This is a genomic window from Allobosea sp. TWI1241 (genome assembly GCF_039673065.1).
In the GTDB taxonomy this organism is placed as follows: domain Bacteria; phylum Pseudomonadota; class Alphaproteobacteria; order Rhizobiales; family Beijerinckiaceae; genus Allobosea.
On the sequence record NZ_JBDJKW010000022.1, the window covers coordinates 1 to 53,773 of the forward strand.

The 53,773-nt window shown below is 71.2% G+C and carries 53 protein-coding genes; 25 read left to right on the plus strand and 28 right to left on the minus strand.

Annotation, left to right across the window (positions count from 1 at the left end):
• From ABE438_RS19330 to ABE438_RS19345, 4 genes are all read right to left on the minus strand, one after another.
• Positions 1-1,263: DNA translocase FtsK 4TM domain-containing protein (locus tag ABE438_RS19330; protein ID WP_346504308.1), on the minus strand; the 1,263-nt coding region annotated here is incomplete at its 3' end.
• A gap of 206 nt (positions 1,264-1,469) precedes the next feature.
• A complete protein-coding gene (locus ABE438_RS19335; RefSeq protein ID WP_346504309.1) occupies positions 1,470-2,792 on the minus strand; it encodes an ammonium transporter in 1,323 nt (440 codons plus the stop codon).
• Positions 2,793-2,820: 28 nt separating this feature from the next.
• A complete protein-coding gene (locus tag ABE438_RS19340) occupies positions 2,821-3,159 on the minus strand; it encodes a P-II family nitrogen regulator (protein WP_346504310.1) in 339 nt (112 codons plus the stop codon).
• Positions 3,160-3,382: 223 nt separating this feature from the next.
• Positions 3,383-4,252: an acyl-CoA thioesterase gene (locus ABE438_RS19345; RefSeq protein ID WP_346504311.1), complete on the minus strand. Its 870-nt coding sequence runs from the start codon at positions 4,250-4,252 to the stop codon at positions 3,383-3,385.
• Positions 4,253-4,367: 115 nt separating this feature from the next.
• Here ABE438_RS19345 and ABE438_RS19350 point away from each other — a divergent pair, with 115 nt between their 5' ends.
• On the plus strand, positions 4,368-5,621 hold the full coding sequence (locus ABE438_RS19350) for a ubiquinone biosynthesis hydroxylase (RefSeq protein ID WP_346504312.1): 1,254 nt from the start codon (positions 4,368-4,370) through the stop codon (positions 5,619-5,621).
• 4 nt (positions 5,622-5,625) lie between these two features.
• Here the strand turns inward: ABE438_RS19350 and thpR are convergent, their stop codons facing one another.
• The 3 genes from thpR to ABE438_RS19365 all read right to left on the minus strand — a co-directional run bounded on the left by thpR (position 5,626) and on the right by ABE438_RS19365 (position 8,120).
• A complete protein-coding gene (gene thpR / locus ABE438_RS19355) occupies positions 5,626-6,198 on the minus strand; it encodes an RNA 2',3'-cyclic phosphodiesterase (RefSeq protein ID WP_346504313.1) in 573 nt (190 codons plus the stop codon).
• Positions 6,199-6,290: 92 nt separating this feature from the next.
• A complete protein-coding gene (locus ABE438_RS19360) occupies positions 6,291-7,349 on the minus strand; it encodes an aldo/keto reductase (protein WP_346504314.1) in 1,059 nt (352 codons plus the stop codon).
• Between the two features lie 69 nt (positions 7,350-7,418).
• Positions 7,419-8,120 carry an arylesterase gene (locus tag ABE438_RS19365; protein ID WP_346504315.1) on the minus strand — a complete coding sequence of 234 codons (702 nt, stop codon included), beginning with the start codon at positions 8,118-8,120 and terminating at the stop codon, positions 7,419-7,421.
• 66 nt (positions 8,121-8,186) lie between these two features.
• On the opposite strand from ABE438_RS19365, the gene ABE438_RS19370 reads away from it, so the two are divergent.
• The 3 genes from ABE438_RS19370 (at position 8,187) to ABE438_RS19380 (ending at position 12,486) form a co-directional block, all read left to right on the plus strand.
• Positions 8,187-8,891, plus strand: coding sequence for an ABC transporter ATP-binding protein (locus tag ABE438_RS19370; protein ID WP_346504316.1), 705 nt, complete (start codon positions 8,187-8,189; stop codon positions 8,889-8,891).
• 2 nt (positions 8,892-8,893) lie between these two features.
• Positions 8,894-11,488: an ABC transporter permease gene (locus ABE438_RS19375; RefSeq protein ID WP_346504317.1), complete on the plus strand. Its 2,595-nt coding sequence runs from the start codon at positions 8,894-8,896 to the stop codon at positions 11,486-11,488.
• 221 nt (positions 11,489-11,709) lie between these two features.
• The gene (locus ABE438_RS19380) at positions 11,710-12,486 is read left to right on the plus strand and encodes a Bax inhibitor-1/YccA family protein (protein WP_346504318.1); all 777 of its coding nucleotides are present in this window, start codon (positions 11,710-11,712) and stop codon (positions 12,484-12,486) included.
• A 115-nt stretch (positions 12,487-12,601) separates the two neighbouring features.
• Here the strand turns inward: ABE438_RS19380 and ABE438_RS19385 are convergent, their stop codons facing one another.
• Complete coding sequence (locus tag ABE438_RS19385) at positions 12,602-12,970, minus strand: DUF2794 domain-containing protein (protein WP_346504319.1); 369 nt, start codon at positions 12,968-12,970, stop codon at positions 12,602-12,604.
• A gap of 679 nt (positions 12,971-13,649) precedes the next feature.
• Between ABE438_RS19385 and ABE438_RS19390 the strand changes: the two genes are divergently transcribed.
• Positions 13,650-13,910, plus strand: a complete 261-nt coding sequence (locus ABE438_RS19390) for an RcnB family protein (RefSeq protein ID WP_346504320.1) — start codon at positions 13,650-13,652, stop codon at positions 13,908-13,910.
• A gap of 70 nt (positions 13,911-13,980) precedes the next feature.
• On the opposite strand, the gene ggt is transcribed toward ABE438_RS19390, so the two are convergent.
• Positions 13,981-15,744, minus strand: a complete 1,764-nt coding sequence (gene ggt, locus ABE438_RS19395; protein ID WP_346504321.1) for a gamma-glutamyltransferase — start codon at positions 15,742-15,744, stop codon at positions 13,981-13,983.
• Between the two features lie 218 nt (positions 15,745-15,962).
• On the opposite strand from ggt, the gene ABE438_RS19400 reads away from it, so the two are divergent.
• The 4 genes from ABE438_RS19400 to ABE438_RS19415 are packed head-to-tail and all read left to right on the plus strand — an operon-like array spanning position 15,963 to position 18,317.
• A complete protein-coding gene (locus tag ABE438_RS19400) occupies positions 15,963-16,571 on the plus strand; it encodes a LemA family protein (protein WP_346504322.1) in 609 nt (202 codons plus the stop codon).
• Between the two features lie 13 nt (positions 16,572-16,584).
• Complete coding sequence (locus tag ABE438_RS19405; protein ID WP_346504323.1) at positions 16,585-17,421, plus strand: TPM domain-containing protein; 837 nt, start codon at positions 16,585-16,587, stop codon at positions 17,419-17,421.
• Between the two features lies 1 nt (position 17,422).
• Positions 17,423-18,031, plus strand: coding sequence for a TPM domain-containing protein (locus tag ABE438_RS19410; protein WP_346504324.1), 609 nt, complete (start codon positions 17,423-17,425; stop codon positions 18,029-18,031).
• Positions 18,032-18,056: 25 nt separating this feature from the next.
• Positions 18,057-18,317: a hypothetical protein gene (locus ABE438_RS19415; protein ID WP_346504325.1), complete on the plus strand. Its 261-nt coding sequence runs from the start codon at positions 18,057-18,059 to the stop codon at positions 18,315-18,317.
• Here the strand turns inward: ABE438_RS19415 and ABE438_RS19420 are convergent.
• Entirely contained in the window at positions 18,299-18,892 is a 594-nt protein-coding gene (locus ABE438_RS19420) for a peroxidase-related enzyme (RefSeq protein WP_465248643.1), read from the minus strand. The genes ABE438_RS19415 and ABE438_RS19420 overlap by 19 nt on opposite strands.
• A 162-nt stretch (positions 18,893-19,054) precedes the next feature.
• On the opposite strand from ABE438_RS19420, the gene ABE438_RS19425 reads away from it, so the two are divergent.
• Both ABE438_RS19425 and ABE438_RS19430 read left to right on the plus strand, forming a co-directional pair.
• Entirely contained in the window at positions 19,055-23,896 is a 4,842-nt protein-coding gene (locus ABE438_RS19425; RefSeq protein WP_346504327.1) for an NAD-glutamate dehydrogenase, read from the plus strand.
• Between the two features lie 15 nt (positions 23,897-23,911).
• Entirely contained in the window at positions 23,912-24,121 is a 210-nt protein-coding gene (locus ABE438_RS19430; RefSeq protein ID WP_346504328.1) for a Trm112 family protein, read from the plus strand.
• Between the two features lie 498 nt (positions 24,122-24,619).
• Here ABE438_RS19430 and ABE438_RS19435 read toward each other — a convergent pair whose 3' ends face one another.
• Positions 24,620-25,378 (minus strand): RluA family pseudouridine synthase, encoded by a 759-nt coding sequence (locus ABE438_RS19435; RefSeq protein ID WP_346504329.1) that lies wholly within the window; start codon positions 25,376-25,378, stop codon positions 24,620-24,622.
• A 70-nt stretch (positions 25,379-25,448) separates the two neighbouring features.
• On the opposite strand from ABE438_RS19435, the gene ftsY reads away from it, so the two are divergent.
• Both ftsY and ABE438_RS19445 read left to right on the plus strand, forming a co-directional pair.
• Positions 25,449-26,702, plus strand: a complete 1,254-nt coding sequence (ftsY, locus tag ABE438_RS19440; RefSeq protein ID WP_346504330.1) for a signal recognition particle-docking protein FtsY — start codon at positions 25,449-25,451, stop codon at positions 26,700-26,702.
• Complete coding sequence (locus ABE438_RS19445) at positions 26,699-27,337, plus strand: septation protein A (protein WP_346504331.1); 639 nt, start codon at positions 26,699-26,701, stop codon at positions 27,335-27,337. Before ftsY ends, ABE438_RS19445 begins: the two co-directional genes overlap by 4 nt.
• A gap of 66 nt (positions 27,338-27,403) precedes the next feature.
• Here ABE438_RS19445 and ABE438_RS19450 read toward each other — a convergent pair whose 3' ends face one another.
• Positions 27,404-28,189, minus strand: coding sequence for an SDR family NAD(P)-dependent oxidoreductase (locus tag ABE438_RS19450; protein ID WP_346504332.1), 786 nt, complete (start codon positions 28,187-28,189; stop codon positions 27,404-27,406).
• A gap of 172 nt (positions 28,190-28,361) precedes the next feature.
• Between ABE438_RS19450 and ABE438_RS19455 the strand changes: the two genes are divergently transcribed.
• The 4 genes from ABE438_RS19455 (at position 28,362) to ABE438_RS19470 (ending at position 31,337) form a co-directional block, all read left to right on the plus strand.
• The gene (locus ABE438_RS19455; protein WP_346504333.1) at positions 28,362-28,742 is read left to right on the plus strand and encodes a YkvA family protein; all 381 of its coding nucleotides are present in this window, start codon (positions 28,362-28,364) and stop codon (positions 28,740-28,742) included.
• 178 nt (positions 28,743-28,920) lie between these two features.
• On the plus strand, positions 28,921-29,481 hold the full coding sequence (locus ABE438_RS19460; protein ID WP_346504334.1) for a hypothetical protein: 561 nt from the start codon (positions 28,921-28,923) through the stop codon (positions 29,479-29,481).
• A gap of 139 nt (positions 29,482-29,620) precedes the next feature.
• The gene (gene rlmN / locus ABE438_RS19465) at positions 29,621-30,847 is read left to right on the plus strand and encodes a dual-specificity RNA methyltransferase RlmN (RefSeq protein WP_346504335.1); all 1,227 of its coding nucleotides are present in this window, start codon (positions 29,621-29,623) and stop codon (positions 30,845-30,847) included.
• 7 nt (positions 30,848-30,854) lie between these two features.
• Complete coding sequence (locus tag ABE438_RS19470) at positions 30,855-31,337, plus strand: hypothetical protein (RefSeq protein ID WP_346504336.1); 483 nt, start codon at positions 30,855-30,857, stop codon at positions 31,335-31,337.
• A gap of 3 nt (positions 31,338-31,340) precedes the next feature.
• Here the strand turns inward: ABE438_RS19470 and ABE438_RS19475 are convergent, their stop codons facing one another.
• The 9 genes from ABE438_RS19475 to acnA form a co-directional block, all read right to left on the minus strand.
• Positions 31,341-32,114, minus strand: a complete 774-nt coding sequence (locus tag ABE438_RS19475; RefSeq protein ID WP_346504337.1) for a DUF1223 domain-containing protein — start codon at positions 32,112-32,114, stop codon at positions 31,341-31,343.
• Between the two features lie 70 nt (positions 32,115-32,184).
• A complete protein-coding gene (locus tag ABE438_RS19480; protein WP_346504360.1) occupies positions 32,185-33,120 on the minus strand; it encodes a lipid A biosynthesis lauroyl acyltransferase in 936 nt (311 codons plus the stop codon).
• A 153-nt stretch (positions 33,121-33,273) separates the two neighbouring features.
• On the minus strand, positions 33,274-34,296 hold the full coding sequence (locus ABE438_RS19485) for a zinc-binding dehydrogenase (RefSeq protein WP_346504338.1): 1,023 nt from the start codon (positions 34,294-34,296) through the stop codon (positions 33,274-33,276).
• A 96-nt stretch (positions 34,297-34,392) separates the two neighbouring features.
• Entirely contained in the window at positions 34,393-35,139 is a 747-nt protein-coding gene (locus ABE438_RS19490) for an SDR family NAD(P)-dependent oxidoreductase (protein ID WP_346504339.1), read from the minus strand.
• On the minus strand, positions 35,136-36,419 hold the full coding sequence (locus tag ABE438_RS19495; protein WP_346504340.1) for a beta-ketoacyl-ACP synthase: 1,284 nt from the start codon (positions 36,417-36,419) through the stop codon (positions 35,136-35,138). The genes ABE438_RS19490 and ABE438_RS19495 overlap by 4 nt, the downstream gene beginning before the upstream one ends.
• Positions 36,420-36,428: 9 nt before the next feature.
• Complete coding sequence (locus ABE438_RS19500) at positions 36,429-37,559, minus strand: beta-ketoacyl-ACP synthase (protein WP_346504341.1); 1,131 nt, start codon at positions 37,557-37,559, stop codon at positions 36,429-36,431.
• 1 nt (position 37,560) lies between these two features.
• On the minus strand, positions 37,561-38,022 hold the full coding sequence (locus ABE438_RS19505) for a 3-hydroxyacyl-ACP dehydratase FabZ family protein (RefSeq protein WP_346504342.1): 462 nt from the start codon (positions 38,020-38,022) through the stop codon (positions 37,561-37,563).
• Positions 38,023-38,166: 144 nt separating this feature from the next.
• Positions 38,167-38,448: an acyl carrier protein gene (locus ABE438_RS19510; RefSeq protein WP_346504343.1), complete on the minus strand. Its 282-nt coding sequence runs from the start codon at positions 38,446-38,448 to the stop codon at positions 38,167-38,169.
• A gap of 202 nt (positions 38,449-38,650) precedes the next feature.
• Positions 38,651-41,350, minus strand: coding sequence for an aconitate hydratase AcnA (acnA, locus tag ABE438_RS19515; RefSeq protein ID WP_346504344.1), 2,700 nt, complete (start codon positions 41,348-41,350; stop codon positions 38,651-38,653).
• Positions 41,351-41,583: 233 nt separating this feature from the next.
• Between acnA and ccmA the strand changes: the two genes are divergently transcribed.
• From ccmA to ABE438_RS19540, 5 genes are all read left to right on the plus strand, one after another.
• Positions 41,584-42,204: a heme ABC exporter ATP-binding protein CcmA gene (gene ccmA / locus ABE438_RS19520; RefSeq protein ID WP_346504345.1), complete on the plus strand. Its 621-nt coding sequence runs from the start codon at positions 41,584-41,586 to the stop codon at positions 42,202-42,204.
• Positions 42,201-42,866 (plus strand): heme exporter protein CcmB, encoded by a 666-nt coding sequence (ccmB, locus tag ABE438_RS19525; protein ID WP_346504346.1) that lies wholly within the window; start codon positions 42,201-42,203, stop codon positions 42,864-42,866. Before ccmA ends, ccmB begins: the two co-directional genes overlap by 4 nt.
• A 112-nt stretch (positions 42,867-42,978) precedes the next feature.
• Positions 42,979-43,737, plus strand: a complete 759-nt coding sequence (locus tag ABE438_RS19530; protein ID WP_346504347.1) for a heme ABC transporter permease — start codon at positions 42,979-42,981, stop codon at positions 43,735-43,737.
• A complete protein-coding gene (ccmD, locus tag ABE438_RS19535; RefSeq protein WP_346504348.1) occupies positions 43,734-43,913 on the plus strand; it encodes a heme exporter protein CcmD in 180 nt (59 codons plus the stop codon). The genes ABE438_RS19530 and ccmD overlap by 4 nt, the downstream gene beginning before the upstream one ends.
• 7 nt (positions 43,914-43,920) lie before the next feature.
• Positions 43,921-44,520 carry a DsbE family thiol:disulfide interchange protein gene (locus ABE438_RS19540; protein WP_346504349.1) on the plus strand — a complete coding sequence of 200 codons (600 nt, stop codon included), beginning with the start codon at positions 43,921-43,923 and terminating at the stop codon, positions 44,518-44,520.
• A gap of 95 nt (positions 44,521-44,615) precedes the next feature.
• Here ABE438_RS19540 and purQ read toward each other — a convergent pair whose 3' ends face one another.
• The 4 genes from purQ to purC form a co-directional block, all read right to left on the minus strand.
• A complete protein-coding gene (gene purQ, locus ABE438_RS19545; RefSeq protein ID WP_346504350.1) occupies positions 44,616-45,311 on the minus strand; it encodes a phosphoribosylformylglycinamidine synthase subunit PurQ in 696 nt (231 codons plus the stop codon).
• A 5-nt stretch (positions 45,312-45,316) separates the two neighbouring features.
• Positions 45,317-45,559 (minus strand): phosphoribosylformylglycinamidine synthase subunit PurS, encoded by a 243-nt coding sequence (gene purS / locus ABE438_RS19550; RefSeq protein ID WP_346504351.1) that lies wholly within the window; start codon positions 45,557-45,559, stop codon positions 45,317-45,319.
• 69 nt (positions 45,560-45,628) lie between these two features.
• The gene (locus ABE438_RS19555) at positions 45,629-46,195 is read right to left on the minus strand and encodes a hypothetical protein (protein ID WP_346504352.1); all 567 of its coding nucleotides are present in this window, start codon (positions 46,193-46,195) and stop codon (positions 45,629-45,631) included.
• A 17-nt stretch (positions 46,196-46,212) separates the two neighbouring features.
• A complete protein-coding gene (gene purC / locus ABE438_RS19560) occupies positions 46,213-47,007 on the minus strand; it encodes a phosphoribosylaminoimidazolesuccinocarboxamide synthase (protein WP_346504353.1) in 795 nt (264 codons plus the stop codon).
• Positions 47,008-47,365: 358 nt separating this feature from the next.
• Between purC and ABE438_RS19565 the strand changes: the two genes are divergently transcribed.
• Both ABE438_RS19565 and ABE438_RS19570 read left to right on the plus strand, forming a co-directional pair.
• Positions 47,366-47,686, plus strand: a complete 321-nt coding sequence (locus tag ABE438_RS19565) for a DUF1476 domain-containing protein (RefSeq protein WP_346504354.1) — start codon at positions 47,366-47,368, stop codon at positions 47,684-47,686.
• 121 nt (positions 47,687-47,807) lie between these two features.
• Complete coding sequence (locus ABE438_RS19570; RefSeq protein ID WP_346504355.1) at positions 47,808-48,590, plus strand: HpcH/HpaI aldolase family protein; 783 nt, start codon at positions 47,808-47,810, stop codon at positions 48,588-48,590.
• Positions 48,591-48,594: 4 nt separating this feature from the next.
• Here ABE438_RS19570 and ABE438_RS19575 read toward each other — a convergent pair whose 3' ends face one another.
• Entirely contained in the window at positions 48,595-49,236 is a 642-nt protein-coding gene (locus ABE438_RS19575; RefSeq protein WP_346504356.1) for a DNA-3-methyladenine glycosylase family protein, read from the minus strand.
• Between the two features lie 69 nt (positions 49,237-49,305).
• Here ABE438_RS19575 and gluQRS point away from each other — a divergent pair, with 69 nt between their 5' ends.
• Positions 49,306-50,196 carry a tRNA glutamyl-Q(34) synthetase GluQRS gene (gene gluQRS, locus ABE438_RS19580; RefSeq protein WP_346504357.1) on the plus strand — a complete coding sequence of 297 codons (891 nt, stop codon included), beginning with the start codon at positions 49,306-49,308 and terminating at the stop codon, positions 50,194-50,196.
• A gap of 15 nt (positions 50,197-50,211) precedes the next feature.
• On the opposite strand, the gene ABE438_RS19585 is transcribed toward gluQRS, so the two are convergent.
• Positions 50,212-51,129, minus strand: coding sequence for an AEC family transporter (locus ABE438_RS19585; protein WP_346504358.1), 918 nt, complete (start codon positions 51,127-51,129; stop codon positions 50,212-50,214).
• 43 nt (positions 51,130-51,172) lie between these two features.
• Positions 51,173-53,221 carry a M23 family metallopeptidase gene (locus tag ABE438_RS19590; protein ID WP_346504359.1) on the minus strand — a complete coding sequence of 683 codons (2,049 nt, stop codon included), beginning with the start codon at positions 53,219-53,221 and terminating at the stop codon, positions 51,173-51,175.
• Positions 53,222-53,773 lie beyond the last annotated feature (552 nt).

The following is a 53,773-nucleotide window of genomic DNA, read 5'->3' on the forward strand; positions in this document are numbered from 1 at the left end:
CACCGCGACGCGCGCCGACACAGCGCTCATCGAGCGCGCGATGTCGTCCGCAAGCGAAATCACCCGCGACGACTTCGTCCCCGGAGCAGGCTCAAGCTCGTAAAGCGTCACCACGGGGCCCGGCCGGACCTGGCTGATGTCGCCGCGCACGCCGAAATCCTCGAGCACGCCTTCGAGCAGCGAGGCGTTCTGCTCGAGCGCATCGGTCGAGACCGTGTTGGCGGGCTGGTGCTTCGGCTCGGCCAGATAGGTCAGCGGCGGTAGCTCGAAACTGTCGGCGCCGAGCAGCGAGGGCTGCGCCTCGCGCGACAGGCGCTTGCCGGGCTTCGGCGCGGTCAGCGGGGGAGCGACGCGCGGCGTGTTGAGGTCGCGCAGGTCCTGGGCCGGCTCGGCGACGGGGGCCCGGCGCACCTGCGCAGCCCGCGGGGCCTCGTGCGCGCTGCCGGGCGCGGCCCCGTCGACGAATTGCGGTTCGCGGCGGACGCGGCCCTGCGGCGCCGGGGCGGCGGCGGGCGCGGCGCGCGCCAGCGAGGGCGGCTGCGGCAGGCGACGCAGGATCGCGGCCTTGAGCGACATGGCGCCATGCGCCAGCCAGCCGATCAGGATGACCGAGAAGCCGGGCTCGTCGTCGCGGCGCTCCTCGGCGTCGGACCAGGGCGCCTCGCTCTCGTCCTCGACCGGATCCTCGTCGGAGACGAAGCCGAAGCCGGCGGCGGCGGTGATGGCGAGGATGGCGATGCCGGCATAGACGAAGGCGACCAGCCCGCCGATCGCGCTGCCGGAGAGGCCGGCGAGGTTGCGCGTGCCGTGCAGCAGCGCGTCGCCGACGACGCCGCCCATGCCGGTCGGCAGCGGCCAGCGCGGCGTCGCGGGCAGGGCGCTGGCCACCGCCGCGGTCGCGGCGACGCCGGCGACCCAGAGGCCGAGCTTGAGCGCGCCGCGGTCGAACAGGTGCACGCGGATCAGGCGCACCGCCCAGAGCAGCGGCGGCAGCAGCATGGCGACGACGCCGAGCCCGACGAGCTGCATGGCGAAATCGGCGACCACGGCGCCGGGGCGGCCGAGCAGGTTGTGGACAGTGCCGCGCGTCGCGTTGTTCAGGCTGGGATCGTCGACCGACCATGTGGCGAGCGAGACCGCGACCGCGACGGTGAACAGCAGCAGCGCCATGCCGCCGATCTCGGCGGCCCGGCGTGCGAGGAAGTCCCGCACGGGATCGGGCAGACGGTCGATCAGCGATGAGGAGCGTCGGATCGTGCGCATGCGGGGCGGCCGGTGTTGCGGGACATCGGGAGGGCGTGGACGGCGAGCGGGCCGGCCCTCGAAAGCCCACGTTAGGAAGCCGAGGTTAAGGCCCGCTTAACCTTGAACGCGACGCGGGCCGGTGGGCGCCGCGCGGCCGCAAGCGTCAGAAAAAAGGGCCCCGGCGTCGCCGCCGGGGCCCGTTTCGTCACGGAAAGCCGTGAGGATCAGTTGTGGTAGGCGCGCTCGCCATGCTCGGCGATGTCGAGGCCCTCGCGCTCCTGGTCCGGGGTGACGCGCAGGCCGACGACCACGTCGACGATCTTGTAGAGGATGAAGGAGCCGATGCCGCACCAGACCATGGCGATCACCACGGCGACGGTCTGCTTCCAGACCTGGGCGGCCATGGAGTAGCCCTCGACGCCGACGCCGCCGAGCGCGGGGGCGACGAAGATGCCGGTGCCGATCGAGCCGATGATGCCGGCGACGCCGTGGACGCCGAAGACGTCGGCGGTGTCGTCATAGCCGAGCGCCGTCTTGACCGTGGTGCAGAAGAAGAACGACACCGCGCCGCCGACCGCGCCGAGCACGATCGCGCCGACCGGGCCGACCAGGCCGGCCGCCGGGGTGATCGCGACGAGGCCGGCGACCGCGCCCGAGATCGAGCCGAGCAGCGAGGGCTTGCCCTTCACCATCCACTCCACGAAGAGCCAGCCGAGCGTGGCGGCGGCGGTGGCGACCAGCGTGTTGACCAGCGCCAGCGCCGCGACCGGACCGGCGGTCAGGGCCGAGCCGGCGTTGAAGCCGAACCAGCCGATCCAGAGCAGGGCGCCGCCGACGAAGGTCAGGGTCAGCGAGTGCGGGGCCATCAGCTCCTTGCCGTAGCCGATGCGCTTGCCGACGACATAGGCGCCGACCAGGGCGGCGATGCCGGCATTGATGTGCACCACGGTGCCGCCGGCGAAGTCGAGCGCGCCGAGCTTCATCAGATAGCCGTCCTCATGCCAGACCATGTGGGCGAGCGGGTAGTAGATGAAGGTCACCCAGAGCAGCATGAACAGCATTACCGCCGAGAACCTGGTGCGCTCGGCGAAGCCGCCGACGATCAGGGCCGGGGTGATGGCCGCGAAGGTCATCTGGAAGGCGAGGAAGACGTATTCCGGGATGCCGCCGGCGGTGACGGTCTCGTGGCTGACGCCGGCGAGGAACATCTTGGAGAAGCCGCCGATGAAGCTGGTCAGCGAGCCGCCGCCGGTGAAGGCCAGGCTGTAGCCGTAGACGATCCAGATCACCATGGTCATGCAGGCCACGGCCAGCACCTGGGTGAGGACCGAGAGCATGTTCTTGCTGCGCACGAGGCCGCCATAGAACAGCGCGAGGCCGGGCACGATCATCAGCAGGACCAGCACGGTCGAGACGATCATCCAGGCGGTGTCGCCGGAGTTGAGGGTGGGCGTGGGCGCCGGGGTGGCCTGGGCGAGGGCGGGCCCGGCGGCGAGCGCGAGAGGCAGCGCCAGCAGTCCGGCCCGCTGGAATAGCTTCGAGATCATATCGGGAACTCCTGAAAACTGTCGCGGGTCAGAGGGCGTCGCCGTCGGTCTCGCCGGTGCGGATGCGGACGGCCTTCTCGATCGAGGAGACGAAGATCTTGCCGTCGCCGATCTGGCCGGTGCGGGCGGATGCGGTGATCGTCTCGATCACGGTGCCGACCAGCTCGTCGGCGATGGCGACCTCGATCTTCAGCTTGGGCAGGAAGCTGACGGCGTATTCGGCGCCGCGATAGATTTCGGTGTGGCCCTTCTGGCGGCCATAGCCCTTGACTTCGGTCACGGTCAGGCCGTGCACGCCGATGGCGGTGAGCGCGTCGCGCACCTCCTCGAGCTTGAACGGCTTGATGATAGCCATCACGATCTTCATTGCTGGGTCGCCCCCGTCTGCGCCGCCTGTCCGGTCGGGACCGGCGAACTCGTTGCGTCATCTCGTCCGGGCTGCTGGCAGCCGCGCTTGCGAGAGACGCCTTTCAAGCCGCGTGCCAACAGCGAAGCTGCCTCAGGAGCAGGCAGCGCCGTGCTTCCGCCACGATTGCGGCGGGCGGGTGCTTACGAAATGTGCAGATGCCGCCGAATCGGGCGGTGCGGTCTCAGGCCAGGTCGGGTCGGGGGCGGATCAGCCCCTCCTGAGCCACCGAGGCGACGAGGCGCCCGTCGCGGTCGAAGACCAGCCCGCGCGAGAAGCCGCGGGCGCCGGAGGTCGAGGGGCTCTCCTGGGCGTAGAGCAGCCAGTCGTCGGCGCGGAACGGCCGGTGGAACCAGAGCGCATGGTCGAGGCTGGCCGACTGGATCGCCGGGTCGAAGGCGGTGCGGCCGTGCACGACGAGGCTGGTGTCGAGCAGCATCAGGTCGGAGGCGTAGGCCAGCACGCTGCGATGGATCGCCGGATCGTCCGGCAGGGGGCTCACGGCCTTGATCCAGACGTTGAAGTTCGGCGCCATGCCCTTGGGCGCCACATAGCGCTGCAGGTCGACCGGGCGGATCTCGATCGGCCGCTCGCGCTGGAAATAGGCGCGCACGGGCGCGGGCAGATGCGGCAGGATCTCGCGCAGCATCGCCGCGTGGCCCGGCAGCGATTCGGGCATCGGCACCGCCGGCATCGGCGCCTGGTGCTCGAAGCCCTCCTCCTCGACCTGGAAGGAGACCGACATCGCGAAGATCGCCGCCTCGCCCTGGCGCGCCAGCACGCGGCGCGTGGCGAAGGAGCGGCCGTCGCGCAGGGTCTCGACCTCGTAGACGATCGGCGTCTCGGGATCGCCCGGCAGCAGGAAATAGGCGTGCATCGAATGCGGCAGCCGGCCCTCGACGGTGAAGCAGGCGGCGCGCAGCGCCTGGCCGAGCACCTGGCCGCCGAAGACGCGCTTCCATCCGACGCGGGGGCTGCGACCCTGGAAGCGGTTGCCGCCGAGCGGCGCGAGGTCGAGGATCGCGGTCAGGCTGTCGGGTGGGCTCACGGTCATCCGGCGCTCGTCGGGCTTGCGGCTCGCCACCATGGCGGGCAAGACGGCGATGTCCGCATCAGCAACCAAAGGCACCGGCGCCGTCAAGCCGGACCTTGCCAGGGAAGGCGCGACCATGGCGTCGAACGAACAGGACTGGAACCGGCGGCTGGTGATCGCCGGCGGCGGCGTCGCGGGGCTGACGCTGGCGGTGGCGCTGCGGCAGGCGCTCGGCGAGGGCATGGAGGTCGTGCTCGCCGATCCGGCCCTGGGCGCGCCGCCGCGCGAGGATCATCGCGCCTATGCGATCGCCGCCACCGCCCGCCGCATGTTCGAATCGCTCGGCGTCTGGTCGCGGATCGCCGATCGCGCCGCGGCGATGACCGACATGGTGATCACCGACAGCCGCACCAGCGACGTGGTGCGCCCGGTCTTCCTGACCTTCGCCGGCGAGGTCCAGCCCGGCGAGCCCTTCGCCCATATGGTCGAGAACGGTGCGCTGGCCGAGTCGCTGCTCGTGGCGGCGCGCGCCTGCGGCGTGGTGCTGCGGCCCGAAGGTGTCCGCTCGGGTGCGAGCGAGGATGGCGGGCCGATGACCGTGACCTATGCCGGCGGCGAAACGGCGCAGGCGGCGCTGCTGGTGGCGGCGGACGGTGCCCGCTCGCGGCTGCGCAACCAGGCCGGGATCGGCTGGGTCGGCTGGTCCTACCGCCAGTCCGGCATCGTCGCGACCATCGGCCATGAACGGCCGCATGGCGGGCGGGCCGTCGAGCATTTCCTGCCTTCCGGGCCGTTCGCGATGCTGCCGCTGGCCGATGGCGGCCGGCTCGGCCATCGCTCCTCGATCGTCTGGACCGAGCGGACCGAGAACGTCCCGGCGCTGCTCTCGCTCGACGCCGCCGACCTGCTGGCCGAGATCGAGCGCCGCTTCGGGCTGGAACTTGGCGAGATCGCGCTGGAGACGCCGGTCGGCGCCTATCCGCTCGCCTTCGGCATCGCCCGCAGCTTCGCCGGCGCGCGGCTGGCGCTGATGGGCGACGCCGCCCATCTCGTGCATCCGATCTCGGGGCAGGGGCTCAATCTCGGCCTGCGCGACGTCGCCTCGCTGGCGGAAGCGGTGGTCGACGCCGCCCGTCTCGGGCTCGATCCGGGCGCGCCGGACGTGCTGGCCGATTACGAGCGCAGCCGGCGCTTCGACACGCTGGCGATGGGCGCGGTCACCGACGGGCTCAACCGCCTGTTCTCGAACGATTCGACGCCACTGCGCCTGATGCGCGATCTCGGGCTCGGCCTGGTCGACCGGTTGCCGGGGCTGAAGCGCAGATTCATCCGCGAGGCGGCCGGGCTGTCGTCGAGCGCGCCGCGCCTGCTGCGCGGCGAGATGCTCTGAGCCCTCAGCGGCGGCGGGCGCGCATCGGCGCGAAGCCGCCGAAGGGATCGAGCGGGTAGGCGGCCTCCAGCAGATAGGGGCCGCCGCCGATCGAATCGCGCGAGGAGAACACGGCGAAGCGCCGCGCGGTGAAGACGATCGGCTGCACGATCGGGTGCCGGGCGAGATAATCCGCGAGATCGAGCGGCGAGGTCTCGCGCAGCCGCGCCAGCGTGACATGCGGCGTGAAGCGCCGGGTTTCCGGCGGCAGGCCGAGGCGGCGCATGGCGCGCTCGAGATCGGCCTGGAGCTCTGAGAGCTGCGGCGTCGGCTGCACCCGGGCGAAGACGGCGCGCGGCTTGTCGCCGCCGAAGGAGCCGAGCTGGTCGAGCGTCACGGTCAGCGGCGCGGCCGCGATATCGGACAGCGCGGCGTCGACGTCGCGGGCCATGTGCCGGTCGACATCGCCGAGAAAGCGCAGGGTGAGGTGATAGTCCGCCGGCTCGATCCAGCGCGCCCCGGCAATGCCGCCGCGATGCAGGGTCAGGCGCGAGGCGACCTCGGCGGGAATCTCGAGAGCGACGAAGAGCCGTGCCATGACGCCATCCGTGCCTGAGCTTTGTGACCGGTGCGAGACGGGAAGCCTCGCACCGGGCGGCACGGATCACAAGCGCGGCGCTGCGCCGCGCTTTACGGGCAGGGATTGCCGACGCGCTGGTGCACGGCGTCGATCTTGTCTTCGAGCTCGGGCGTCAGGGTCACCGCGGCCGAACCGATCGCGATCTTCAGCTGCTCCATCGTGGTGGCGCCGATGATGTTGGCCGTGACGAAGGGGCGCGAGGTGACGAAGGCCAGCGCCAGCTCCGCCGGATCCAGCCCCGCCTCGCGGGCGATGCCGATATAGGCGCGGATCGCCTCCTCGGCGCCGGGGACCTCGTAGCGCTGCCCGCGCTGGAACAAGGTGGAGCGGGCGCCGGCCGGGCGGGCACCGTCGAGATATTTGCCGGTGAGATAGCCCTGGGCCAGCGGCGAATAGGCCAGCAGGCCGACCTGCTCGCGCATGGTGATCTCGGCCAGCGCGGTCTCGTAGGTGCGGTTCAGCAGGTTGTAGGCGTTCTGGATCGACTGGGGCCGCGGCCGGCCGACGCCAGCGTCGGATTCGGCCAGGAAGCGCATCGTACCCCAGGCGCTCTCGTTGGAGAGGCCGACATGGCGGATCTTGCCGGCCTTGACCAGCTCGCCCAGTGCGTCGAGCTGCTCGGCGATCGGGGTCTCGTCCGCGGCGGCGGCGAAGGGCGCGCGCTTGAAGCGCGTCGGGTTGGAGCCCCACTGCATGGGCCGGTCGGGGAAGTGGATCTGGTAGAGGTCGATATAGTCGGTCTGCAGCCGCTTCAGGCTCTTCTCGACCGCCTCGTTGATCTGGCGGCGGTTGACGCGGGTCTCGCCGCCATCGTCGCGGAACCAGGTGTTGGCCGAGCGGCCGACCACCTTGGAGGCCAGGATCACCTTGTCGCGGTTGCCGCGCGCCTTGAACCAGCTGCCGATGATCCGCTCGGTCGAGCCCTGGGTCTCGGCCTTGGGCGGGATCGAGTAGAGCTCGGCGGTGTCGAAGAAGTTCACGCCCTGGTCGAGCGCGTAGTCCATCTGCTGATGGCCCTCGGCTTCGGTGTTCTGCTGGCCCCAGGTCATCGTGCCCAGGCAGATCGCCGACACCTGCAGATCGGTGCGGCCGAGACGACGGTATTCCATGCGCAGAACTCCAGGGCCGGCGCGTCGGCGTGCCGGCAAGGCTCGAAACGGGGCGGGAAGCGCCGGCGCCTAGGGGCGTTGGCGCAGGGAGGCGACGAACCGCTCCACCGTGGGCAGGATGCGCTGCGCGATGACGCGCACGCCCTCCGCCGTCGGGTGCAGCATGTCGGGCTGGTTCAATAGCCGGTCGCCGGCGATGCCGTCCAGAAAGAACGGGTAGAGCGTCAGCCCGTGCGTCTCGGCCAGGCGCGGATAGATCGCGTCGAAGCGCTTCACATAGTCCTCGCCGAGATTGCGCGGGGCGTACATGCCGGCCAGCATCACGGCGATGCCGCGCTGCTTCAGCCGGGTCACGATGGCGTCGAGCGCCTGCTCGGTCACCGCCGGGTCGAGGCCGCGCAGCGCGTCATTGGCGCCGAGCTCGAGGATGACGCCGTCGGTGCCGTCCGGCACCGACCAGTCGAGCCGCTCGAGCCCGCCCTGGGCGGTATCGCCCGAGACGCCGGCGTTCACGATCTCGACAGGAAGCCCCTTGGCGCGCAGCAGCCCCTGCAGAACCTCCGGGAAAGCGGCGCTGGCGGGCAGGTTGTAGCCCGCGGTCAGGCTGTCGCCGAGAGCGACGAGCTTCACCGGGCGCTCCTCGGCCCAAGCGGGGGCGGCGGCCGGCAGCGTCACGGCGAGCGCCACGAAGGCGAGCAGGACTGCGCAAATCCACGGCAGTCTCTGGATTCGGGCGGGCAAGCGCCCATATCGGTTGGCGGCGCGAGGCATGGTGATGGGTGGTCCTCCGGGCGCAGTGCGGTCGGAACCGGCATCGGACGGGATGAAAGCGGAAACATGGCGACAGGCGAGCAGGGCCCCACGGCGATCGAACTCCGCGACGTCGATCTCAGTCTGGGGCGCGGCGCCGCGCGCGTCCATATCCTGCGCGGCGTCTCGCTGAGCATCCCCGAAGGCCAGGCGACCGGGCTGGTCGGTCCCTCCGGCTCGGGCAAATCGACGCTGCTGATGACCATGGCCGGGCTGGAGCGGCCGGATTCCGGGCTGGTCAGCGTGGCGGGGCAGGATCTCGGCGCGCTCGACGAGGACGGGCTCGCCCTGTTCCGCGGCCGCCATATCGGCATCGTCTTCCAGTCCTTCCACCTCGTGCCGACGATGACGGCGCGCGAGAACGTCGCGCTGCCGCTGGAACTGGCCGGCGCGCCCGACGCCTTCGCCCGCGCCGGCGCCGAGCTGCGCAATGTCGGGCTCGGCGAGCGCATGGACCATTATCCGTCGCAGCTCTCGGGCGGCGAGCAGCAGCGCGTCGCCATCGCGCGCGCCGTCGCGCCCGATCCGGCGATCCTGGTGGCCGACGAGCCGACCGGCAATCTCGACGAGACCACCGGCGGCTCGATCGTCGACCTGATCTTCGCGCTGCGGCGCGAGCGCGGCGCCACCCTCGTCCTCGTCACCCACGACCTCTCGCTGGCGGCGGTCTGCGACCGCACGGTGCGCTTGCGCGCCGGGCGCATCGAGGCGGCCGAGCCGGCGGTAGCGTGAGCATGCACGCCCCCGTCCGCCCCGCTCCCGGCACGCCCTCTCCGGCTCACCCTCCGCGCGCTGCCGGCTTCGGCCTGGTGCTGCGGCTCGCCCTGCGCGATCTGCGCGGCGGCCTGCGCGGCTTCGGCGTGTTCATCGCCTGCCTGGCGCTCGGCGTCATGGCGATCGCCGCGGTCTCCTCGGCCTCGCGCGGCCTGAGCGAGGGGCTGGGCCGCGAGGGCCGGCGCATCCTCGGCGGTGACGCTGCCTTCTCGCTGATCCACCGCGAGCCGAGCCCGGCCGAACGCGCCTTCCTGGAGCGGCACGGCATCGTCTCGGTGATCGCGACCATGCGCGCCATGGCCAATGCCGGCGAGCAGGGTGCCGCTTTGGTCGAGATCAAGGCGGTCGACGACGGCTATCCCGGCATCGGCGCGCTGGCGACCGATCCGCAAGCCGAGCCGGGGCCGCTGCTGGCCGAGCGCGACGGGCAGTTCGGCGGCATCGCCGACCCGGTCCTGCTCGGGCGTCTCGGCCTGAAGACCGGCGATTTGATCTCGATCGGCTCGGCCCGGATCCAGCTGCGCGCCGCGCTGGTCTCGGAGCCGGACAAGATCGCCGCCGGCGTCGGCTTCGGCCCGCGCCTGATCGTCTCGCAGGCGGCGCTGCGCGCCTCCGGCCTGCTGCAGCCCGGCAGCCTGGTGCGCTGGACCGCGCGCGTCATCCTGCCCGATCCGTCGGATGCGACGCTGGAGGCGCTGATCGCCGCCGCCGGGCGCGAACAGGCCGAGGCCGGCTGGGAAATCCGCTCGCGGGTCAACGCCGCGCCGAACTTCCAGCGCAATATCGAGCGCTTCACCCAGTTCCTTACCCTGGTCGGGCTGACGGCCCTGCTGGTCGGCGGCGTCGGCGTCGCCAATGCGGTAGGCCGCTTCGTCGAGGCCAAGAAGCTCGATTTCGCCACGCTGAAGGCGCTCGGCGCCTCGGGCGGGCGGGTCGTCGCCATCCATCTCGCCGAGGTCATGCTGGTCGCCGCGATCGGCATCGCGATCGGGCTGGGGCTCGGCGCCGCCGCGCCCTTCGCGCTGGGCGCCGCCCTGCGCGACGTGCTGCCGCTGCCCTTCGAGCCGACGCTGGCGCCGGCCGAACTGGCGATCGCGGCGCTCTACGGCTTCCTGACCGCGCTGGTCTTCGCCATCCTGCCGCTCGGCCGGGCGCATGACGTGCCGGTCTCGGCGCTGTTCCGCGACCGGGTCGAGCCCGACCGGCGCCGGCCGCGCTGGATCTATCTGGCGATCTTCGCCGCGGCGCTCGCCGGGCTGGTCGGCGTGGCGCTGGCCTTCGCCTATGACCGCCGGATCGCGCTGCTCTATATCGGCGTCGCCGGCGGCGTCTTCGTGCTGCTGCGGCTGGTCGCGGCGGTGCTGATGGCGCTCGCCCGCCGGGCGCCACGCCTGCGCCGGCCGGCGCTGCGCCTGGCGCTCGCCAACATCCACCGCCCCGGCGCGCTGACGCCATCGCTGGTGCTCTCGCTCGGGCTCGGCGTCGCGCTGCTCTCGGCGCTGGCCTTCATCGACGTCAGCCTGACGCGCCAGCTCACCAGCGCCCTGCCGGCCAGGGCGCCGAGCTTCTTCTTCCTCGACATCCCCAACGCCCAGTCGGCCGCCTTCGACCGCTTCGTCGCGGCGCAGCGGCCCGACGCCAGGCTCGAGCGCGTGCCGATGATGCGCGGGCGGATCGTCGCCCTGAACGGCGTGCCGGCCGAGAAGATCGCCGCCGGCGAGCAGATGGCCTGGGTGCTGGAGGGCGATCGCGGCATCACCTATGCGGCGACGATGCCGGAGGGCTCGCGGCTGGCCTCGGGCGAATGGTGGCCGCAGGACTATCGCGGCGAGCCGCTGGTCTCCTTCGACGCGCGCGGCATCGAGGGACTCGGCCTCAAGCTCGGCGACACGCTGACCGTCAACGTGCTCGGCCGTACCATCACCGCGCGGATCGCAAGCTTCCGCGACATCGAATGGCGCTCGCTCGGCATCAACTTCGTCATGGTGTTCTCGCCGAACACCTTCGCCGGCGCGCCGCACACCAACCTCGCCACCATGACCATGCCCGAGGCGGCGGCGCCGGCCGCGGACGCGGCGCTGATGCGGCGGCTCGCGGTCGACTTCCCGTCGGTGACGGCGGTGCGGGTGCGCGACGCGCTGGAGGCGGTCAACGTCGTGGTCTCGCAGCTCGCCACCGCGATCCGCGGCGCCTCGAGCCTCGCCATCGCCGCCAGCCTGCTGGTGCTGGCGGGCGCGCTGGCGGCCGGGCAGCGGGCGCGGCTTTACGACGCGATGATCCTCAAGACGCTGGGCGCGACGCGCCGCTTCGTGCTGACGTCCTATGTCCTCGAATACGCAGGGATCGGCGTGGTTTCGGCCCTATTCGGCCTCGTCGCGGGCGCAGCCGCCGGCTGGGGCGTCGTCACGAAAGTCATGAGAATAGATTTCGTCTTCGATCCGACCGGCGCCATCCTGGCGGCAACTGCGGCAGTCGTGGTGACGGTCATGTTCGGTTTGGCCGGAACGGTACAAATACTGTCGAAGGCGCCGGCTTCTCATCTGCGGAATTTGTGAGTTCGTCGGCAGGTCCCTAGGCGCTAGACATGGGCGGGACTGCGCATTGCATGGCCGACCCGGCGTATGTCTATGCGGCCGCGCGATTGACCATGGGCGGGCTCTTGTAAGGGCGCGCTTTCGCGCTCATATTCCGCAGTGTCGCCACGATGGTGCGCGATGGTGGACGTCGCAGGGGCGATGTCCGTCCATGCCAAACGGTTTCTAGGGGAATTCTCTGCATGAGCAACTTCGACCGCAATGCTCCGGTCTGGGGTGCGGGCCGCGCACAGCAGACCAGCGCCGTCGAGATGGATCAGGGCCTGCGCTCGTTCATGCTCGGCGTCTACAACAACATGTCGATCGGCCTGGCCATCACCGGCCTGTTCGCGATCGGCATCTCGCTGATGGCCATCGCCGGCTACTCGCCCTCGGGCAAGGTCACGGCGCTGACCCCGCTCGGCCAGGCGCTCTATCTCAGCCCGCTGAAGTGGGTTGTGATGCTGGCTCCGCTCGCCTTCATCCTGTTCTTCTCGTTCAAGGCCGAGAGCATGAGCGCCTCGACCGCGCGCGGCATGTTCTTCGCCTTCGCGGCGGTGATGGGCGTGTCGATGTCGTCGATCTTCGTGGTGTTCACGGGCGAGTCGATCGCGCGCGTGTTCTTCATCACGGCGGCGTCCTTCGCGGGCCTGAGCCTGTTCGGCTACACCACCAAGAAGTCGCTGTCCGGCTGGGGCTCCTTCCTGATCATGGGCCTGATCGGCCTGATCATCGCCTCGCTGGTGAACATCTTCCTGGCCTCGAGCGCGCTCGGCTTCGCCATCTCGGTGCTCGGCGTGCTGGTCTTCGCCGGCCTGACCGCCTGGGACACCCAGCGCCTGAAGGAAATGTACCTGTATTCGGACCTCGACGCCGAGTCGGCGGCGAAGCTCTCGGTGAACGGCGCCCTGTCGCTCTACCTGAACTTCGTCAACATGTTCCAGATGCTGCTCTCGCTCTTCGGCTCGCGCCAGGAGTGATGCGGCGGCCTCCCGCGAGGCCTTCCGACACGACGAAGCCCCGGTCGCAGGACCGGGGCTTTTTCGTTGGCGGTTAGGTGAGGATAGCGCCGATGCGCCGGCGCAGGGCTGCGGATCAGCCGACGACGCTGAGGCGCTTGTCGAGCACGCGCAGCACCCGGCCGAGTTCGCTGCCGCGCTTGAGGATCTGCCCGGTGGCGTTCACCACGGAATAGGCGCCCTGCCGGCGGGCGAGCGCCGGGTCCTTGACGATCCGGTAGAGCGGCATCTCGCTGGCGCGGCGGAACACCGAGAACTGGGCGGTGTCGCGCAGGAAGTCGATGGCGTAGTCGCGCCATTCGCCGGCCGCGACCATGCGGCCGTAGAGATTGAGCAGCTCATTGAGTTCGTGGCGGTCGAAGGTCACCGAGCGGGGCGCCGGCGTCACCGGGAAGGCGATCACCGCGCCTGGCTTGCGCGCCGCCGGCGCATCGCTGTCGCTCATCGGGCCTCCGCGGCTCTCGCCGTGTTCCTCGGGCGAGCGATGATGCGCCCAGCCCCCGCCGCTGGCAAGCCGGCAAGGGAGCGGCGAGGGAGCGGCCGGGAAGCGGTGACGCGGCGGCCGGGCGCTTCACCGAAACGTTAGAACCCGCCACGATTTCGCCGTGCTTGCGCCAAGCGGGCGCCGCCTTGCGGGGCTCAACTCCTCTGTGTTGCCTGGACGGCCCGGCTTCGCCCGGTTCGGACACGTCAGCCCCCCAAGCCCCCCGGGCTGTGGCGGGCCGGGCCAACCTATCCAGGCCAACTCACGGCTGGCGGAGACGCCGGCCGTTTTTCTGTCCGGACCATGGCATGCCGTCCGGGCGACCCGTCTCGACATCGCTGGTTCTCGCATCGTCGTCGCGCCCGCAAGCGGGCTCGCGTGCCCTGCCGTCTGCGCGCTATCACGCTTTCCGAACCTGTATTGTCGTGATCTATCAGTACATTGCGGGACATTACAGAACATTAATGTAAGGGTTCAGGATTGGTTCATGCCCGGTCCATAGGTTCGGACCAGACACGAAAGGAACCGATCCATGATCAAGACTGTCCTCATCGCCGCCTCTTGCCTCGGCATTTTCGCTTCGACTGCGGCTTCGGCGCAGATGCGCCATCAGGGTCCGAATTCACAGCGAGGCGTCACTGTGGAACGCAAGGTCATCCAGGCGCCGGCCCGCAATCATGTCCGCCCGCACGAGGTGCGCCGCCACAAGCAGGTGCGCCCGCATCGCTGGGCGCGCGGCCAGCGCGTCGACAACTGGCGTGGCCGCAGCGAGGTGCGCGACTATCGCCGCCACGGGCTGCGCCAGCCCGCCCGCGACCAGCGCTGGGTCAAGGTCGACAACAACTACCTGCTGATCAGCATGATGACCGGCATCGTCGCGGCGGTCTCGGCCGGCCGCTGAGCCGCAGGCACGGCCTGCCTCGGCCCTTGCGAATCACGGGCGCCCTCTCCGGGGGGCGCCCGTATCGCGTTCAGTCGCCGATGGCGACGCCCTCGCGGCGGCCGTCCGCGCCGCCGAGAAAGCCCTCGGGCGTCCTGACGATCGCCTGGATGCCCGAGGTCATCTCGACGAGGCGCACCGCGTGGCCCTTCGCCTCCAGCGCCGCGCGCCAGCCTTCGGCCTCGGTGCCGCGCTCCAGCTCGGTCGGCCCGTTGCGGTTGCCGCTATTGGGCAGGTCGACCGCAGCCTGCGGGTCGCGCTTCCAGTCGAGCAGCGCCACCAACGTCTTGGCGACATAGCCGATGATCTGGCTGCCGCCCGGCGAGCCGGTGACGACGTAGAGCCGGTCGAAGGCATCGAAGACGATGGTCGGCGCCATTGAGGAGCGCGGCCGCTTGCCGGGCTCGACCCGGTTGGCGACGGGCCTGCCATCCTCCTCCGGCAGGAAGGCGAAATCGGTGAGCTGGTTGTTGAGCAGGAAGCCGCCCGCCGTCATCAGCCGGGCGCCGAAGCCGGATTCGATCGTCGTGGTCATCGCCACCGCATTGCCGTCGCGGTCGACCACCGAGATGTGGCTGGTGCCGTTCTCGATGCCGTCCGAGGGCGCCATCAGCCCGGCGCGCCGGTTCGGCGGGGTGCCGGCGCTGGCCTTGCCCATGGCGCGATCCCGCCGGATCAGCCGGGCGCGCTCGCGGATATAGCCGGGATCGACCAGGCCTTGCGCCGGAACCGCGACGAAGGCGGGGTCGGCGAGATACATCGCCCGGTCGGCGAAGGCGAGCCGGCCGGCCTCGGCGAGCAGGTGGACCGCCTCGGGGCCAGGACCCAGCCGGGCGAGGTCGGCGCCCTCGACCAGGCCGAGGATCTGCTGGACGGCGATGGCGCCGGAGCTCGGCGGCCCCATGCCGCAGATCCGATAGACGCGGTAGCGGCCGCAGATCGGCGCGCGCTCGACGACGCGATAGGCTTCGAGGTCGGCGAGGTCGAGATCGCCGGGATTGCCGGCATGGCCGGTCACGGTCGCGACGATGTCGCGGGCGATCGCGCCCTCGTAGAAGGCCGCGGCCCCGCCGGCGGCGATGGCGCGCAGCGTCGCGGCGAAGGCGGGGTTGCGCAGCACGGTGCCGGCCGGCTTGGCGCTGCCGTCCGCGCGATAGAACAGCGCCGCGGCGCGCGGATCGGCGGCCAGCGCCGGGTCGAGCGCCAGCAGGCCGGCCAGGCGCGGCGAGATGGCGAAGCCGTCCTCGGCCAGCGCGATCGCCGGCGCGAACAGGGCGGCCCAGGGCAGGCGGCCCCAGCGGCGATGCGCATCCTCGAGCAGCCGCACCAGCCCCGGCACGCCGACCGAGCGGCCGCCGACCACCGCCGCCATGAACGGCATCGGCTTGCCGTCGGGGCCGATGAAGCGCTCGGGCCGGGCGGCGGCCGGGGCGGTCTCGCGCCCGTCCAGCGTCACCAGCCGGCGCTCGCCCTCGTGCCAGTGCAGCAGGAAGGCGCCGCCGCCGATGCCGGAGCTCTGCGGCTCGACCAGGTTGAGCACGAGCTGGACCGCGATGGCGGCATCGACCGCGCTGCCGCCGGCGCGCAGGATCTCGCGCCCGGTCGCGGCGGCGAGCGGGTTGGCGGCGGCGACCATGTGGCGCTGCGCGCTCTCCAGCGTGCGGGTGCTGCGGCCGGTGGCCGCCTCGGGCGCCGGCGCCTCCTGCGCCACGCTCCGGCCCGTGCTCGCGGCGGCGCAGCCGATGAGCAGTGCCAAGGCGAGGGCCGGGCCGTATCGCGAGGGGGCGCTGCGCATCGTCTTTCTCCACTGCGCGCGCCGGGGGCGGTCGGGCGCCTTCGCACCGAGCTTATCCCGCCCGGCCGCGCGGCGCGACGCGGGATCTCGTCCGCCACGGTCTCGTCGCAAAGCTGCGCGCATGGTCGCGCGCGGCCGGGCGAGACCCGGTTGATCCGCGACGCGCGCCGGTTAATGGTCGCGCGAGAGTTCCAGTCCCGCTGTCAGGGGTGACCAGCATGACGTCCGCACTGTTCCGTTTCCCGCGCCCGGCGCTCAGCTGGCTCGCACTCGGCCTCGTCGGCCTCGTCCTGGCAGGCTGCGGGGTCAACAATGTGCCGACGCTTGAGGAGCGCGCCAAGGCGGCCTGGGGCGAGGTGCAGAACCAGTACCAGCGCCGCGCCGACCTGATCCCCAACCTGGTCGAGACGGTGAAGGGCTATGCCCAGCAGGAGCGCGAGGTGCTCACCCAGGTGATCGAGGCGCGGGCCAAGGCGACGCAGGTCAAGGTCGACGCCTCGACGATCACCGACCCGGCCAAGTTCAAGGAATACCAGGACGCCCAGAACCAGCTCAGCGGCGCGCTGGGCCGGCTGATGGTGACGGTCGAGCGCTATCCGGAGCTGAAGTCGAACCAGAACTTCCTGGCGCTGCAGTCGCAGCTTGAGGGCACCGAGAACCGCGTCGCCGTGGCGCGCCGCGACTACATCCAGGCGGTGCAGGCCTTCAACACCGAGATCCGCACCTTCCCGGGCATGATCTGGGCCAAGCTGTTCTGGGGCGCCAAGCCGCTGGAGAGCTTCACGGCGACGGCGGGTGCCGAGCGGCCGCCGGCGGTGAAGTTCTGATCCGCCGCCGGCCATGGCCGTGCCGGAGAGCGTGACGCGCGGGCGCGTCCGGGCCGCAAGGCTCGGGCTGGCGCTCGTCCTGCTCGTGCTGGCTGCGGCGCTCGCGCCGGCGCGGGCCGAGCCGAGCTACCCGGCGCTGACCGGCCGGATCGTCGACGGCGCCGGGCTGCTCGATGCCGCGGCGCGGGACCGGATCGCCGCCAAGCTTGCCGCGCATGAGGGCAAGACCTCCGACCAGCTCGTGGTCGCGACCCTGCCGGGCCTGCAGGGCGTGACGATCGAGGAATTCGCCAACGGGCTGTTCCGGCACTGGGCGCTCGGCGGCAAGACCAAGAACAACGGCGTGCTGCTGCTCGTCGCCCCCAACGAGCGCAAGGTGCGCATCGAGGTCGGCTACGGGCTCGAGGGCGCGCTGACCGACGCGCTGTCGCGGGTGATCATCACCACGGCGATCACGCCGAAATTCCGCACCGGCGATTTCGCCGGCGGCATCGAGGCCGGCGTCGACGCCATCCTGTCGATCCTGGCCGGCGACGCCGAGGAGTGGCAGCGCCGCGCCGAGATCCGCGAAGACGGCAGCAGCGGCGCCGAATCGCTGATCATGCTGGTCGCCAGCCTGTTCGTCTTCGCGGTGATCGTGATGATCCTGATGGAGGCCGGGGCGCGCGGCGGCGCCGCCCGCGGCCACCGCACCCGCGACGGACGCTGGATCGTGCTGCCGCCGTCGGGCGGCAGTTCGGGCTGGGGCGGAGGCGGCGGCTGGTCGGGCGGCTGGAGCTCGGGGTCCGGTGGCGGATTCTCGGGCGGCGGCGGCTCCTCCGGCGGCGGCGGGGCTTCGGGAGACTGGTGAGATGCTGAGCGCGGAAGATCGCGACGCGGTCGCGAACGCCATCCGGCAGGCCGAGACGCGCACGGCGGGCGAGATCGTCGTGGTGATCGAGCGGGCGGCCGGCAGCTATCTGGCGCTGCCGGTGGTGATCGCGCTCGGGCTCGCCCTGCTGGTGCCCTGGCCGCTGCTCTGGCTGACCATGACCAGCGCCCCGCGCATCTTCCTGATCCAGCTGGTGACCGCGGCGGTGCTGCTGGTGACGCTGCTCTGGTACGGCCGCGGCGGCGCCTTCGTGCCGCGCTTCGTCAAGCGCCGCCACGCCCATGACGCGGCGCTGCGCGAATTCACCGCGCGCGGGCTGGCCGAGACGCGCGGGCGCACCGGGGTGATGCTCTATGTCGCGCTGCGCGAGCGCTATGCCGAGATCCTGGCCGACAGCTTCGTGCATGCGCGCGTCGAGGCGGAGAGCTGGCGCGGCATCATCGAGCGGCTGCTGCTCGCCGCCAGCGAGGACCGGCTGCGCGACGGGCTGATCGCGGCGGTGGCCGATGTCGGCGACGTGCTGGCGCAGCACGCCCCGCGCGCCGGCGACGATGTCGACGAACTGCCGAACAAGGTGGTGATCCTGTGACGCGGGCGGCGCCGGGCGCCCGGCGATGAGATATCGCGTGATGATGGCGCTCGGGCTCATCCTGGCCGGCGCGACCTTCGCCGGCTGGTACGCCCTCAACGCCTTCGCCTGCGGCATGAAGCCGACCGGCTGCGGTCGCGTCACCCTGCAATGGCACGACTGGGAGGCGCTTCAGCTCTTCGTGCCGAGCTTCGTCGCGGGCGTCGTGATCTTCGCCTACGGGCTCTGGCGGCATCTGCGCCGGCGCCCGGTGCGCCGACGGGCCCCTCAGCGCGAGGCGCCGTGATATTGCGGGTTCGGCCGCATGTCGATCGCCGAGGCCATGCGGTTCGACATGTTGAAGAAGCTCGCCACCGCAGCGATGTCCCAGATGTCGCGCTCGCCGAAGCCGGCCGCGCGCAGTGCCTGCCGGTCCTCCTCCTCGAGCCGGTGGGAGGCCTCCGTCATCTTCGCCGCGAAATCGAGCATGGCGCGGTGGCGCGGCGAGAGCGCGGCCGCCCGGTAGTTCATCACCAGCATCTCGCCGAGCACCGGATCGCCCGAGAGCTGGCGCACCGCCTGGCCATGGGCGGTCAGGCAGTAATAGCAGCGGTTCAGGCTGGAGACGACGACGGCGATCATCTCGCGCTCGAGCTTGGAGAGACCCGAGGGCGCCAGCATCAGGTCGTTGTAGAAGGTGGCGAAGGCCTGGAGCTTGGCATCGTCATGCGCATAGGCCAGCAGGACGTTCGGGACGTAGCCGAGCTTCTCCTCGCATTTGGCGAAATAGGCGGTCATCTCCGGCGAGAGCGCACCCTGGCTCAGCCCGAGCGCGGTCGGCGCCGGTGAGACGTCCTGCCGCGCCGGCTGCTCGCCGACCATCGGATTGTCACGCTTGGGCGCCATCACGTCCCTCCTCGTCCCGGTTCGCCTCAGGATCGGGCGGGGCGGGCCCGCCTGGCAAGGGCGGCCCCGTCCGACGAAAGTTGCAGCGATCGACCTGCTATGTCATCGCTGCCTGACCATAGCAGGGGGACGACCGGCATGGCGAAGCGGGATATCGATGCCACGGCTGCGGCGGTGGCGCGGATCGAGGCGGCTGCAGAGGCGCTCACCGCGATGCCGCCGGGGTTTCCGGCCCTGCTCTACGGCCGGGTCGTCGCCGAGGATCTGAGCGCTCTGCCGCCGGAGACGCTGGCGCGCCTGGCGAGTGCCGCCTACGAGCACCTGACCGCGCCGCGCCAGCCGGGCGAGATCAATCTGCGCCTGCGCGACGAGGCCGGCGGCCCCGACGGGGGCGGCCGCCAGCTGACGATCCTGGAGGTCGTCAACGACAATAAGCCCTTCCTGCTCGATTCGACGCTGGCCGAGCTGGCGGAGCAGGGCTACGAGCCGAGCCTCGTCGCCCATCCGATCCTGGCCGTGGCCCGCCGCGGCGATGGCGGCTTCGAGGGGCTGGCCGGTGAGGCGGCGGCCCGGGCCCGCGAGGGCTCGCGGCGCGAAAGCCTGATCCATATCCATCTCGCGCGCATCGATTCGCCCGAGGCCCGCGAGGCGCTCGCGGCCGGGCTGATGCGGGTCTATGGCGATGTCGGCCTGGCGGTCGACGACTGGGCGGCGATGCGCGGGCGAATCACCGAGGTGATCCAGGCCTACCGCGCCAACCCGCCGCCGCTGCCGGAGGACGAGGTCGCCGAGGCGCTGCAGTTCCTCGAATGGATCGCCGGCGACAACTTCACCCTGCTCGGCGTGCGCGCCTACGGCTTCCCGGACGGCGACACCGCCGCCGACCCGATCGAATCCTCAGGCTTGGGCATCCTGCGCGACCCGGCGGTGCGGGTGCTGCGCAAGAACAAGGAACTCGTGGCGATGACGCCCGAGATCCGCGCCTTCCTGGCGCGGCCGCAGGCGCTGATCATCACCAAGGCGAACGTCAAGAGCCGGGTGCATCGCCGCGTCCATCTCGACTATGTCGGCGTCAAGCTGTTCACGCCGGACGGCCGGCTCTCGGGCGAATTGCGCATCGTCGGCCTGCTGACCTCGAACGCCTATACGGGCAGCGCGCGTGCCATCCCCTATCTGCGCCTGAAGGTCGACCGGGTCGCCAAGCGGATCGGCTTCGACGCCTCGAGCTATTCCGGCCGGGCGCTGATGAACGTGCTCGACGCCTATCCGCGCGACGAGCTCTTCCAGATCGATGTCGCCACGCTGGAGCGCTTCGCGCTGGCCGTGCTGCAGCTGACCGAGCGGCCGCGCATCCGCGCGCTCGCCCGCGTCGACGAGTTCGACCGCTTCGTCTCGCTGCTCGTCTTCATCCCCAAGGACCGCTACGACGCCGGCGTGCGCCGCCGCGTCGGCGAGTATCTGGCGCGGATCTATCAGGGCCGCGTCTCGGCCGCCTATCCGGCCTATCCGGAAGGGCCGCTCGCCCGCACGCACTACATCATCGGCCGCGACGAGGGACGCACCCCGGAAATCCCGCGCGCCACGCTGGAAGCCGGCATCAGCGCGATCGTGCGCACCTGGGGCGACGCGCTCAAGGACGCGCTGGAGGCGCGGCAGGCCGGCCCGGATGCGCGCCGCCTGGCCGAGCGCTATGGCGAGGCCTTCGGCGCCGCCTATCGCGACCGCTATCCGGCCGACGAGGCGCTGGCCGACATCGCCCTGCTCCAGACGCTTTCGGCGGAGCGCCCGCGCACGGTTAACCTCTACCGGCGCGAGGGCGACGCGCCGACCCGCGCCAATCTCAAGCTGTTCTCGCGCGGCATCGCCATGTCGCTGTCCGAGCGCGTGCCGATGCTGGAGAATATGGGGTTCGGCGTCATCAACGAGCGGACCTTCAACATCACGCCGCAGGCGCAGGGCGAGGGCGCGCCGCTGCGCGTCTGGCTGCACGACATGACGCTGGAGCGCGCCGATGGCGGGACGCTCGACATTGCAAGGCTCGAGCCGGCGATCGAGGCGGCGCTGCTGGCGCAGTTCCGGGGCCTGAGCGAATCCGACCGTTTCGACCAGCTGGTGCTCGCCGCCGGCCTGGCCTGGCGGGGGGCGGCGCTGCTGCGCGCGCTCGGGCGCTATCTGCGCCAGCTCGGCGCGCCCTATGCGCAGGACTACATCGCCGACGCGCTCGCCCGCCATGCGGGCATTGCCGGCCGGCTGGTGGCGCTGTTCCTGGCGAAGTTCGATCCGCAGCGGCCGGAAGCCGGTCGCGAGGCCGCGATGGCGGAGGAGCGCGCCGCGATCGAGGCGGCGCTGGCCGAGGTGTCGAGCCTCGACGAGGACCGCATCCTGCGCCGCTTCGTCAACCTGATCGACGCGATCCTGCGCACCAATTTCTTCCAGACCGGCCCGGACGGGCAGCCGCGCACGACGATCTCCTTCAAGTTCGCCTGCGCCGCGGTCGACGGCATGCCGCTGCCGCGCCCGCTCTACGAGATCTTCGTGCATTCGCCGCGAGTCGAGGGCGTGCACATGCGCTTCGGCAAGGTGGCGCGCGGCGGCCTGCGCTGGTCCGACCGGCCGCAGGATTTCCGCACCGAGGTGCTCGGCCTGGTCAAGGCGCAGCAGGTCAAGAACGCGGTGATCGTGCCGGTCGGCGCCAAGGGCGGCTTCGTGCCGAAGCTGCTGCCGCCGCCGGGCGACCGGCAGGCCTGGCTGGCCGAGGGCACCGAGAGTTATCGCATCTTCGTGCGCACCCTGCTCGAGCTTACCGACAATCTCGACGGCGAGACGGTGGTGCCGCCGGCCGATACGGTGCGCCATGACGGCGACGACCCCTATCTCGTCGTCGCCGCCGACAAGGGCACCGCCACCTTCTCCGACACCGCCAACGCGCTCTCGGCCGAGAAGCATCACTGGCTCGGCGACGCCTTCGCCTCGGGCGGCTCGCAGGGCTATGACCACAAGGGCATGGGCATCACGGCGCGCGGTGCCTGGGAGGCGGTGAAGCGGCATTTCCGCGAGATCGACGTCGATATCCAGACGACGCCCTTCACCGCTGTCGGCGTCGGCGACATGTCCGGCGACGTGTTCGGCAACGGCATGCTGCTCTCGCCGGCGACGAAGCTGGTCGCCGCCTTCGACCATCGCGACATCTTCCTCGATCCCGCGCCCGATCCGGCGGCGGCGCTGGCCGAGCGGCGGCGCCTCTTCGCCCTGCCGCGCTCCTCCTGGCAGGATTACGACGCGAAGTTGATCTCAAAGGGCGGCGGCGTGTTCTCGCGCCAGGCCAAGCGCATCGCGCTCTCGCCGGAGATCCGCGCCGTGCTCGGCTTCGACCGGGCCGAGGCGACGCCGGCCGAGCTGATCGGCGCCATCCTGCGCGCCCCGGTCGACCTGCTCTGGTTCGGCGGCATCGGCACCTATGTGCGCGCTGCCGAGGAGACCGACGCCCAGGTCGGCGACCGCGCCAACGACGCGGTGCGCATCACCGGCGCAGAGGTCCGCGCCCGGGTGATCGGCGAGGGCGCCAATCTCGGCATGACCCAGCGCGGCCGCATCGAGGCGGCGGGGGCGGGGGTGCGCCTCAACACCGACGCGATCGACAACTCCGCCGGCGTCAACACCTCCGATGTCGAGGTCAACATCAAGATCGCGCTGGCCGGCCCGGTCCGCGACGGGCGCCTGCCCGAGGCCGAGCGCAACGCGCTGCTCGCCGGCATGACCGACGAGGTGGCGCGGCTCGTGCTGCGCAACAACTACCTGCAGACGCTGGCGCTCTCGCTGGCCCAGAGCCAGGGCGTGCGCGGCCTGCCGCATCTGCGCCGGCTGATGGTGGAGCTGGAACGGCAGGGCCGGCTCGACCGCACGGTCGAGAACCTGCCGGCCGATGCCGGGTTGGTCGAGCGCGAGAAGCGCGGCGAGACGCTGGCCCGGCCGGAGCTCGCGGTGCTGCTCGCCTATGCCAAGCTGGCGCTGCACGACGCGCTGCTCGACTCCGACGTGCCGGACGACGCCTATCTCGACAGCGAGCTTGTGCGCTATTTCCCGCAGCCGCTGCGCGAGGCCTATGGCGCCGAGATCGCCGGCCACAAGCTGCGGCGCGAGATCGTCGCGACGCAGCTCGCCAACGCAATCGTCAACCGCGGGGGGCCGGCGATCGTCACCATGCTCGCCGACCAGACCGGCGCCGAGGCGCCGGCCATCGCCGCCGCCTATGCGATCACCCGCGACGCCTTCGGGCTGACGCCGCTCAACGGCGCCATCGACGCGCTCGACGCGCAGATCCCCGGCGCGACGCAGCTCGGCCTCTACACCGCGGTGCAGGAGCTGCTGGTCGGCTGCATGCGCTGGTTCCTGCGCCGCGGCGTCGCCAGTCCCGGCACGATCGAGCAGACCGTGCAGCGCTATGCGGCCGGCGTCGCCGCCCTGCAGCCGTGGCTCGCCGCGCTGCTGCCGGACGAGGCGGCGCAGCAGCTTGCGGCGAAGGTCGCGGCGCTGGTGGCGGACGGCGTGCCCGAGGCGCTCGCCGCGGGCATCGCCGGCCTGCCCTGGCTCGGGCAGGTGACCGACATCGTCGACATCGCCGCCGCCGACGGGCGGGACGTGGTCGAGGTGGCGCGCATCCATTTCGCGGCTGATGCGGTGTTCGGCCATTCGGCGCTGGCCGCGGCGGCCGCGACGGTGCCGGCCACTGACGATTACGAGCGAATGGCGCGCCAGCGCGCCGTCGAGACCCTGTCAGACGCCCATGCCGGGCTGACGCGGGAGATCGCCGGCGCGCCGGAGGCGGGCAGCGACGCGGTCGCCGCCTGGCTCGCCCGGCGCGGGGCGGAGGCCGAGCGCGTGCGCGGCACCGTCTCCGCCATTGCCAATTCGGGCCTGTCCCTGCCAAAGCTGATGGTGGCGGCCGGGCTCCTGGCCGATCTGCCGCACCGGCAGGGCTGAGACGGAGAACCGGTCATGGACGAACACAGCGCGCGGCAGGACGCCGGCACGACGCGCATCGATCCCAAGCTCCTGGAGATCCTGGTCTGCCCGGTCAGCAAGACGACGCTGGACTATGACGCGGCCCGGCAGGAGCTGATCAGCCGCGCGGCGCGCCTCGCCTATCCGATCCGCGACGGCATCCCGATCATGCTGCCGGAAGAGGCGCGCCCGCTCGACGAGTGAGCCGGCGTGGCCGGAGCGGGACCGCGATCCGCCTCCGCAAGCGGCCGGCAGCTTGCCTCGTCATTGCGGGTGCGGGTCGATTTCCGCGACTGAACTCGGTAGTCGGGGCGGTGCACCCGGCTGAATGGCCTTGGCCGTCATGGTCGGGCTTGTCCCGACCATCCACGTCTTTCACCGCCAGGGTCGGGGCTGTCGCAGCCTACGCTCCGGCGCGGAAAGATAGTGGTCGGCCATCGCTCGGCGCGATCGCTGGAGCGATGTCGTGGTCATGGGTTCCGGGCTCGGGCCTCCGGCCCGCCCCGGAATGACGGAGGAGGGTCCGGGGCGCCGTGCTGCAGCCTCGCCCACCGTCATTCCGGGGCTTCGCGCAGCGAAGAGCCCGGAACCCATGACCACGACAGGCGGGATGCGGGCGCCCCTTCGGCCATCGCCCATTCGGCCATGCAGCGGGTGAGCGTCTCCGTCACGAAGGACGCGGTCACGTAGGCCCCGGCCTTCCTACCGGGCGGCGGTGTCGTCGGGCGCGGCGTCCGGCGTCCAGCCGCAGGCGGCGAGCGCGGCGTGGTGATGGGCGGGGGGCGGCGCGGTGACGCGCACCGGCTCACGCTTGGGATAGAGCGGCACGGAGAGCCCGCGCGCATGCAGGTGCAGGCCCGGGCCGCCCTCGCGCGGGGCGCGGCCATAGACCTCGTCGCCGCGGATCGGCCAGCCGCTCTGCGCGCAATGGACGCGCAGCTGGTGGGTGCGGCCGGTCAGCGGCGAGAGCTCGAGCCAGGCCAGCGGCGTGCCGTCGAGCTGCCCGCGCCCGAGCACGCGATAGCGCGTCTGCGAGGGCAGGCCGGCGGGGTCGACCTTCATCCACCAGCCGCGCTCGGGCGAGCGCCGCGCCAGCGGCAGGTCGATCAGCCCCGCCTCGTCCGCGGGCTCGCCCTCGACCACCGCCCAGTAATGCTTCCCGATCAGCCCGTCGCGGAACAGCCGGTTCAGCAGCGCCGTGGCGCGCGGATGCCGGCCGAGGGCGAGGCAGCCCGAAGTGTCGCGGTCGAGCCGGTGGGCGACCTCGGGCCGGCGCGGCAGGCCGAAGCGCAGGCCGTCGAGATGGTCGGTCAGCACCGGCACGATGCGGCCTTTCGCCGCCGGGCCGCGATGGACCGGAAGCCCGGCCGGCTTGTCGACGACGAGCATCATCGCGTCGCGATGCAGCACGGCGAAAGGCGTTTCGTCCTGCGAAAGGGCTGGTCGGTCCGGCTGGCTCATGGCATTGCGCTAGACGAGGCCGAGGGGCCACGCAACCCGATCCGCCGCGCATGCGGCATCAGGACGAGCGATGAGCGAGACCGAACCGAAAAAGCGCGGCTTCTTCGCGAAGCTGTTCGGGCTGGACCAGCCGGAGCCGCAGCCCGAGACGCCGGCCGCACCGCCGACGGCCGAAGCCGCTGCGGTCGCCGAGCCGTCGCCGGCATTGGAACCCGCCCCTGAGGCGCCCGCTGAGGCCGTGCCCCAGGCGCCGGAGACCGCGCCTGAGCCCGTGGCGGAGGAGGTCCCCGCTCTCACGCCCGAGCCTGAGCCCGCGGCGCCGCTTGCGCCCGAGATCCTGCTCGGCGAGGACGGGCCGCTGCCGCTGGCGGCGCCCGAGCCGGTGCAGCCGAAGCGCAGCTGGTGGCGCCGCCTGCGCGATGGGCTGTCGCGCACCTCGACGGCGCTGGCGACCGGCATCACCGACCTGTTCACCAAGCGCAAGCTCGACGCCGGCACGCTGGAGGACCTCGAGGACATCCTGATCCAGGCCGATCTCGGCATCGCCACCGCCGCGCGCATCGCCAAGGCGGTGGGCGAGGGGCGCTACGACAAGCAGATCGATCCGGACGAGGTGCGCTCCATCCTGGCGCGCGAGGTCGAGGCGATCCTCACCCCCGTCGCGGCGCCGCTGGTGATCGACACCGGCAAGAAGCCGTTCGTCATCCTGATGGTCGGCGTCAACGGCTCGGGCAAGACCACGACGATTGGCAAGCTCGCCGCCAAGTTCCGGGCCGAGGGCAAGTCGGTGATGCTGGCGGCGGGCGACACCTTCCGCGCCGCGGCGATCGAGCAGCTCAAGGTCTGGGGCACGCGCACCGGGGCCGAGGTCGTGTCCGGCCAGCAGGGCGCCGACGCGGCCGGGCTTGCCTTCGAGGCGCTGCAGAAGGCGAAGGCGGCCGGCACCGACGTGCTGCTGGTCGACACCGCCGGCCGGCTGCAGAACAAGACCGGGCTGATGGACGAGCTCGCCAAGGTGGTGCGGGTGATCCGCAAGCTCGACCCGCAGGCGCCGCATGCGGCGCTGCTGGTGCTCGACGCCACGGTCGGCCAGAACGCGGTCAGCCAGGTCGAGGCCTTCCGCGAGACGGCGGGCGTCACCGGGCTGGTGATGACCAAGCTCGACGGCACGGCGCGCGGCGGCATCCTGGTGGCGCTGGCCGAGCGCTTCGGCCTGCCGGTGCATTTCATCGGCGTCGGCGAGAGCGTCGAGGATCTGGAGCCCTTCTCGGCGCGCGACTTCGCCCGCGCCGTAGCCGGGTTCGGCGAAGGAGAGACGGCATGAGCGAGAGCGGCACAGGGGCGCAGCGCGCCGCGCGGGGCACGCCGGCGCCGGTCAACCCGCTGCTCAAGCTGGCGCTGGAATTCGGGCCGCTGGCGATCTTCTTCTTCGCCAATTCCTATGGCGGCCGCCTGTTCGGCGTGGCCGAGGACCGGCGCATCTTCGTGGCGACCGGCATCTTCATCGCCGCCTCGCTGGTGGCGCTGGTGCTGTCTAAGATCCTGATGCGCCACCTGCCGCGCATGGCGATCGTCAACGCCGTGGTCGTGACCGTGTTCGGCGGGCTGACCATCGCGCTCGACGATGCCTTCTTCATCAAGGTTAAGCCGACCATCGTGAACACGCTGTTCGGCTGCGTGCTGCTCGGCGGGCTGCTCTTCGGCCGCTCGCTGCTGGCGCTGGTGCTCGACAGCGTGCTGCAGCTCGACGCCGAGGGCTGGCGCAAGCTGACCCTGCGCTGGGGGCTGTTCTTCTTCGTGCTGGCGGCGCTGAACGAGATCGTCTGGCGCACGCAGAGCCAGGATTTCTGGGTGGCGTTCAAGGTCTGGGGCGTGATGCCGCTGACCATGATCTTCGCGCTGGCGCAGACGCCGCTGATCCTCAAGCACGAGATCAAGCGCCCGGAGGCGGCGGAGTAGAACACAAAGCCCTGCCATTCCGGGTCCGCCCGTCGGGCGTCCCGGAACGACGGCTGGAGAGGGCTTTTACTTCGGCGCCAGGCGGATCGCGCCGTCGAGGCGGATCGTGGCGCCGTTCAGCATGTCGTTCTCGACGATGCTCTTCACCAGGGCGGCATATTCGTCGGGCCGGCCGAGGCGCGAGGGATGCGGCACCGAGACCGCCAGCGACTGGCGCGCCTCGTCCGGCAGGCCGGCGAACATCGGCGTCTCGAACAGGCCGGGCAGGATGGTGACGATGCGGATGCCGAGCTGGGCGAGGTCGCGGGCGATCGGCAGGGTCATGCCGGCGACGCCGGCCTTGGAGGCGGCATAGGCGGCCTGGCCGATCTGGCCGTCCTCGGCGGCGACGGAGGCGGTGCAGACGAAGACCCCGCGCCCGCCATCGGCAGTGATGGGGTCCAGTCCCGCCAGCGCCACCGCCGACTTGGCGACGACGCGGAAGGTGCCGGTCAGGTTGATCGCGATCGCCTTCTCGAAGGAGGCGGTGTCGTGGGCGACGAGCTCGCCCGTGTCGCGCTTCTTCGAGACGACGCGGCGGCCGGGCGCGATGCCGGCGCAGTTGACGACGATGCGGGCGACGCCATGGGCGGCGCGGGCCTGGGCCAGGGCGGCGTCGACCGAGTCCTCACTGGTGACGTCGCAGCGGCAGAACACGCCGCCGATCTCGGCGGCGATCGCCTCGCCGCGCTCGGCGTTCAGGTCGAGCAGGGCGACCTTGACCCCCTGGGCCGCCAGCATGCGGGCGGTGCCTTCACCGAGGCCTGAGGCGCCGCCGGTCACGATGGCGGCGAGCGAGGAATCGAGCTTCATGGCGCTTCCCTTGGCAGATGCATTGGCGTTTGACCGCGACCACAGGGTTTAGAGGCCTGCGCGCCCGCCTCCAAGCGCGTTTCCCCCGCATCCCTTGTGCACGCCCGCCCATCGAACCACATTATCCCCTCGAGACGGCGCACGATCCGCGTGGCGCCAGGGAGAGGATGGAATGAGCGAGAGCGCCGAGTTCGGCCAGCGTTTCACGCCTGAGGAGATGGAGGCGATCCGGCGCAGCCTGCGCGATGAGAAGCGCTTCGGTGCCGAGTTGATGGCGCTGCTGAAGCGCGTCGGCAAGCGCGTGCCCTTCGCCGGAGACCTGCTCGCCGCCTGGTACTGCGCGCGCGATCCGGCGACGCCGCGGGCGGTGCGGATGACGCTGCTGGCGGCGCTCGGCTATTTCGTCCTGCCGGTCGATGCCATTCCCGATCTGGTGCCGCTGTTCGGCTTCACCGACGATGCCGCGGTGATCGCCGCCGCGATCACCGCGGTCGCCAGCTCGATCACGCCGGAGCACCACGAACGGGCCCGCGAGACGCTCGACGGGCTCTGAGGGCGCGTCTTCAGGTGGATACCTGACCGCGCTTGTCCACCGGCGCGTGGCGGCCCTCCGGCCGCCATTCGCATTTTCGCCAGGATCGTGACATCCTTATCGGCGCGCCAGGGACGACCGATGCCGATCCGCTCAGTCTCCATCCGGCGTTAAGGTTTCTGGTGGCTAGTAGCGACCCATGATTCGCATCCCTGCTTTCGCCGCGCCCGTCCGTTCCATCTCGGCGGCGCTCCTGTTCGGTCTTGCCGTATTGGCGACGGCCGGCCCCGCGACGGCCCAGCGCGCCGCCAGCGGCCAGGGGCAGGCGCTGCTGCTCGAGAGCGCCGGCAAATGGCAGGCCTTCTCCTCGCAGCAGGGCCGCTCCAAGGTCTGCTACGCCCTGGCCAAGGCCGAGAGCCGCGTGCCGGCCAATCTCAAGGACGTCGACGGCCTGCTGTTCGTCTCGACGCGCCCCGCCGAAGGCGTGCGCAACGAGATCAGCCTGGTGATGAATTTCGACCTCAAGGAAAACGTCGACCATCAGGCGATCATCGGCGAGGAGCGCTTCGCGCTGGTCGCCAAGGGTCAGAACATGTGGCTGAAGAACCCGGCCGAAGAGGCCCGCATGCTCGACGCGATGCGCCGCGGCGCCACGCTCGAGATCAAGGGCACCTCCAAGCGCAACAACCCGACCAGCGACAAGTATTCGCTCGCCGGCGTGTCGCAGGTGGTCAAGCGGGCCGAGGACGCCTGCAAGTAGTCTTGCAAGTAGCCTGCGAGCAGGCCTGCCCGCAGGCTTGCCGACGCCCCCGGCGCTCCGGCCGATTTCGCGAATGGCCGCTCTCGTGCTATGAGGCGGCCAATTCCGGGCGCGACCGCCCGTTTCGAGCCGAGTTCCGATGACCTCCATCCTCGCTGACGCCGCCGCTCCGGCGGTCGCATCCGTTCCGCGCCGGCCGTCGCTGGTCGGCCGCACGCGCGCCGGCCTCGACCAGGCGCTCGCCGAGATCGGCATTCCCGAGAAGGAGCGGCGCATGCGCGTCGGCCAGCTCTGGAACTGGATCTATTTCTACGGCGTGCGCGACTTCGCCACGATGACCACGATCGGCAAGGGCCTGCGCGCCGCGCTGGCCGAGCATTTCACGCTCGACCTGCCCGAGGTCACCGCCGAGCAGGTCTCCTCCGACGGCACCCGCAAATGGCTGCTGCGCATGGCTCCGACCGGCCCGCACGACCGCGGTGCCGAGATCGAGTGCGTCTACATCCCCGAGGTCGATCGCGGCACGCTCTGCGTCTCCAGCCAGGTCGGCTGCACGCTGAACTGCACCTTCTGCCACACCGGTACCCAGCGCCTCGTGCGCAACCTGACGACCGAGGAGATCGTCGCCCAGTTCATGGTGGCGCGCGACCGGCTCGGCGATTTCCCGAACCGCAGCGCCCCGGACGGCGCCTTCGTGCCGAACGATGGCGGGCGCTTCGTCTCGAACATCGTCTTCATGGGCATGGGCGAGCCGCTCTACAATTTTGACGGCGTGCGCGAGGCGATCGGCGTGATCAGCGACGATCAGGGCCTCTCGCTCGGCCGCCGGCGCATCACCGTCTCGACCTCGGGCGTGGTGCCGCAGATCGCGCCGCTCGGCGAGGAGACCGGCACGATGCTGGCGATCTCGCTGCACGCGGTGCGCGACGAGCTGCGCAACGAGCTGGTGCCGCTCAACCGCAAATACCCGATCGCCGAGCTGCTCGACGCCTGCCGCAACTATCCCGGCCTGTCGAATGCGCGCCGCATCACCTTCGAATACGTGATGCTGAAGGGCGTCAACGATTCCGACGCGGAGGCGCGCGAGCTGGTGCGCCTGCTCAAGGGCATCCCGGCCAAGATCAACCTGATCCCGTTCAATCCCTGGCCCGGCACGCGCTACGAGTGCTCGGACTGGGACCGGATCGAGCGCTTCTCCGAGATCGTCTTCCGGGCGGGCTACGCCTCGCCGGTGCGCACGCCGCGCGGCCGCGACATCCTCGCCGCCTGCGGCCAGCTCAAGAGCGAGACCGAGAAGCTCTCCGCCCGCGCCCGGCTGATGCTGGAGCAGGGCGAGGCCGCTGCCCCGGCCGCGCTCGCCGGCTGAGCCCGCCATGCTGCGCTGGCTGCTGCTGATCCCCTTCGCCCTGCTGCTCGCGATGGGGGCGGGGCTGCTCGCGCTGATGCTGGCGGCCGCCGTCTCCCCCGAATTCGCGCTGCTGATCGGCGGCGGCTTCGAACACCTGTTCGCCACGCTCTTCGCCCTGGCCGAGAGCGGCTACGACCCGACGCCGATGGCGCAGGCGACCGTCTCGCTGCTCGGCCGGCTTGGCTTCGGCGTGCTGGTCGCGCCCGTGCTGCTGGTGGCGATCGCCAGCGAGGTGTTCCGGCTGCGCAGCGGCCTGATCCAGACCGGCGCGACCGGGCTGCTGGCGGCGCTGGTGCCGCTCGGCATGCTCGGCCTGTCGCGCGTGCCGACCCTGTCGGAGACGCGCGTGATCTCGGCGCTGGTGCTGGTGGGGGCGGTGACCGGGCTGGTCTACTGGCTGGTGGCCGGGCGCTCGGCCGGCGGCGAGGCCGCCGATCCGCCGCGCTGACGGTCAGGGCAGAGCGGCGCTGCGCGTCGCGCCCAGGACAGGGCCGCCGCCGGGGCGCGGCTGGTCGCTCTGCACCAGCACGACATAGGCGTCCGCCTCGGGCCGGCGCACGGTCTCCAGCGCGACGGTGAGCACCGCCGCTTCGCCCGTCCAGTCGCCGATGCGGGTCATGCCGCGCACGACATTGGTGTAGGTCACCGTCTTGCCGGAGTTCTCGCCGCGCTCGATCGGCACGGTGACGCTGCGCGACAGCGCCAGCATCCAGACGCCTGCCGGCGCAAGCGCCGCCGGGTCGCTGCCCGGGCTCAGGCTCAAGGTGAGCGTGCCGCCCTCGCGGGCCGGGCGGATGCTGACCGGGAAGCCGCGCGCCGCCTGCTCGTGCACCGCGGCGTCGAGCGCCTTGCGGTCGGAGCCGACGATGTGGCCGCCGCCGTTGACGATCGCCTGGGGGGTGTAGACCTGGCCGTCGCCGCGCGCCTTGGCATAGCGCTTCTGGCGCTTGGTGAAGCCGTCCTGGCCGAGCGTGTCCTTCCAGCCGAGATAGTCCCAGTAGGTCACGGGGAAGGTCAGCGTCACCAGCTCGGGATCGCGGGCGAGCTCGACGAAGAGCGCGTCGGCGGCCGGGCAGGAGGAGCAGCCCTGGCTGGTGAACAGCTCGAGCACGGCCTTCGGCGCGGCGTCGGCGCGCGCGGGCTGGCCCGCTTGCTGCGCGGACGCGCCGGTGCCGGCGGCTGCCAGCACGGCGAAGGCGAGGAGGAGGCTGTTGCGGACGGACATCTGTTCTGACCCGGGCGCCAGCTTACTGCCGACCCCTTACCAAAAGCGATATCCCGCGCTCACTTGGAAATCACGTTGCCTTGAAGGCGGGGGAGACGGGCGGGCGCTCGCGATATCGTGCGAGGGCCTCTTCCGCGATCAGGTTGGGGCGCCAGCGCCGGTGCATCCAGAGCCATTGTTCGGGATGCTCGCGCACCCAGCCCTCGACCACGGCGGTCATCATCGCCATCGCGCCCTGCACGTCGATCTCGCCGCCGGCATCGCGCGGCAGGTCGAGCGGCGGGGTCAGCTCGATGCGGAAGCGCCGCCCGGGCAGGCGCACGACGCGCACCCCGTGCACCGGGCATTCGAAGCGCCGGGCGAACTTGCCGAGGATCGGATTGGTCAGCGCCGGCCGCCCGAGGAAGGGCACCAGCACGCCGCGGGTGAAATGCTGGTCGATGAGCATGCCGAGATGGCCGCCCTCCTCCAGCACGCCCTGCATGGCGAAGGCGGCGCCGGGCTTGGCGGCGGCGAGGCCGCCCATGGCGCCGGAGCGGATCTCGTGGACGACGGCGGCGATCGCCGGATCGTTGGGGGCGCGGAAGACGGCGGTGGTCTCGAGATCGTAGGTCGCGGCACAGATCGCCGGCAGCTCCCAGTTGCCGAGATGGGCCGAGAAGATCAGCCCGGGCCGGTCGTCGTCCTTGAGCGCGATGAAGTGCTCGATGCCCGCGACCTCGATGCGGCCGTTCGGATCGGGATTGGCGTAGTCATAGTCGAACAGCGCCTTGAGATGGGCGTATTCGGCGACGGTGCGGCCGAGATTCTCCCAGGCGCCGCGGGCGATGCGGCGCACCTCCGCTTGCGGCATCTCGGGAAAGGTCGCGCGGATATTGGCGTAGGCGACGCGGTTGACCGGGATCAGCGGGCTGACGCCGCGTAGCAGCGCCCCGCCGAGATCCGAGGCGCGTTCCGGGCCGAGCAGGCGCAGGAAGCCGAAGACCGCGCGCACCAGCACGATCATGACCGCCGCGCCGGCGCGCGTCGCGAGATGTTTCAGTCGTCTCAACTTGCCGATATCCGCCTGATCCGGCGCGGAAACCGGGCCGGACCGCGCTCGCGGGACTTGCTGGATTGCGGCCGGCCCGTCAAGTCGCGCGGGCCGGCGGCGCTGCGGTCAGAGCGTGACGATGACCTTGCCGAAGACCTTGCGGCCTTCGATCCGGGCCAGCCCGTCGGCGAACTGTGCCAGCGGGAACACCGAATCGATCACAGGCTTCATGCCGCCGGCCATCTTCTCCAGCGCCTGGGCGATGTTCTCCATCCGGCAGCCGAAGGAGCCGGTGATGCGGTATTGCTGCTGGAAGAGCTGCATCAGGTTGATCGAGGCGGAGGGGCCGGAGGTGGCGCCGCAGGTGACGAGGCGGCCGCCGCGCTTCAGGCAGAGCAGCGAGCCGTTCCAGGTGTCGGCCCCGACATGCTCGAAGACCACGTCGACGCCCTTGCGCCCGGTCAGCTTGCGCACCACGCCCTCGAAGCGGTCCTCGCGATAGTTGATGACGTGGTCGGCGCCCAGCGCCTTGGCCTTGGCGCCCTTCTCGTCGTCGCCGACCGTGGTGAAGACGGTGCAGCCGATCGCCTTGGCCATCAGGATGGCGGCGGTGCCGATGCCGGAGCCGCCGGCATGGACCAGTACGGATTCGCCGGGCTCGAGCCGCGCATTGTCGAACAGCATGTGCTGGACGGTACCGAAGCCGATCGGCGCGCAGGCCGCCTCCTCGAAGGAGACGCCGGCGGGGGCCTTGATCACCAGCCGCTCCGGCCGGTTGATCAGCTCGCGGGCGAAGCCGTCGATGTGGAAGCCCATGATGCCGGCGACGTTCTCGCAGAGATTGTCGCGGCCCTCGCGGCAGGCCTTGCAATGGCCGCAGGTCTCGGCGCCGTACATGGTGACGGTGTCGCCGGCCCGGACGCGGGTGACGCCCTCGCCGACCGCCACGACCTCGCCGGCCGCCTCGACGCCGGCCGCCTGCGGCAGCTTGCGCTTGGCGAAGGCCATGCCGCGGAAGCCCCAGAGGTCGAGATAGTTCAGCCCGACCGCGCGCACGCGGATCTGCACCTCGCCGGCGGCGGGCGGCGGCGGCGGCTCGATCTGTTCGAGACGGAGGTCGCGGTCGCCGTGGAGCTGGAGCGAGAGCATCGGGGAGGGCAGCCTTTCGGACGGGGGCGGACAGGGGAGGCGCGAGCCTCGGGCCGTCCGCCGGCCTGTTTCACGTGAAGCGCGGGCGCGGGGCGCCTAGCGGTGGACGCCGAGATGGGTGGTCAGCCCGCCGTCGATCGGCAGGACGGTGCCCGTGATGTAGGCGGCGGGCTTGCTCATCAGGAAGGTGACGAGGCCCGCGACCTCCTCCGGTTTGGCGAAGCGGCCAGAGGGGATCTGCGTCTCCATGCGCTCGCGATAGGCGGCATAGGGCGTCATCATGTCGGTGTCGACGAAGCCCGGCGCCACGATGTTGACCGTGACGCCGCGCTTGGCGGTCTCGACGGCCAGCGTCTTGGCATAAGAGATCAGCGCGCCCTTGGACGCGGCATAGGCCGCGTTGCCGGGGTTGCCGCGCAGCGCCGCCACCGAGCCGATCGCGACGATGCGGCCGGAGCGGGCCCGCAGCATGCCGCGCATCAGGCTCTTGGCCAGGCGGGTGAAGGCCCAGAAATTGACCTGCATGGTCGCTTCCGCCTTGTCCTGCGACAGCATGGCGGCGAGCGTGTCGTAGGGCTGGCCGGCGTTGTGGACCAGGCCGAACCAGCTCTCGCCCTCCCAGCGCTCGCAGAAGGCGTCGAGCCCGTCCTTGTCGGAGAGATCGAGCGGCAGGGCGCGGATGGTGCGGCCCGGCAGCGCCTCGGTGATCTCGGCGGCGAGCGCCTGGGCCTGGTCGCCCGAGGAGCGATAGGTGAAGTCGACGTCGTGGCCGGCGGAGGCCAAAGCGCGGACGATGGCGGCGCCGACGCCCTTGGCGCCGCCGGTGACGAGAATCCGGGTCATGCGTGCTCCGGGGCGGCGGTGAGGACGAGGCAGGTGTTCTGGCCGCCGAAGCCGAAGGAGTTCGACAGCACGGTGCGGACGCTGGCGACGCGCGCCTGGTTCGGCACCACGTCGAGCGGGATCGACGGATCGGGCTGGTGGTAGTTGATCGTCGGCGGGATGCGGCTGCGCGCGATGGTCAGGAGCGAGATCACCGCCTCGACGGCGCCTGCGGCGGTCAGGGTGTGGCCGAGCATCGACTTGTTCGAGGAGATCGGCAGGCTGGCCATACGCTCGCCGAAGACGGCGGTGCAGCTCATCGCCTCCATCTTGTCGTTCTCGGGCGTCGAGGTGCCGTGGGCGTTGATGTAGTCGACATCGTCCGGGGTCAGCCCGGCATCGGCCAGCGCCTCGCGCATCGCGGTGATCGCCGGCTTGCCGTCCGGGCTGGAGCGGGTGCGGTGGAAGCCGTCGCCCCGCTCGCCGCAGCCGGCGACGACGCCGAGGATGGTGGCGCCGCGCGCCAGGGCGTGGTCGTAATCCTCGAGCACCAGCGCGCCGGCGCCCTCGCCCATGACGAAGCCGTCGCGGTTCTTGGAAAAGGGCTTGGACGCGGCTTCCGGCGGGTCGTTCTGGGTCGACAGGGCCGAGAGCAGCGAGAAGCGGATCAGCGCCTCGGCATGGACCGAGCCGTCGGTGCCGATGCACAGGGCGGCCTGCGTCTCGCCGCGGCGGATCGCCTCGACGCCCATCTGGATCGCGGTCGCGCCCGAGGAGCAGGCGGTCGAGAGCGAGATCGGCGAGCCGCGGGTGCCGAAACGGTCGGCGATGTGCTCGGCGACGCCGCCGAACAGGAAGAGCTCGTGCAGCGGGCGATGGTCGCGGCTCGCGGCCTCGCGCAGCAGCGCATCGTAATCGGCGTCGCCGTCGATCACCGTGGCGAGCGCCTGCTTCTGCGGCCATTCCATCTCGACGGGCGGCACCGCCATGAACAGTTCGCCGGGGAAGTCGCCCGCGGCGCCGAGCCCGCTCTGGCCGACGGCCTCCTCGGCGGCGAGCGTCGCCAGCTTCTCGGAGAGTTCCGGCGCGGCGAAGGGCCTGTCGAACAGGAAGTCGACCGTGCCGGCGATGGTGGTGCGAAGGCCCTCGGTCGGGAAGCGCTCGATGCGGTGGATGCCCGAGCGCCCGGCGGTCAGGCCGTCCCAGTTGGCGTCCTTGCCCTGGCCGAGCGAGGTGACGATGCCGAGGCCGGTGACGGCGACGATCGGCCGGCCGTGGCTGTCGCGATGGGGTGAGCTCATGATGCCTCCTTAGGCCCGGACGAGGCGCGCCGCGCCTTCGCCGCGCCAGTGCCCGGCGCCGGTGACGAGGGCCTCGCCGGCCTGGCCGTCGGCCAGGGCCGCGGCGGCGAGCGCGACGGAGAGGGGGAAGGCGGCCTCGACCGCATGGCCGACCACGTCGCCGGTGGCGATGCGGCGGCCTGCGGGAAGCGCCGCGGCGATGGCCGCGGCCTCCTCGGCGGTGGCGCCGGCGCAGCCGGTGGCGGCGGAGATCGCCAGCGCGCCGGCGGCGACCGGGCCGAGGCCGGCGATCAGGCGGCCGAGCGAGGCGGTGACGTCGCCGGCGGCGCGGCGGGTGCGGCCGGCGCCGACATCGGCGAGGCGGGCATGGATCGTGGCGCCGCGCGCCCGGGCGCGCTCCGCCGATTCCAGCACCAGGAAGGCCGAGGCGCTGCCGGTGATCATGCCCGGCGCATCCTCGCGGGCGAAGACCGGGGCGTAGCCGCCGGTGCGCAGGAAGCCGCCGAGCTCGAAGAGCAGCAGCATGTCGCGGCGCTCGGCATTGTAGGCGCCGCCGACCAGCATCAGCTCGGACTGGCCGGCCGCGATGCGGGCATGGGCGGTGCGCACCGCATCGACGCCGGCCTGCTCCTCGCCCATCAGGGTGCGCGAGGGGCCGGTGATGCCGTGCACGATGGCGATGTTGCCGGCGAGCAGGTTGGAGAGCTGGGCGAGGAACAGCGTCGGGCGCAGATCGCCCATCAGCCGCTCGTTCAGGAAGGCGCCGGGGCTGGCGGCGTCGCGCAGCCCGGTCAGGATGGCGGAGTCGGCTGCGTGGTCGCGCTCGCCGCCGCCGGCGGCGACGATGACCTGGATCTCCGACTTGGCCTCTACGTCCTCCTTCAGCCCGGCATCGTCGAGCGCGAGCCCGGCGGCGTAGACGCCGAGGCGCTGCCACGGCTCCATCTGGCGCTGGTCGGAATTCTTGGGGATCTGGCGGTCGAGTTCGAGCGGCGCCAGCGGATGCACCGGATAGGGCGCGAAGCCGGCGGCGTCGACGATCGGCGCGGTGCCGTCTGCGAGGATGCGGGCATGGGCGGCAGCGCCCTCGCCATGGCTGGAGACGAGACCGATACCGGTGATGACGACATCGCGGCGCATGTCAGGCGGCTTCCGTTGTCAGGCCGACCGCGGTGAGGCGCGCTTCCATTAGCACGCGCATGTCGGCGGGGAAGGGCATCAGGCGGAAGCGCAGCTCGGCGTCGCAGACCGGCTTGCCGCCCGCGGTGATCTTCGCGCGCGTCGCCGCGTAGCCCGAGCCTTCGATCACCAGCTCGGCGCTGGTCTCGAGCTCGGTGCGCGGCTCGACGAAGGTGCGGAAGCGCGCCTTGTCGACCGTCATCAGGAAGGGCATCTGGGCGAGCTTGTTGAGCCCGAGCAGGAGATAGCCGGAGGCCTGGGCCATGGTCTCGGTGAGCAGAACGCCCGGCACCAGCGGGTGGCCGGGGAAATGGCCCTCGAAGACCGGGCTTTCGGACGGCACGGTCGAGCGGGTGACGATGCGCTTCTCCGCGGGCAGGAAGCTCGCGACCGTGTCGATCATGTCGAAATATTCGAGGCGCATGCGGTCCCAACCGTTCCAGCGCCGGCATCGGCGGGGCAGGGGCCCGCGCCGCGGCGCTTACGCTAGCTGATCTATCGGTTGCGCCGGCAAGGCTCAAGGCCGGGCGTGGGCACGGCCCGCGGGCCGTGTCCGGAAGGCAGCGCCTCAGGCGGCCTTGGCGGCGACGAGGTCGTCGATGCGCTTGCAGAGATTCTCGAGGACGAAATACTGCTCGGCCGGCGCCTTGCCCTCGTTGACCTCCTGGGTCCACTGCTCGAGCGGCAGCTTGATGCCGAAGGCCTTGTCGATCGCGAAGGCGATGTCGAGGAAGGCCAGCGAATCGATACCGAGATCGTCGATGGCGTGGCTCTGGGGCGTGATCTTCTCGCGCGGAATGTCGCTGGTCTCCGAAATGATACCGGCGACCGTCTCGAACGTGGCGGACATGCGGGTGCTCCCGTCGTGAAGGATTGCGGCGGCCGACATCCGGGCGCGGGTTGACCGCGCCTGCCCCAAGCCGTCCGCCGAGGATGGCTGTGCCCGCCCCCTTACACCCCGGGACGGGATTGGACAACCGGCCCCGGCAGGGGGACGGCAGAACGCCCGGGCCGTTGCCGGCCCGGGCGTGTTGGCGACGCGAACGCCCGGCTCAGGCGGCGAGGCCGCGCAGCACGTAGTGCAGGATGCCGGCGTTGCGGAAGTAGTCGATCTCGTCGAGCGTATCGATGCGGCAGAGGATCGGCACCGTCTTCACCGTGCCGTCGGCATAGGTGATCTCGGCTTCCATCATCTGGCGCGGCTTGACGTTGGCGAGGCCGCGGATGCTGACGCGCTCGTCGCCCTTCAGCCCGAGGGAGGCCCAGCTGGTGCCCTCCTGCAGCGTGAAGGGCACGACGCCCATGCCGACCAGGTTCGAGCGGTGGATGCGCTCGAAGCTCTGGGCGATCACGGCCTTGACGCCGAGCAGGTTGGTGCCCTTGGCCGCCCAGTCGCGCGAGGAGCCGTTGCCGTATTCGACGCCGGCGAAGATCACCAGCGGCACGCCTTCCGCCTGGTAGCGCATAGCGGCGTCGTAGATCGGCAGCTCTTCCTTGCTCGGATAGTGGATGGTGTAGCCGCCCTCGCGCCCGTTCGGGCCGAGCATGTGGTTGCGGATGCGGATGTTGGCGAAGGTGCCCCGCATCATCACCTCATGGTTGCCGCGGCGGGTGCCGTACTGGTTGAAGTCGGCCACCGCGACGCCGTGCTCGGTCAGGTACTGGCCCGCCGGGGAGGCGGCCTTGATCGAGCCGGCCGGCGAGATGTGGTCGGTGGTGATCTTGTCGCCGAATAGGCCGAGGATGCGGGCGCCGCCGATGTCGGTGACGGGCGCCGGCGTCTTGCTCATGCCGCGGAAATAGGGCGGGTTCTGCACATAGGTCGAGGAATCGTCCCAGGCATAGGTCTCGCTCTGCGGCGCGTCGACGGCCTGCCAGTGCTCGTCACCCTTGAAGACGTCGGCGTATTTCGCCTCGAAGATCTCGCGGGTGACGTTCTGCTGGATGAAGCTCTGGATCTCCTTGTTGGAGGGCCAGATGTCCTTCAGGTAGACCGGCTTGCCGTCCGAGCCCGTGCCGAGCGGCTCGGTGGTCAGGTCCATCTGGACCGAGCCGGCGAGCGCGTAGGCGACGACCAGCGGCGGCGAGGCGAGGTAGTTCGCCTGTACGTCCGGCGAGACGCGGCCCTCGAAGTTGCGGTTGCCGGAGATGACGGCGCCCGCGATCAGGCCCTTCTCGTTGATGGTCTTCGAGATCGGCGCCGGCAGCGGGCCGGAATTGCCGATGCAGGTGGTGCAGCCGAAGCCGACCAGGTTGAAGCCGAGCGCGTCGAGGTCTTCCTGCAGGCCGGCCTTGGCGAGATATTCCGCCACGACCTGCGAGCCGGGGGCGAGCGAGGTCTTGACCCAGGGCTTCACCGTCAGCCCCTTGGCCACGGCGTTGCGGGCGAGCAGGCCCGCCGCCATCAGCACCGAGGGGTTGGAGGTGTTGGTGCAGGAGGTGATCGCGGCGATCACCACGTCGCCATGGCCGAGGTCGAAATCCTCGCCCTCGACCGGCACGCGGCGGGCGATCTCGGCGCCCTTCTTGTAGTCGCTGTCCATGGCGGCGGCGAAGCCGGCCTTGACCGCCGAGAGATCGACGCGGCCTTCCGGACGCTTCGGGCCGGCCATGGAAGGCTGCACCGTGCCGAGGTCGAGCTCGAGCGTGTCGGTGAAGACCGGATCGGCCGTCTCGGGGGTGGCGAACAGGCCCTGCGCCTTGGAATAGGCCTCGACCAGCGCGATGCGCTCGGGCCTGCGGCCGGTGACGGTGAGATAGTCCACCGTCTCGGCGTCGACCGGGAAGAAGCCGCAGGTGGCGCCGTATTCCGGGCCCATATTGGCGATGGTGGCGCGGTCGGCCAGCGTCAGGTTGTAGAGGCCGGGGCCGAAGAACTCGACGAACTTGCCGACGACGCCCTTCTTGCGCAGCATCTGGGTGACGGTCAGCACCAGGTCGGTGGCGGTGATGCCTTCCTTCAGCGCGCCGGTCAGCTTGAAGCCGATCACCTCGGGCATCAGCATGGACTGCGGCTGGCCGAGCATCGCGGCCTCGGCCTCGATGCCGCCGACGCCCCAGCCAAGCACGGCGACGCCGTTGACCATGGTGGTGTGCGAATCGGTGCCGACCAGCGTGTCGGGATAGGCGACCTCGACCTCCTGCCCGTCGATGGTCTCGGAACGGGTCCAGACCGTCTGGGCGAGGTATTCGAGGTTGACCTGGTGGCAGATGCCGGTGCCGGGCGGGACGACGCGGAAGTTGTCGAAGGCGCCCTGGCCCCATTTCAGGAACTTGTAGCGCTCGGCGTTGCGCTCGTATTCCAGCTCGACGTTCTTGGCGAAGGCCTTGGGCGAGCCGAACTCGTCGACGATCACCGAATGGTCGATCACCAGGTCGACCGGCACGAGCGGGTTGATCTTCTGCGGGTCGCCGCCGAGCGCCTTGACGCCGTCACGCATCGCCGCGAGGTCGACCACCGCCGGAACGCCGGTGAAGTCCTGCATCAGCACGCGCGCCGGGCGGAAGCCGATCTCCTTGCCGGCCTTGCCCTTGTCGTCGAGCCAGGAGACGAAGGCCTCGATGTCGGCCTTGGTGACCGAGCGGCCATCCTCGAAGCGCAGCAGGTTCTCCAGCAGCACCTTCATCGAGAAGGGCAGGCGGGAAATGCCCGGCAGGCCGTTCTTCTCGGCGTCGGGGAGCGAATAATAGGTGTAGGTGCGGCCGTCGGCGGTCAGCGTCCGGCGGCATTTGAAGGAATCGAGCGAGGCCATGGCGGCTTACATCCTGATCAAGGGGTTGCGGTCGCGAGCCGGACGTTCTGCGAGGAGCGTCCGGTCGAAGGCCTGATGCGCTTGACGCGCTCGCCGCCCCGGGAGTGCCCGAGCCCCGCGCCGGATCGGCGTGCGGCGTAGCCAGCGGCTCTATAGATCAATTCCAAGAAGCCCGCTACAGGCTCGATATGCGCGCGGCGACGGGATATCGATGCGCGAGCGAGATGACCGGCGTGACACAGACAGCCTTCCAGCCCTTCGTCCTCGGTGCCGAGGGCCTCGCCTGCCGGCGCGGCGGGCGGCTGATCTTCGCCGATCTCGGCTTCACTCTGGCCGGCGGCGAGGCGATCGCGCTGACCGGGCGCAACGGCGCCGGCAAGTCGAGCCTGATCGCCATGCTCTGCGGCCGGCTGCGGCCCGAGGCCGGGACCCTGCGGCTCGACGGGCTCGGCGACATGCCGCTGGCCGAGGCCGTGCATCTGGTCGGCCATCGCGACGGGCTGAAGACGGCGCTGACCGCGCTGGAGAACCTGCGCTTCGCCCGTGACGTGCTGGGCTCGCCCGGCGCCGAGCCGGAGGCGGCGCTGGCCGTGATCGGCCTGCCGCATGTGGCGGCGCTGCCGGTCGGCTATCTCTCGGCCGGGCAGCGCCGGCGCGTCGCGCTGGCGCGGCTGCTGGTGGCGAGCCGGCCGCTCTGGCTGCTCGACGAGCCGACCGCGGCGCTCGACCTCGCCTCGCAGGCCATGCTCGCCGGGCTGATGCGCGCCCATCTCGCCCGCGGCGGCGCGATCCTGGCCGCGACGCACGGGCCGCTCGGGCTCGACGGCACGCGCGAAGTGAGGATCGGGCCGTGAGGAGCGCCTTTCTCGCCATCCTCAGGCGCGATCTCGCGTTGGCAGGCCGTGCCGGCGGCGGCGGCGAGCTGGCGCTGGTCTTCTTCCTGACGCTCGTGGTGCTGATCCCCTTCGCGCTCGGGCCCGATCTCAACCTGCTCTCGCGCATCGCCCCGGCGATCCTCTGGCTCGGCGCGCTGCTGGCGACGCTGATCGGCCTCGACCGGCTGTTCCACGCCGACGAGGAGGACGGCTCGCTCGACCTGTTGCGCGCCTCGCCCCTGCCGCTGGAGGCGGTGGTGCTGGCCAAGGCGGCGGCGCACTGGCTGACCACCGGCCTGCCGCTGACGCTGGCGGCGCCGGTGCTCGGCCTGCTGGTGGCGCTGCCGGCCGAGGCGATCCTGCCGCTGACCGCGAGCCTGCTGCTCGGCACGCCGGCGCTCAGCTTCATCGGCGCCGCCTGCGCGGCGCTGACCGCGAATCTGCGCCGCGGCGGGCTGATCCTGCCGATCCTGGTGGCGCCGCTGGCGGTGCCGGTGCTGATCTTCGGCGTCTCGGCCGCCAATGCGGCGCTGGGCGGCATGCGGCTGGAGAGCCCGCTGCTGATCCTGGCGGCGCTGTCGCTCGGCGCGGCCGCGGTCGGCTGCCTCGCCGCCGCCGCCGGCCTGCGCCAGCCGGACTAGGTACGGGGCGCGCGCCCTCATCGTCGCAGCCGACGCGTGGCGATTGTGGGCCGGGCCGCCGGTTGCTACATGCTGGCTCGTCGAATGAAGAACAGGGCGACGCTCCGCAGCCATGGCTAGCCTGACCGAACTGGCCAATCCGGCGCGCTTCATGCGCTACTCGGCCGCGCTGCTGCCCTGGACGGCGGCGGCGGCGGTGCTTCTGCTCGTCGTCGGCTTCTATCTCGCCTGGTTCTCGGCTCCGGCCGATTACCAGCAGGGCGAGACCATCCGCATCATGTACATCCATGTGCCGGCCGCCTGGCTGGCGATGATGTTCTATTCGATGATGGCGCTCTCGGCGCTTGGCGTGCTGGTCTGGCGCCACCCGCTGGCCGATGTGGCGCAGCAGGCGGCGGCGCCGATCGGCGCCTGCTTCGCGCTGGTCTGCCTGCTCACCGGCTCCTTCTGGGGCAAGCCGATGTGGGGGACCTACTGGGTCTGGGACGCGCGGCTGACCTCGATGCTGGTGCTGCTGCTGGTCTATCTCGGCGTGATGGCGCTGCGCCGCGCGCTCGACGAGCCGAGCCGCGCCGGCCGGGCGGTGGCGATCCTGACGCTGGTCGGCTTCGTCAACGTGCCGATCATCAAGTTCTCGGTGGACTGGTGGAGCACGCTGCACCAGCCCGCCTCGGTGCTGCGGCTCGGCGGGCCGACCATCCACGCCTCGATGCTCTGGCCGCTGCTGATCGTGGCGCTCGGCTTCACCCTGGGCGCGCTCTCGCTGCACCTGGCGGCGATGCAGGCCGAGATCACGCGCCGGCGCGTGCGCACGCTGATGATCTTCGAGGCCGAGCGGCTCGACCGCCTAGCCCTGCAGGCCGCATCATGATCGCGGCGCTCGGGCCCCATGGCGGCTACATCCTCGCCTCCTATGCCGCGGCCGTGCTGGTGCTCGGCACGCTGACGCTGGCGATCCTGCGCGACCGGCGCGTGCAGCGGCGGGCGCTGGCCGCCCTGGAGGAGCGCGGCGCCGGCCGCCGTCCCGCCCGGAGCGCCACGCCATGAGCACGCCATGAGCCAGCCCGCCGAGATCGCGCCGGTGCGGCGCTCGCCCTGGCTCTACGCCGCGCCGCTGCTGGTGTTCGGGGCGCTGACCCTCGTCTTCATGGCCGGGCTGTTCTCGGGCAGCGCCAGCCGCGTGCCCTCGGCGCTGATCGGCAAGCCGGCCCCGGCGGTCAGGCTCGCCGCGCTGGAGGGCCTGCAGCGCGACGGCGCGGCGGTGCCGAATTTCGCCATGGCCGATCTCGCCGGTGGCCGAGCCAGCATCGTCAACGTCTTCGCGAGCTGGTGCGCGCCCTGCCGGGTCGAGCATCCCTTCCTGATGGCGCTGGCCGAGGCGCCCGCCGTCAGGCAGGGCAAGGTCGCGGTGCTCGGCTTCAACTACAAGGACGAGGCCGAGAACGCCCGGCGCTTCCTCGGCGCGCTCGGCAATCCCTATTCGGCGGTCGGCGTCGACCGCGAGGGTCGCGCCGCGATCGAATGGGGCGTCTACGGCGTGCCGGAGACCTTCCTGATCGGACCCGACGGGCGCATCGTCGAGAAGCATGTCGGCCCGCTCGACGGTGCGGCCGCTTCGCGCCTGCTGGCCAGGGCCACCGCGCTGGCCAAGTGAGGCCGCGGCCTCCCGCCAGGCCGCCCCCCCGACCAACGAAAAATGCCCGGGACGAGCCCGGGCATGATGTCGTGCTCGCGATGAGGCGTGCGGGCTCAGGCCGCCTTGAGCGCCCCGACCAGGCTCTCGAACATGCCGCGCCCGTCCGTGCCGCCGACGAGGCCGTCGATCAGGTTCTCCGGATGCGGCATCAGGCCGAGCACGTTGCGGTTCGCCGAATAGATCCCGGCGATGCCGTTGAGCGAGCCGTTGGGGTTGGCGGCGGCGTCGACCGTGCCTTGCGCGTCGCAATAGCGGAAGGCGACGAGGCCTTCGCCCTCGAGCCGCGCCAGCGTTTCGGGATCGCAGACATAGTTGCCTTCGCCATGGGCGATGCAGACGTCGATGACCTGGCCCGGGCGATAGGCCGAGGTGAAGGCGGTGTCGGCGCGCTCGACCTTGAGGTGCTGGCGCCGGCAGACGAATTTCAGGTCGGCGTTGCGGGCGAGCACGCCCGGCAGCAGCCCGGCCTCGCAGGCGATCTGGAAGCCGTTGCAGATGCCGAGTACCAGGCCGCCGCGCTCGGCATGGGCGCGGGTGGCGTCCATGATGTTGGCGCGGCCGGCGATCGCGCCGCAGCGCAGATAGTCGCCATAGGAGAAGCCGCCGGGCAGCACGACGAGGTCGGTGCCGGCCGGCAGCGCGCTGTCGGCGTGCCAGACATGCGAGACGCTGGCGCCGGCCTGTCTCAGCGCCCGGGCGACGTCGCCCTCGCGGTTCGAGCCGGGAAAGGTGATGACGGCGGCGCGCATCGCGGTCAGGCCCCGATCTCGATGCTGTAGTTCTCGATCACCGTGTTCGCGAGCAGCTTCTCGCAGGCGGTCTTGAGCATGGCTTCGGCGGCGGCGCGGTCGCTGCCGGCGAGCTCGATGTCGAAGACCTTGCCCTGGCGCACGGAGCCGACGCCATCGATGCCGAGCGAGGCGAGCGCGCCCTCGATCGCCTTGCCCTGCGGGTCGAGCACGCCGGTCTTGAGGGTGACGGTGACGCGGGCTTTCATCGTGATCTCCGGGCGATGTGTGGCGCTGACTTAGCCGCGAATCGACGGCGGCTCAACCGGTGGCGGGACTCAGCGGCTTTCCCAGGTGGCGCGCGCATAGTCGCGCGCGGCCGCGGATTCGGTGGTGACGGCGATGGCGAGGTCGAGCGTGGCCTTGTCGCGCCGGCCGTAGAGGATGGCGGTCGAGGCGAGGCGGTCGCCTTCCTTGGCGCGGATGTCGACCTGGATGCCCTTGGCGCCGTCGAGATTGAAGCGGGTGACGCGGGTCGTGCTGGCCTCCGGCGTCTTCGCTTTCGCCTTGCCGCCTGCCTTGCGCGCGAAGGCGCGTGCCAGACGGGCGGGGTCGAGCGCCAGTGCGCGCTCCAGCTCCGCCGCCTCGTGGCCCTCGAAGCTGAGCAGCGCGGTGACGCCGGGGCGGATGCAGTCCTGCGGCGGGCAGAACACCATCGCTTTCGGCGTGATGCCCTCGTTGACCACCCAGTTGCGGATCGGCAGCGGCTCCCAGCCGCGCCCGGCGGCGAGCTGGACGAGGCCGGGGCCGAAATGATCGGCGCAGCCGGCGAGCAGCACGAGGCCGAGCGCCAGCGCGCCGAAACGCAAACGGGAGCGCGTGCGCCCCCGTCCGGTGTCTCTCATCGCGGCCGCTGCCGGGATCACTGCACGAGGCGGGGCCCGGAGGTGCCCGGGTTCTCGTTCTCGCCGATGATGCCGAGCCGGCGCGCGACCTCGGTATAGGCCTCGATCAGCCCGCCCATGTCGCGGCGGAAGCGGTCCTTGTCCATCTTGTCCTTCGACTTGATGTCCCAGAGCCGGCAGGAATCGGGGCTGATCTCGTCGGCGACGACGATGCGCATCATGTCGCCTTCCCAGAGCCGCCCGCACTCCATCTTGAAGTCGACGAGGCGGATGCCGGCGCCGAGGAAGAGGCCGGAGAGGAAATCATTGACGCGAATGGCCAGCGCCATGATGTCGTCGATCTCCTGCGGCGTCGCCCAGCCGAAGGCGGTGATGTGCTCTTCCGACACCATCGGGTCGTTGAGCGCGTCGTTCTTGTAGTAGAACTCGATGATCGAGCGCGGCAGCTGCGTGCCTTCCTCGATGCCGAGGCGCGTCGAGAGCGAGCCGGCCGCGACGTTGCGGACCACCACCTCGAGCGGAATGATCTCGACCTCGCGAATCAGCTGCTCGCGCATGTTCAGCCGGCGGATGAAATGCGTCGGCACGCCGATATCGTTGAGGTTGGTGAAGATGTGCTCGGAGATCCTGTTGTTCAGGACGCCCTTGCCGTCGATCACCTCATGTTTCTTGGCATTGAAGGCGGTCGCGTCGTCCTTGAAATGCTGGATCAGCGTTCCGGGCTCGGGTCCTTCATAGAGGACCTTCGCCTTGCCTTCGTAAATGCGACGGCGGCGATTCATCGGGATGTACCGTGGCTTGAGAAAATCCAAAGGGTCGGCCTCTCTCTGGTCGCGGTCGCCCGCGGCGGGATCATGGCCCTGTTCAGCACGCTCTCGCGCAATCCCGTTGCTCTTTCGAGTTCGATCCTTGGCGCGCCGGTCCGGCTGGTTCTTGCGCGTACGGTTCCGAAGAGCGTGCCACGCTCGCGCTATATGGCCCTTTCGCGCTGCAAACGCAACAAACTCCGCCGGCTCCCGGCGCAGACCGGCCATGGCCCTGAAGCGCTCGGCCCGGAAGCGTCGCGGGCGGCCGGCCCGCGCGCCCCTAGCCGCCCGCCCCCCGGCGATCTATATCCGGAAGGCCATCAGCACCGACCGGCCACGGGCCGCGCCGAGGAGAGGAACCGCCATGAGCTTCGACCAGCGCAAGGACGCCTTCGAGAACAAGTTCGCGCATGACGAGGAGCTGCGCTTCAAGGCGACGGCGCGCCGCAACAAGCTGCTCGGCCTCTGGGCCGCCGAGAAGCTCGGCAAGAGCAGCAGCGAGGCCGAGGCCTATGCCAAGGCGGTGGTGCTGGCCGATTTCGAGGAGGCCGGCGACGACGACGTGCTGCGCAAGGTCGCGGCCGATTTCGCCGCCGCGAACGTCGCGGTGCCGGAGGCCGAGCTGCGCCGCGTCATGCAGGAGCTCCTGATCCGCGCCGCCGAAGAGATCCAGGCCGGCCGCTGAGCCGCCATCCGGCCTCGCGGGAATCGCAAGGCTCCCGCGAGCCTGAAGCATGCCGGTGGATTTGCCTTTCCCCGGCCGGTCCGCCAGTTTCGTCGGCCTCGAAACCGGAAGACCCCAGACCATGACCGCCAAGCCGACCGTCCTGTCCTCGCTCGCCCACCGCCTGTCGCGGGGCGATACGCTGGTTTCGGCCTGGTGCGGCCTGCCCGACCCGGCCATCGCCGGCATCCTGGCGCAGGAAGGCTTCGACTGCGTCACCCTCGACATGCAGCACGGCCCGATCACGCTGGCCGAGACGATCCGGGCGATCCCGCTGATCAACGCCGCCGGCAAGCCGGCGCTGGCCCGTATCCCGGTCGGCGAGTTCCAGAACGTCTCGAAGCTGTTCGATTCCGGCGCCTCCGGCGTGATCGCGCCGATGATCAACACGATCGAGGATGCGCGCCGGCTCTCGGCCTATGCCAAGTACCCGCCGATGGGCGAACGCAGCTGGGGCAGCTATGGCGGCCTCGGCGCATCCGGCCTCGACATGAACGGCTATCTGCGCGAGGCCAACAGCTTCTCGATGACGTTCGCGATGATCGAGACCCGCGAGGCGATGGCGATCGTCGACGACATCCTGGCGCTCGAGGGCATCGACGCGCTCTTCGTCGGCCCCTCCGACCTGTCGATCGCGCTCTCCGGCGGCGCCAGCGTCGATGCCGGCGCCAAGGAGGTCGACGACGCGCTGCGCCACATCGTCTCGCGCGCCAATGCGGTCAACAAGCCGGTCGCCTTCTATGCGGCTTCGGCCGAGCGGGCCCGTGCCGGCCTCGCCGCGGGCGCCCGCCTCGTCACGCTGATGAGCGACACCTCCTTCCTGCGCACCGCGGCGCAGGGCGCGCTCGCCGCCCTGCGCGGCTGACCGCTCAGGCGTCCAGGCCCTCGCGGGCCTTGAGCGCCGCGTAATAGGCCCAGAGCAGCCGGGCCGCGACGCCCCGCCAGGGGCGCCAGCCTTCCGCCAGCGCCGCGAGTTCGGCCGGTTTCGGCCGGGCGGGCAGGGCGAAGGCGAGGCGCGCCGCCTCCTGCACGGCGAGGTCGCCGGCGGCGAAGCCGTCGCGATGGCCGAGGCAGATCAGGATATAGACGTCTGCGGTCCACGGGCCGATCCCGGGCACGGCGGTCAGCACCCGGTGCACGGCGTCGGCCTCGGCGCCGGCGAGCCCGTCGAGACCGAGCCGGCCCTCGGCGATCGCCGCGGCCAGCGCCCGCACCGTCTTCTGCTTCGGCCGCGACAGGCCCGACAGCCGCATCGCCTCGTCGTCCGCGGCGAGGATCGCCTCCGGCGTCAGCGGCGCGAGGGCGGTTTGCGTTCGCGCCCAGACCGCCCGGGCGCTCGCTACCGACAGCTGCTGCGACACCACGATCTGCACCAGGCTGGCGAAGCCGCCCGCGCGCCGGCGCAAGGGCGGCAGGCCGGTGCGCGCGATGATCGGCGCCCAGGCCGGATCGCGGGCCGAAAGTACGGCCATGCCCTCGGCGAGATCGGCGTCGCTGGCGATGATGCTCATGGAGATTGGCTCGGCTGGCGGGGAGGACGGGGCTTGGCCCGGCCGGCGGCGAACCATAGACAGGAGGCCATGGCCGCGTCTCCACCCGTTTTCCGTTTCGCGCCGAGCCCGAACGGCCGGCTGCATCTCGGTCATGCGCTCTCGGCGCTGGCGAACGAGCGGCTGGCCGCCCGCTTCGGCGGGCGGCTGCTGCTGCGGATCGAGGATATCGATCCCGGCCGCTGCCGCCCGGACTACGAGCAGGGCGTCCGCGACGACCTCGCCTGGCTGGGGATCGCCTTCGACGGCGCGGTGCGGCGCCAGTCGGAACACCTGGACGATTACCGCGCCGCGCTGGAGCGGCTGGCGGGGCAGGGGCTGATCTATCCCTGCTTCTGCTCGCGGCAGGAGGTGAAGGCCGCGATCGCGGCGCGCGAGGGCGACGGCCGCCTTTGGCCGCGCGATCCGGACGGGGCGCCGCTCTATCCCGGCACCTGCCGCACCATCGCGCCCGATGAAGCCGCGGCCCGGATCGCCGCCGGCGCGCCGCATGTGCTGCGCCTCGCCATGGGCAGAGCACTCGACGCGGCGAGCACCATGCCCGGTGGGCCGCTGGGCTGGCGCAACTTCGACGATGCGGGCGGGCTCGCGGCGGTCGCGGCCGATCCGGCGCGCTGGGGCGACGCGGTGCTGGCGCGCCGCGAGGTGCCGACGAGCTATCATCTCTCCGTGGTGGTTGACGACGCGCTGCAGGGCGTCAGCCATGTCGTGCGCGGGCGCGACCTGGAAGCCGCCACCGACATCCATGTCCTGCTCCAGCGCCTGCTCGGCCTGCCGACGCCGCTCTACCGCTTCCACCCGCTCCTGACCGACGAGGCCGGCCGCAAGCTCGCCAAGAGCCGCGGCTCGCGCAGCTTGGCCGAGCTTCGGGCGGAGGGCGCGACGCCGGCGGCGATCCGGGCGCGGCTCGGTTTCACGTGAATCGCCGGCGCGCCGTCAGCCGACGCCGAGGATGGTGAGCCAGATCACGGTGGTGAACAGCGACAGCACCGTCGACATGGCGATGGCGCCCGAGGCTTCCGCCACGCCCTGCCGGTAGCGCTCGGCGAAGAGATAGGCGTTGATTCCGCAGGGGCAGGCCGCGAACAGCACCGCGACGCCGGACCATACCGGCGGCATGGCGAAGACGCGCGTCGCCAGCAGCAGCACCAGCAGCGGGTGCAGCACCAGCTTGAGCGCGCTCAGCACGGCCGGCAGCGCGATGCCCGACGCCAGCCCGTAGCGGCGCATGGCGATGCCGAGGCTGATCAGCGCGCAGGGGATCGCCGCCGCCGCCAGCAGGTCGACGATGGTCCAGAGCGGCTGGGGAATCGCGCCCGCGACCGGCCGCGCCAGGCTGCCGAGCAGGATGCCGATGACGATCGGGTGCGAGAACAGCCGCCGCAGCAACTGCAGCACCGAGGTGCGGCGGCCCTCGGCCAGCACGGTGGCGATGGTCATGGTAACCGGCAGGTGTATCGCCAGCAGCATGCCGAGCGGCACCGCGCCGGCCTCGCCATAGGCCTTCAGGATCATCGGCACGCCGACGAACATGGTGTTGGACTGGGCGGCGGCGAAGCCGCAGACCACCAGCTCGCGGCCGCTGCGCGCGAAGAAGCGCTTCGCCGCCAGCTGCGCCAGCACCCAGATCACGCCCAGCGCGGCGAAATAGGAGATCCAGTAGCCCCAGGGCTGGTCGGGCGGGAAGCTGGCGGTCGCCAGCGTCTTGAACAGCAGGCAAGGGATGGCGAGCACGAAGACGAAGTCGGAGAGCCCGTCGCCGGTGGTGTCGCGCACCAGCGCCAGGCGCCTCGCGAGATAGCCGAGCCCGATCAGGCCGAAGACGGGCAGGACGATGAGCAGCGAGGTCAGCATGGCCGGGGGCGACGAAGGGGCCTGAAAGGAAGCGTGGATGCGGTCAGCGCAGCTGCGCCGTCTGCCCGCCGGCCTTGGTGATCAGGCCCTGGATCTCGTCGCGCTGGCGCTTGAACTCGGCGAGCAGCTTGCCGTCGAGCTCGCGCCCGCGCGGCACCTTGATCCGCATCGGATTGACGAAGTTGCCGTTGACCAGGACCTCGTAGTGCAGATGCGGCCCGGTGGACAGGCCGGTATTGCCGAGGAAGCCGATGACCTGGCCCTGGCGGACCTTGACGCCCGGCGCGATGCCCTTGGCGAAGGCCGATTGGTGCGAATAGCTGGTGACGTAGCCGTTGGCGTGCTGGATCTCGATGCGCCGGCCATAGCCGGAGGACCATTCGGCCTTGATGATCGTGCCGTTGCCGGCGGCCAGGATCGGCGTGCCGATCTTGTTGGCCCAGTCGACGCCGGTGTGCATCTTCGAATAGCGCATGATCGGGTGGTAGCGCATGCCGAAGCCGGAGCGCATCTCGCCGGCGCTGATCGGCTTGCGCAGCAGGAACTTCTTCAGCGAGCGGCCGTCCGGGTCGAAATAGTCGATCAGCCCGTCCTCGGGCGATTGGTAGCGGTAGACGGTGCGGGTCTCGCCGCCGACCGTCAGCGAGGCCGAGAGCAGCTCGGCGCGCTCGCCCTCGTCGTCGGTGAACACAACCTCGATGTTGTCGCCGGCGCGCACGCGCTGCTGGAAGTCGAGATCATAGGAGAAGATCCGGATCAGATCCTCGATCAGCGGGCGCGGCAGCTCGTGGCGCAGGCCGGTCTCGTAGAGGCTCTCATAGAGGCGCGCGCCGCTGCGGCCGTCGCTCTCGTCCTCGTCGTCCTCATCCTCGGCGGCACCCGCCCCGGCACCGGCCTGCGGGCGCTGCTGGGCGGCGACCGCCGCCGCATCCGGCCGCGGCAGCGAGACCGGCGTGAAGACGCCGCGATCGTCGACCGCGACCATGGCCGAGGGCTGGCCGTTCTCGAGCAGGGCGATACGCACGATCTGGCGGCCGTCTCCCGGGCGCGGGCCCGGCGCGAACAGCGCCTGCAGCACCTGCCCCTCGGGCAAAGCGGCGATCTTCACCCGGTTGCCGAAGGCGCTGATCATCGAGACGATCTGCTCGCGGCTGGCGCCGGCATTGCGCATCACCGTCTCGAAATTCTCGCCGCGCTTGGTGATCAGCAGCTTGTCCTCGATCTCGGGCTCGCGCGTCGCGGCGATCGGGGTCTTGGCGGCGTTGGTGACGTTCTCCGGCACGACGCGCACCTCGATCCCGGAGAAGGAGGTGTCGGTGGCCGGTGCATAGGCAAGCGGGTTGCCGGTCTCGCCGCCGGCGCTCTGGCCGAGCGTGCGGCTCAGCATCAGCTGCGGCGGAATCGGCAGGGCGGCGCGCCGGCTGCTGGCGGCGAGGTTGGCGCGCTCCTCCTCCATCTGCTTGACCACGTCGGCGTCGGCGAGGTCGGGCTTGCCGTCGGGTATGGCGATGCCGGCGAGATCGCGCTTGGTGATCGAGACGTCGGCGTCCGGCATCTCGGTGACCGCCTCGGCATAGCGCTCGGCGTCGGGCGATTCCTCGGCGAAGAGGCGCAGCGGATTGAAGGGCGGGATATTGGTGGCGTAGACGCCGCTGGTCAGCGACAGGCTCGAGGCCAGACGGACATAGGGGCGGACGCGGATGACCTCGCGGTCGCCGACGCGCTGGGACATCGGGGCGCGCGCCTCGTGCCGCGCCGAGGAGACTGGCTGGTCGGCGACGAGCTTGTCGCCCTTGCGGGCGCCGCCGCCGGCCGCGGTGCTCTGATGGGTGACCACGGGCTCCGGGCGCTCGGCCACGCCGGTGTCGCCGCGCATCGCCACCAGGATCGCGCCGCCGAGCAGGGCCGCGCCGCTGGAGCCGACCAACATGCAGGCCATCAGCCAGCGCAGCGAGACGCCGCGCCGGTCGAGCCCCGCCGGCGTCATCCCGGCCGGCTGGATCGGCGGCTCGATGCCAAGATCGACCAGAAGCGCGGAGGCTTCCGGCGTCAGCGGCGTATGCGGCTCTCTCAGGTCCGGTGGGGCGTTCATCGTACTCGGGGCTGGCCGTGGGCCGCTCGTCGTCTGGCGGGAACCCGGCCGGGGCCGGGCATGATCGTCGCGGAACAGTGTCTCCCTCGCTCGGGCGCCGCGAAGATGCCCGTCCGGCGCGCCTGAATCAATCGCGCAATCCGGGCCCGGCGACGGCCGCCCGCGCAAGCGCCTTCGTCGCGCCGGTAGTGCCGCCCGAATGCGGCCCTTTGCGGGCGTGCCCCGCGGATGCACCGAAGGCTGAGGGAACCGGATGGCGGTCGGCGCGTTGAGAGGAAGCGCGGGCCGATCAGCTAAGCAGCTAACGCGCGCGCACGTAGGAGCCCGGTTTTCGAGGGCCTGAGCGCGCCGGCGCAGCCGCCTCCGGGAGGCTTTTTCGGCGCGCCTGCGAATTTGTCGAAAAAACTTCATGAAGCGTGTTGACAGCTGCGGATGGTGGGCCCTATAACGCGGCCATCGAGACGGCGCCGCCGCTTGGCGGGGCCGGCCTCCACGCTTCACTGTTTAGCACAGGGCGTTTGGTCCGGTTAGTTTGACCGGGTTGATGGTCTG

What these genes read in the sequence shown, in the direction of transcription:
- ABE438_RS19335 (WP_346504309.1), bottom strand. Translation starts at nt 2,792, where the DNA reads ATGATCTCGAAGCTATTCCAGCGGGCCGGACTGCTGGCGCTGCCTCTC.
- ABE438_RS19340 (WP_346504310.1), bottom strand. Translation starts at nt 3,159, where the DNA reads ATGAAGATCGTGATGGCTATCATCAAGCCGTTCAAGCTCGAGGAGGTG.
- ABE438_RS19345 (WP_346504311.1), bottom strand. Translation starts at nt 4,252, where the DNA reads ATGACCGTGAGCCCACCCGACAGCCTGACCGCGATCCTCGACCTCGCG.
- ABE438_RS19350 (WP_346504312.1), top strand. Translation starts at nt 4,368, where the DNA reads ATGGCGTCGAACGAACAGGACTGGAACCGGCGGCTGGTGATCGCCGGC.
- thpR (WP_346504313.1), bottom strand. Translation starts at nt 6,198, where the DNA reads ATGGCACGGCTCTTCGTCGCTCTCGAGATTCCCGCCGAGGTCGCCTCG.
- ABE438_RS19360 (WP_346504314.1), bottom strand. Translation starts at nt 7,349, where the DNA reads ATGGAATACCGTCGTCTCGGCCGCACCGATCTGCAGGTGTCGGCGATC.
- ABE438_RS19365 (WP_346504315.1), bottom strand. Translation starts at nt 8,120, where the DNA reads ATGCCTCGCGCCGCCAACCGATATGGGCGCTTGCCCGCCCGAATCCAG.
- ABE438_RS19370 (WP_346504316.1), top strand. Translation starts at nt 8,187, where the DNA reads ATGGCGACAGGCGAGCAGGGCCCCACGGCGATCGAACTCCGCGACGTC.
- ABE438_RS19375 (WP_346504317.1), top strand. Translation starts at nt 8,894, where the DNA reads ATGCACGCCCCCGTCCGCCCCGCTCCCGGCACGCCCTCTCCGGCTCAC.
- ABE438_RS19380 (WP_346504318.1), top strand. Translation starts at nt 11,710, where the DNA reads ATGAGCAACTTCGACCGCAATGCTCCGGTCTGGGGTGCGGGCCGCGCA.
- ABE438_RS19385 (WP_346504319.1), bottom strand. Translation starts at nt 12,970, where the DNA reads ATGAGCGACAGCGATGCGCCGGCGGCGCGCAAGCCAGGCGCGGTGATC.
- ggt (WP_346504321.1), bottom strand. Translation starts at nt 15,744, where the DNA reads ATGCGCAGCGCCCCCTCGCGATACGGCCCGGCCCTCGCCTTGGCACTG.
- ABE438_RS19400 (WP_346504322.1), top strand. Translation starts at nt 15,963, where the DNA reads ATGACGTCCGCACTGTTCCGTTTCCCGCGCCCGGCGCTCAGCTGGCTC.
- ABE438_RS19405 (WP_346504323.1), top strand. Translation starts at nt 16,585, where the DNA reads ATGGCCGTGCCGGAGAGCGTGACGCGCGGGCGCGTCCGGGCCGCAAGG.
- ABE438_RS19410 (WP_346504324.1), top strand. Translation starts at nt 17,423, where the DNA reads ATGCTGAGCGCGGAAGATCGCGACGCGGTCGCGAACGCCATCCGGCAG.
- ABE438_RS19415 (WP_346504325.1), top strand. Translation starts at nt 18,057, where the DNA reads ATGAGATATCGCGTGATGATGGCGCTCGGGCTCATCCTGGCCGGCGCG.
- ABE438_RS19420 (WP_465248643.1), bottom strand. Translation starts at nt 18,892, where the DNA reads ATGGTCGGCGAGCAGCCGGCGCGGCAGGACGTCTCACCGGCGCCGACC.
- ABE438_RS19425 (WP_346504327.1), top strand. Translation starts at nt 19,055, where the DNA reads ATGGCGAAGCGGGATATCGATGCCACGGCTGCGGCGGTGGCGCGGATC.
- ABE438_RS19430 (WP_346504328.1), top strand. Translation starts at nt 23,912, where the DNA reads ATGGACGAACACAGCGCGCGGCAGGACGCCGGCACGACGCGCATCGAT.
- ABE438_RS19435 (WP_346504329.1), bottom strand. Translation starts at nt 25,378, where the DNA reads ATGAGCCAGCCGGACCGACCAGCCCTTTCGCAGGACGAAACGCCTTTC.
- ftsY (WP_346504330.1), top strand. Translation starts at nt 25,449, where the DNA reads ATGAGCGAGACCGAACCGAAAAAGCGCGGCTTCTTCGCGAAGCTGTTC.
- ABE438_RS19445 (WP_346504331.1), top strand. Translation starts at nt 26,699, where the DNA reads ATGAGCGAGAGCGGCACAGGGGCGCAGCGCGCCGCGCGGGGCACGCCG.
- ABE438_RS19450 (WP_346504332.1), bottom strand. Translation starts at nt 28,189, where the DNA reads ATGAAGCTCGATTCCTCGCTCGCCGCCATCGTGACCGGCGGCGCCTCA.
- ABE438_RS19455 (WP_346504333.1), top strand. Translation starts at nt 28,362, where the DNA reads ATGAGCGAGAGCGCCGAGTTCGGCCAGCGTTTCACGCCTGAGGAGATG.
- ABE438_RS19460 (WP_346504334.1), top strand. Translation starts at nt 28,921, where the DNA reads ATGATTCGCATCCCTGCTTTCGCCGCGCCCGTCCGTTCCATCTCGGCG.
- rlmN (WP_346504335.1), top strand. Translation starts at nt 29,621, where the DNA reads ATGACCTCCATCCTCGCTGACGCCGCCGCTCCGGCGGTCGCATCCGTT.
- ABE438_RS19470 (WP_346504336.1), top strand. Translation starts at nt 30,855, where the DNA reads ATGCTGCGCTGGCTGCTGCTGATCCCCTTCGCCCTGCTGCTCGCGATG.
- ABE438_RS19475 (WP_346504337.1), bottom strand. Translation starts at nt 32,114, where the DNA reads ATGTCCGTCCGCAACAGCCTCCTCCTCGCCTTCGCCGTGCTGGCAGCC.
- ABE438_RS19480 (WP_346504360.1), bottom strand. Translation starts at nt 33,120, where the DNA reads ATGATCGTGCTGGTGCGCGCGGTCTTCGGCTTCCTGCGCCTGCTCGGC.
- ABE438_RS19485 (WP_346504338.1), bottom strand. Translation starts at nt 34,296, where the DNA reads ATGCTCTCGCTCCAGCTCCACGGCGACCGCGACCTCCGTCTCGAACAG.
- ABE438_RS19490 (WP_346504339.1), bottom strand. Translation starts at nt 35,139, where the DNA reads ATGACCCGGATTCTCGTCACCGGCGGCGCCAAGGGCGTCGGCGCCGCC.
- ABE438_RS19495 (WP_346504340.1), bottom strand. Translation starts at nt 36,419, where the DNA reads ATGAGCTCACCCCATCGCGACAGCCACGGCCGGCCGATCGTCGCCGTC.
- ABE438_RS19500 (WP_346504341.1), bottom strand. Translation starts at nt 37,559, where the DNA reads ATGCGCCGCGATGTCGTCATCACCGGTATCGGTCTCGTCTCCAGCCAT.
- ABE438_RS19505 (WP_346504342.1), bottom strand. Translation starts at nt 38,022, where the DNA reads ATGCGCCTCGAATATTTCGACATGATCGACACGGTCGCGAGCTTCCTG.
- ABE438_RS19510 (WP_346504343.1), bottom strand. Translation starts at nt 38,448, where the DNA reads ATGTCCGCCACGTTCGAGACGGTCGCCGGTATCATTTCGGAGACCAGC.
- acnA (WP_346504344.1), bottom strand. Translation starts at nt 41,350, where the DNA reads ATGGCCTCGCTCGATTCCTTCAAATGCCGCCGGACGCTGACCGCCGAC.
- ABE438_RS19530 (WP_346504347.1), top strand. Translation starts at nt 42,979, where the DNA reads ATGGCTAGCCTGACCGAACTGGCCAATCCGGCGCGCTTCATGCGCTAC.
- ccmD (WP_346504348.1), top strand. Translation starts at nt 43,734, where the DNA reads ATGATCGCGGCGCTCGGGCCCCATGGCGGCTACATCCTCGCCTCCTAT.
- ABE438_RS19540 (WP_346504349.1), top strand. Translation starts at nt 43,921, where the DNA reads ATGAGCCAGCCCGCCGAGATCGCGCCGGTGCGGCGCTCGCCCTGGCTC.
- purQ (WP_346504350.1), bottom strand. Translation starts at nt 45,311, where the DNA reads ATGCGCGCCGCCGTCATCACCTTTCCCGGCTCGAACCGCGAGGGCGAC.
- purS (WP_346504351.1), bottom strand. Translation starts at nt 45,559, where the DNA reads ATGAAAGCCCGCGTCACCGTCACCCTCAAGACCGGCGTGCTCGACCCG.
- ABE438_RS19555 (WP_346504352.1), bottom strand. Translation starts at nt 46,195, where the DNA reads ATGAGAGACACCGGACGGGGGCGCACGCGCTCCCGTTTGCGTTTCGGC.
- ABE438_RS19565 (WP_346504354.1), top strand. Translation starts at nt 47,366, where the DNA reads ATGAGCTTCGACCAGCGCAAGGACGCCTTCGAGAACAAGTTCGCGCAT.
- ABE438_RS19570 (WP_346504355.1), top strand. Translation starts at nt 47,808, where the DNA reads ATGACCGCCAAGCCGACCGTCCTGTCCTCGCTCGCCCACCGCCTGTCG.
- ABE438_RS19575 (WP_346504356.1), bottom strand. Translation starts at nt 49,236, where the DNA reads ATGAGCATCATCGCCAGCGACGCCGATCTCGCCGAGGGCATGGCCGTA.
- gluQRS (WP_346504357.1), top strand. Translation starts at nt 49,306, where the DNA reads ATGGCCGCGTCTCCACCCGTTTTCCGTTTCGCGCCGAGCCCGAACGGC.
- ABE438_RS19585 (WP_346504358.1), bottom strand. Translation starts at nt 51,129, where the DNA reads ATGCTGACCTCGCTGCTCATCGTCCTGCCCGTCTTCGGCCTGATCGGG.
- ABE438_RS19590 (WP_346504359.1), bottom strand. Translation starts at nt 53,221, where the DNA reads ATGAACGCCCCACCGGACCTGAGAGAGCCGCATACGCCGCTGACGCCG.